We start from the raw sequence: 57,311 nt of genomic DNA on the forward strand, positions 1-57,311 counted from the left end.
CATCTAGGCAGATCCGGGCTTGCCCCCCGACACGGCCCGTGGTCGGCGGAGCCTGCCCCGCCGCGGAGGGAATCCCCCGACCGGCCCGTCGTGCGGCGTGCGGACGCCGGACGTGACCCCGAAAAAGGCCGTCTGATCTGCGCTTTCAACTTGACCTTGGGCCCAAAACTTGATTGAATTAGCAGTGTCGAAAGGGGGCGGGAATCCCCGGCCGACACCAGGGCCCCCGGGCCCACACCGAACAACCTCAACGAAAGGTGCCTCGCGATGACCCAACGCATGGACAGCCGTGAAGGGTTCACCAAGGGCGACCAGGTGAAGCGGGCCGGAGACGGCCCCTGGGAGCTTCCGCCGGACGGCGTGGTCCAGGGCTGGCTCACCTACGAGCACGCGCCGAAGAACTGGTACTGCTGCGTCACTTGGGGCGGCCGGTACATCGGCCGCTACCAGGCGCACGAGATCGAGCACGCCGCCCAGCCGGAGTGACGACGACCGGCGGGGGAGCGGGGCGGGAATCCCGCTCCCCCGCCGGAGCCCACCACCGAAGAACCTCAACGACCGGAAGACGTTCATGACCATCAACAGCCAGGCCCCCGCCGCCTCCCGCGTGCAGCTCGACAAGAGCCCCGCCGAGTACCTCGTCATCGCCGACGACGGCCCCGCCGTCGACGACGTCCGCGCGGGCCAGAGCCCCGAGCGGCGGGTGCTCTACGTCGAGCGCCGGGCCGTCCACCCGGTCGAGCGGCAGCTCCAGTGGGACGAGCTGGAGGGCGCCTGCCTGGACGCGGAGGGCGCGGTGCGACTGCTGGCCTTCACCGCCGTCAGCCACGGCCACGCCGCCCACGTCGCCCGTCGCGAGTTCGCCGCGTTCAACGCCGCCGTCCGCATGGGCGACGAGATCGACCGGCACCTGGAGCGCGGCGAGCGCGGGTGGCTCGCGATCCGGATCGCCGACGGCGGCAGCGACGGGGTGCTGTACGACAGCTCGGACGCCGCCGAGGCCGCCCAGGAGCACCCCGAGGCGTGCACCTACTTCCCGATCTCCCCGCTGTGCCCGTGGACGCCCCGCATGTGCGCGGAGCACCTGGAGTTCATGACCCACCTGCGGCACGGGTGCATGGTCTACGGCCGCCCCACCTGCCACTGACCCGCGGCCGCCGGTGACGCGGGCGGGGGCGGGAATCCCCGCCCGCGCCACCGGCCCGGCCGCTCGACACCGATCAACCTCAACGAAGGGCACGACATGACCACCACCACCCTGGCCTACCGGCTCGGCGAACCCGACTGGGAGCAGCGCTACCCCGTCCTGATCGGCACGGACACCGTGATCGGTGCCGTCTTCCGCTGGCACCGTGACTGGCTCACCCTCACCAGCGAGGGCGAGCACAACCTCGGTCGTCCCGAGAAGGGCCGCCGCGGCGTGCCGAAGGCGGCCGCCCTGGCGGCGGCCGGGCAGGTGGCCGCCGAGTACGCGGCCGGTCGCATCACGACCATGACCCTGGCCGACGTCACGGCCGCCGTGCCGGTGCTGGACGGGCCGGTCCCGCTGCTGCACCCGCGGATGCCGCAGAGCCCCCGCAACACCGACACCGCGCGGGAGGTCATGGCCGCCGTGGCGCTGCACCGCTGGAAGCCGTACACCGGCTTCCCCGGCAGCGACAACCCGTGGTGGCAGGAGTGCGAACTGTGCGGCTGGCAGGGTCCGCGCTACTGGTCCCACCAGCGCGGCCGCAACGGCGAACTGCCCAGCACCCACCGGCACCCGGCGTCCGCGGAGTTCGGTGCGCCCGCCGGTTGCGTCGGTGACGCGAAGGTCCGCGAACTGATCACCGCCTACCAGCAGTAGCCCCCACCCGACAGGCAGCCGGGCCCGGACGAGCGCCGGGCCCGGCGCCCCCCCATCAGGAGGAATCCCGTGGCAGTCGACTTCAGCGTCAAGGGAACCGTCGAGCTGTGCCCGCCCGTCCCGCTCGCGCAGTTGTGGGAGCTGACCGAGGGCGGAGACTTCCACGTCGCCCCTCACGGCATCCCGGAGAGCGAGCTGACGGCGCTGGTCGAGCGCGAGGGATGGGTGCTCGTGCCCGACGCGGACAGCGGCACCGACGACCAGGGCCGCCCGAAGGCCATCAAGTACCTGCGGGTGGGCGACCCCGAGACCTACTCCTACTCGATCAACCGTCGCCTTGTGGCCCTGTCCGCATGGATGGGCGAGGCCCACGAGTTCGACGGAGAGCTGCACTACCAGGACGGCGACGTCGGCACGAAGGGCGTGATCGAACCGTTCGAGGACGGCGAGGAGCCCGAGTGGCACGAGACCGCCGGGCGGTTGTGGTGACGCCGCCAGCGCGGAGCGCCCGCGCTCCGTGCTGATCGGTACCAGCCCGCGGCCGGCGGGGGAGCGGGGCGCAGTCTCCGCTCCCCGTCGGCCGGGCGGTCCAGAACATGCAGGCGGCCGACGGGGCGCAAAAGCGTGGGAATCCCGTCGGCCGCAACGCCCGGCCACCGAAGGCCCTCAACAGGCCATCAACCGAGCACGCCAACATGGTAGACGCGTTCACACACACCGAGGAGCAGCACCCATGAAGACCATCGACGGACGGCAGTACGCCACCCGGGCCGAGCTGTCCGCCCGCGCCGGGTACAAGGGCGACGCCACCCTCCGCGCACTGTGGGCGGAGCGCGAGGACAACGGGCATCCGCCCGCCCGCCGGATCGACCGCGCCCTGTACTGGGACCTGGAGGTCTGGGAGCGGTGGCACACCGAGTACCGGCGCCAGGGCAACGGCGTCGACTACAGCGGCAGCCCCGACGAGGAACTGCCCCCGGCGGACCAGGCCAAGGTCCTCGGGATCAGCGTCAGCGCGATCAGCCACTACCGCGACAACCCGCCCCCCGGGTGGCCCGCACCCGTGCGCGAGGAGGAGCTGGAGAGCGGTCGCATGCGCGAGTACCGCACCCGGCGCCAGCTCTGGGCCTACGCCGACGCCGGGCCCCGGGCCGGAGCGGCCGGCCGGACGCCGGCGAAGGGCCCGGACCCCAAGGTCGCCCTGGCGGTCGAGGCCCTGGCCGCCGCGCCCGGCCGGAAGGCGGGGGAGACCGCGGCCGCCCTCGCCGAGCAGCACGGCGGAGGCCTGAGCACCTGGAAGCGCGCCGTCACCGAGGCCCGCAGGCAGGGCTGACCGGCGGCCGCGACGCGCACGGTCGGCATCGTCCCCGACCGGGCGGACGCGGGCCGCCGGAACGCTCGGGAAAAGGTCAGAAAAGCAGCCCTGAGCTGCTCTTTCGCCTTGACCCACAGCCCATAACTTGATTGAATTAGCAGTGTCGGAAAGGGGCGGGAATCCCGGACCGGCACCACCGAGAACCCCAACGACAGGACGGCCCATGACCGAGATCGAGGCGGGGGAGCCCACCCCCGAGACCTGCCTCCGGGTGGCCCGCGCGGCCGCCGCACTCGCCGCCGCCGCCGACGATGCGGCGCTGAACGCCGCGTGCCGCAGCAGCTCCCGCACCGAGGCCCACCGCGAGGAGGTCATGCACGCGGTGCACCGGGAGGCCGTCGAGGCCGAAGGGCACGCCGCCCGGGCGGAGCAGTGGGCGGCCGACCCGAGCATGCCGGACAGCGCGCTGCGCTACTGCGCCACCGGCGCCGTCGACCACGCCGTGCGTGCCCAGGAGGCGGCCGGGGTCGAGGCGACGGCCGCCGCGCTGCGCACCGAGCTGGAGCGCAAGCTCACGCCCCAGGAGCACGCCGAGCGGGAGAGCGAGCACCGCCGCGCCGAGGCCGAGCAGGAGGCCGAGGAGCGGGCCGAGACCGGCATGGACGCCGACAACCGCCACCTGGCCCGGATGAACGCCTACCTCGCCGAGAGCATCGTTCCCGCACTCGGCTGGACCGCTGGGCACGTGCGGGTGCTGGAGGCCGCGGAGACCGGCCGCCTGTACCAGCGCGACGGGCAGGTTCGACAGGCCGCCGTGCACGGCGTGTGGAGCGGCGGCCGCAAGGTCAGCCGGGAGCGGACGCAGGACCTGCGCGCCGCCGGGTACCTCACCGTCGTCGACGCGGCCGACGGCGTCAGCGTGCTCGTGCCCGCCCCGAGCGGCCAGGTCGCCCTGGAACTCGCGCGGCTGCACCCGGCGGGCCTGTACGAGAGCGACAAGGCGGCATACGAGGCCCGCTACGCCCGCGTTACGAAGCGGCACAAGCGCATGGACGACAAGAAGGCCGCCGCCCGCCGTCTCCCGGCCCTGGACGGCAGCACGGTGCGCCGGTACCAGCGGCCGGTGACACTCGTCGAGCAGGAGGCCCGCGCCGCGCGCGAGGCCACCGAGCAGTGGGAGGACGAGGGCGGCTACTGCCCCGGCGTCGAGACCCCCGCTCCCGCCGCGGAGAGCACCGCACGGTGCCCCTGCTGCGGACTGCGCAAGGCCACCGTGTCCGGCGTCCTCGCCCCCCACAAGCCCACCCGCGCCGCGGCCGATGACTGCCCCGGCAGCGGACTCCGCCCCGGCGTCGAACCCCGCGTCGAGGACGCGCCGGCGGCGGCCGCCGAGCCCGCCGCGACGCCGGTCACGGCCGGGCCGTCCCTGCCGCCGGGGATGTACTTCATGCCGCTGATGTCGACCCAGTACCGCGAGTGGTGGGCCATCCAGTGCGGCCGGTGCCAGGGCGGCGTCCGCACCGAGTTGCCCGGCGAGTGGGCCGACAAGTACGAGGCCGCGCAGGTGGCCCGCGAGCACTACGACGACCTCCACCGCCCGGCCAACGACTGGCTCACCACGGAGGAGATCGCCGAGGTGGAGCGCTGGCCGCTGTCGGCCGCGCAGCGCACCGTGCTGCACTGGGCCGAGCACGCCGAACTGGCGGAGTACGACGACGGGTTCTGGGCCCTGGACTGCGTCCCGGACCGCTGGGACGTCAACAAGAGGGTGGCCCGTGGTCGGGTGACCGGGATGTGGGCAGCCGGACTGCTGGACGTGCACCTGGACGGCAACGGCCGCCGCCGTCTCGTGAAGTCGCCGACCGGACGGCGGGTGGCCCGTCTGGTGTTGCGCGCGCACCGCCAGGGCATCGCGGACCCCGCGCCGAAGGACGCCCGGCTTGCCGCGCTCCCGAAGCGCAGCAACGGCTACCCGCTGATGTCCGAGGGGCGCTACTTCAAGGGCGAGGAGCGGCGCGCGGACGACCCGGCCCCGACGGAGACCGCACCCGTTCCCGCGGCCGCCGTTCCGGCAGCGGAGCCGGAGCCGGTGACGGCGCCGGTACGTGCCGACCAGCCCCTGTTGCGGCGCCTGTTCGCCCCGCGCGCCGCCCGCAAGCAGCGGCCCCCGCACGACGTCCGCACGGTCGTCCGGCGCCCTCAGCGCATCCTCACCCCGGAGGAGCGCGAGCGGGTGCAGGACATGCCGCTGCTCAACCTCCAGGGAGCCCTGATCATGGGCATCACCGACCCCGTCCCCAACGCGTCGCCGATGCCGGAGGACGCCGGTGCGTGGGTGCGCGAGCACGCGTGGCCCGCCCACTTCCAGCCGACGGAGGACAGGTATCCGTTCGGCTTCCACCGGTGGAGCATGTGCGAGCGAGGCACCTGCTGGAACTGCCTCTCCGGACGGCACGACATCTGCGTCCACCGGCAGAAGGGCGGCCCGGACGTCGACCGCAACCGGGACTGGGTGACCAACCACCAGGGGCGCACCGTCGCCGAGTTCATCCCCCGGCCGGACGGCGAGCCGTGCGTGTGGTGGTGCCGGTGCGAGTGCCCCAAGGACGGCCCCGCACCGGCCCGTCCGACGGCGAAGAAGAAGCCCGCTCCGGCCGGTTCGCCGACTGCGCCCGAGCCCGCTTCCGTACAGGCCGCGGCGCCCGCGCGGGCACCCGAGGCGGACGCGGTGCAGGCCGCCTTGTGGTGACGCGGGGGGCGCTGCCCCCCACACCCCCCGGCCCTCTCTCCAAGGGGGCGGGGGGACGGATGCCGACCTTGCGGTGAGTGGGTGGTGCGGGGGTGGGGGCGGCCGGGGGACTCCCTCGCCGGACGGGCACCCCGAGGGGGCCACAGCCCGCGCCGGGCCGCCAGGCCAAGCCGCCTGCGGCGGTCGCCTACGGCGAGCCCGGCACCCCGACACGGCCCGCGGCGGCTGACGCCTGCCCGACCGACGAGGGAGCCCCCCGACCGGGGCCGTCGTGCGGCGTTCCGACGCCGGAGCGAAAACGGCATGTGACCTGCGCGAACGCCTTGACGTGACCCCTAAAAGTTGATTGAATTAGCAGTGTCGGAACGGGGCGGGAATCCCGGACCGGCACCACCGAGAACCCTCAACGAACAAGGACAGAGCACATGAACGAGGTGCGCGACGCCGCGGCGACGGACGAGGACGGGCGCCCGTACGCGAACGGCTTCCAGCCGGCGGTGAGCGACTGGGACGGGTGGACGTGCGAGGACGACTGCGCCGTCTGCGAGACCGGCGCGGACTGCGCCGACTGCCAGGAGTGCACCGACTTCGCGTTCCCCTACCCGCCGCACTGGGCGCGCACCTGGCAGGAGGGCGAACCGGAGCGCGGCGTCGAGGCGTTCGGCGGACCGGGCGGCATGTCGGCCGGGCGCGCGCTGGTCGACGACGGCGGCGACTGGGTCCTCATCGAGCAGAACCGGGACGCCGCGGCGACGGCCCGGGCGGCCGGTCACTGGGTGGTGGAGGCGGACATCAGGACGCTGGACCCCCGCCACCCCGCCCTCCGCTGCACCCGCCGCTTCCACGGTTCGCCGCCCTGCCAGACCCTCTCCGACGGGGGCAAGCGCTCCGGCTGGAACCGGCAGGAGATCTCCGAACTCCAGAGCATCATGTGGCAGGCGTCCGAGGCGTTCGGCTTCCTGGAGGTCGACGACCTGTGCAGCCTCTACGGCGGCCCCCACCACTACTACGGCGACGTCATCGACGGCATGGAGGACCACCCCGACGCGCACGGCTGGGGCGACCAGTGCGGCGGCGGTCACCTGCCCCCCTGCATGACCCCCGCCGCGTTCCGCGAGTGGGCCGCCTCGTCGGTCTCCGACGAGCGCACCGCGCTCATGGCCGAGATGCTGATCTGGCCCATGTGCCTCGTGCAGATCGGCGCCCCGCTGGTCTCCATCACGATGGAGCAGTCGGCGAACCTGCTCCGGCAGACCCCCGCCCTGGCGGAGGCGATCCAGTCCGAGATCACCAGCGTGGAGGGCTTCGGCTGGGCATGGTGCTCGTGGCAGATCGCGGACGCCGCCGACTTCGGCGCGGCCACCCACCGCGAGCGGGCATGGATGGTCGCCACCCGCTACGAGCAGCCCCGCTACGCCGACCACGTCGACGGCCAGGCGGCGGCCCGCGAGATGTTCGCCCACGTGCTCAAGAAGACCGGCAAGCTGCCCGACTGGATGCCCGAGCTGGACCGCCGGATCGAGCCCTACCAGGGCCGCCCCGCCCTCCCGGTCGTGACCGTCGCGGACGCCCTGAACCTCCCGGCCACCTGGTGGGCCGACACCCGCGGCAAGCGCAAGGTCAACCCCAAGACCGGCAGGCCGAACGGCGGCGGCAGCTTCCCCCTCAACCGGGTCGGCATGTGCGTCACCGCCCCCTGGTACGGGATCAAGTTCCGCCCGGCCGACGTCCCCCAGGGCGAGGGAACCACCACGGTGTCCCTGCCGGATCTCGGAGTCCTGGTCGGCTTCCGCCAGGACTACCCGTGGACCTACATCCCCGCCCGGACGGGAGCGAAAGGGACCCGCAACATCGCCCAGATGATCGCCGACGCCGTCTCGCCGTTCATGGGCGCCGCCATCTCCGCCGCGGTCCAGGGCGAGGACTGGTACAAGCCGGTCTCCGGCTACCAGGCGACGTTGTACCGACTGCGCAAGCAGCCAGAGACGAACAAGCGGCCCGAGGTCGAGGAACAGCTCACGTTGTTCGGGAAGCAGACTCTCCTGCGCACCCTCTTCGCCCCGCGGCCGTCGGCCCCGGCCGCCGACTGGAAGCCCGCCGTCTGACCGACGGCCGCACGAAACACCAACGACGAAGGGCCCCGCGATGCGGGGCCCTTCGCATGTGTCCGGAGGAGCGGAACGGTCAGGCCGAGGCGGTGCTGCCCGCCGTCGTCGAGGCCGCGGCCGCCCCGTCCTGAGCCGGGATCGTCCCCGCCGGCGAGGAGCCCTCAGAGGCCGCCGTGGACGACTGGCCGTCGACCTTCTTCGCCGACGACCGCGACCGCTTCGGACGGGTCCGCGGTCGCTTCGCGGGCTCGTCCGCGCCGAGCTTCGTCAGTTCCTCCGTCGTCCAGCCCGCAGCTTCGGCGTCGACATACGCCTGGCCGTACGGCTCGTCGAGTTCGGCGAGCTGCTCCAGCAGGCTGCTCCGCTTGGCCAGGACCTCAACCAGGGGGCCCGCAGCGGCCATCCGGCGTTCCTGGACTTCCTTCATCTTCTGCAAGATCTCATCAGCGCTTGGCATGCGGTGATCGTAGCGTTCGTCATGCGGGAGGCCGCCCGATGTCCGGGTGGAATGCCGCAGGCTGTAGCGGTATTGACCGCGTGTCATGCATAGGCCGCGCCTTATGAGGAGCAGTAACCACAGGCAGCGAGTTGTGGCTTACTGATATCAGTAAGCCGGTTTGCTGGCCTTGATCCACTAGGGTGGGCGGCCAGCAAGAGGGGTCCGAGGACGGACCATTGGGGGAGGAACGGGAGGGCGTCGTGGCGAAGCCGCCGAGAGCGAAGAAGCCGCAGAAGGAGCGTCCCCGCCGGCGGGCTCGCGAAAGCGGCGGCCCCCGGTCCAACCGGTTCCTGGTCTCCTACAACGATGACGAGCTGGCGGTACTCGTCGAGGCCGCCGCTCGCGACAACACCGCCCTTGCTTCCTGGGTCGCGGACACTGCCCTAGCGGTGGCCACCGGAGTTCTGGTCCCCGTCTCCGCCGATGCCAAGGAGGTGCTGCGGGAGCAGGTGAACTCACGTGCGCAGGCGGCGAGGATCGGTAACAACCTCAACCAGATGCAACGCATTCTGAACTCCGTCGACGGAACGGCTGTAGCTCACTGGGACGCGTCCGATATCGACGTGACGGCCGCCCAGGTCCAAGGCGTTCTGGCGTTGGTCGAGAAGGCAGTGAAGCGCCTGGACGAAGCCACGTTGCAGGTGATGCGAGAGCGGCGGCCGCGCTCGTGATCCCGAAGGAGGCAGCGCCGGGCGACGACACCGCCGGACTGCTCTACTACCTGTACGGCCCGGGCAAGCGTGACGAGCACGTGGACCCGCACATGGTCGCCGCGTGGGACCCATTCGTACCTGATCCGGTGAAGTCGGATGAGTTCTCGATCTCTGATCTTGCGATGCTGCTGGACGCACCCGTGCGCGCCCTGACGGGCAAGAAGCCGCCGCTGCACGTCTTCCACGTGGCGGTGCGTAATCCCCCGGAGGACAGGACCCTCACCGACGAGGAGTGGGCCCGGGTGGCGCGCGAGATGATGCACGCCGCTGGCATCGCCCCGCACACCGACGACCAGGGTTGCCGATGGGTGGCCGTGCGCCACGCCGACGACCACATTCACATCGTGGCCACCCGTGCCCGCGAGGACGACCGTCAGCCGGACACGAGCTGGAGCAAGCTCCGGATGCAGGAAGCCGCGCGCGGGTTCGAGGTCGAGTTCGGCCTGCGCCGTCTGACCCACGCCGACGGCACCGCCCGCAGGTGGTCGAAGACCGGAGAGACCGACAAGGCAACGCGCCGGGGACTGTCCGAGCCTGTCCGCGAGACGCTCCAGCGCGCCGTACGCGAGGCGGCGGCCGCGTCCGTGAGCGACGCCGATTTCTTCGCCCGACTCGCCGCGGCCGGACTGCGCGTGAAGCAGCGGATCGCCCCGGACGGCAACGTGACCGGCTACTCCGTGGCCCTGCCCGGGGACCGCGACGGCGGACAGAAGCCGGTGTTCTTCCCGGGCACGAAGCTCGCCCCGGACCTGTCCCTGCCGCGCGTACGCGAACGCTGGAGCGGACCGCCGGTAAACCCCGCGGCCGCGCCGGCGGATGCCTGGCGTGCGGCGGCAGAGAAGGTCCGTGCCGCCGCCGACCAGCTCGGTGCCGGAGGCCTGCACGAGGGCGCCGGAGACGTGGCCGCGCTCGGGGACCTGATCGTGACGGCCGCCGTCGTCTCCCCATACCTGGTGCGCAGCCAGATGCGGAAGGCCGCGTACGAGTACGAGCGGGCATCCCGGGCTCCGGCCGCCCGTCAGATGGAGGGTCAGGCCCGGCAGCTGTACCGGGAGTCGAACCAGGTCCTGGCCCGCTCCGTGGCGTCGGTCGGCCGCAACGACACGGTCGCCGCCCTCGGTCTTCTGCTCGCTCTGGTGACCGCCGTGGAAGCCTCCCGGCGCTGGCACCAGGCGCAGGAGCACCGCGTCCAGGCGGAGGCCGCCGGACGGGCCGGACGACTGCTGCACGAGGCCGTCGAGGTGACCGTCGGCGTCAACGCGGCACGCGAGTACAAGCCCCGAGCCAAGCGCGCCGCGGCCCGGGCGGGGGCCGGGCGCCGCGCGGCCACGGCGCCGGGCACCCGGCCGATGGTGGGCACCGTTCAGGAAGCCGTTCCCGAGCACGCCCGGGAGATCCTGGCCGATCCGGCTTGGCCAGCGCTGAGAGCCCGGCTTGTCGAGGTCGAGAAGGCGGGCGACGATCCGGGCGACGTCCTGGCAACGGTCGCGGCCCGCAGGGAATTGAACTCAGCAGACTCGGTCGCCGAGGTGCTTGTATGGCGCCTGGACGGATGGCAGCGGCAGCGCAGTTCGGCGGCCGCCGCCTCCGGTAGCGGCACGACTGCCGCGCCCGCCGGCGGCCCCGGGCGAGGCACCCCGGCCCGCAAGCAGGGGGCGCCCTCGCCGACACGGCGGCCGCCCGGCGAGGAGCAGCAGCGCAAGGGCCCGAAGCGGGGCCGCTAACGAGGGGAGAGCGCGAGATGACAACACCAGCACCAGAGGAGCGCGCGGGGGAGGCGTTCGCGGAGTCCGCCGCCGAGGCGGTGCAGACCGCGGTCATGGCGGCACGTCTGGTCATGGCCATCGCGGACGCCGCGCGACGCCACCAGCAGCGCAAGCAGAAGGGGAAGGAGGACGACCTTCCGGCCGCCGAGGAGTCAGTGACCGAGGTCGGCAAGGACGTACAGCGGCTGCTTCCCACCGACGTCTCCACGGCGCTGATGGGGGAGGCGGACTGGCCGCAGCTCGCGCAGCAGCTGCTCGCCCTGCGCAAGGCGGGCGTCGACCTGGACCAGGTCCTGCCACGCGTCGGCGAGATCGCGGTGAACGTCCGCGACCAGGTCGCGGCCAAGGCCTCGGAGAACACCGACGAGTGGGTCCGGGCGGTGCGCGAGACGCTGCCGGCGGGGCCCGTGCGCGAGGCGATCCTGACCTCTCCGGCCTGGCCGGAGATGGCCGCGACGATGGCCCGGCTGGAGGAGAAGGGCGTCAACGTGCGCGAGGTCCTGGCGACCGCGCACAACGAGGTCCTGGCCGTCGACCAGGCGGTGGCGAAGGGACTCGGGGCGGCCGCCGAACCGGCGATGAGCCGGGACGCCCAGCTGTCGTACGGGCCGCTGACGACCGGGCTGGACCTCCCCCGGGATCTCGACCTGTCCGACCGCGAGCGGGCGTTCGCTCAGCTGGCCATCTCGTCGCAGGAGAACCAGCGGTACACCCGCTGGGTGCGCGAGGCGATGCCCGGGCACGAACGGGAGGCGGATCTTTTGGTGGCGTCCCGTCAGTGGCCCCTGGTGGCCCGCCGGATGGCGCAGATGGAGACCGAGGGCAAGCCGGTGCGCGAGCACCTGGCCCGTCTGGCCAAGGACACGTCCTGGCAGGAAGGGCCCGACGCCCAGCTCGGCACCCGGCTGGTGCAGGCCGCCAGCGACGCACTGCGCCGTCCGGCGGGCGACGCACCGGGTGAGTCACGGGTGAAGGTGAACACCGCGGCGGCGAAGGCGACATCACCGAGCGTGGGCCCTACTAAGGCGGCGAAGGCCGCAGCGCCCGCGGAGGCCGGGGTCGCGCCGCACCGTCAGCCCGCACCCGCTCCCACGCGGGGCAAGTCGAAGTAGCCGAGACCCGTACGCACGTGTGCCGCAGACCCCGACCGGGGTCTGCGGCACACGTGCGTGGAGGGGTCAGACCCGGGTGGCGCCGTAGTAGTCCCGCTCCGGCATCGCGGAGGTCAGGGGAGCCAGTTCGACGTCACGGCCGGTGCGCGGCGCCTGCACCACGTTGCCGTCGCCCGCGTAGATCGCGACGTGATAGATCGAGCCGCTGCCGCCGTGCGACCAGAACAGCAGATCGCCCGGCTTGAGGTCGGACCGGGAGACGGCCCGGTCGGACGTCGCGCCGTACTGCGCGGCCGCCGTACGCGGCAGATTCACCTTGGGCGCGAACGCGTACTGAACGAGGCCGGAGCAGTCGAAGCCGATGGTGCTGGAGGCCACGCAGTCACCGTTGAGGTAGCCGTTGGTGCCGTCACAGAAGCCCCGTGACGGGCCGTTGGGTCCGCCGCCGCCCCACGCGTACGGAGTGCCTATCCGGCCGACCGCCTTGCGCAGTGCGTCGGCCGCCGAGCCGGAGCCGGAGACCTGGATCAGGCTCGGGCCCTGGAAGCGCGGCAGGTAGCTCAGGATGAGCTGGACGTAGTTGAACGTCTCGCCGTTCGCGAACGACTTCGGCGGGACGCCCTTGAACTGCTCGACCCTGCCCCAGCCCGCGTTGTACCCGGCCAGCGCGAGGCCGCGGACGTCGCCCGGGAAGCCCGAGGACTTCGCCTGCTTCAGCAGGGAGCACATCATCCGGCCCTGCGCCATGACGGCGTCGCCTATGTCCCACAGCGAGGTCTCGCCGTTCCCGTCGTCGTCACGCCCCCAGGTCGCGAACGTCGAGGGCAGGAACTGCGCCGGACCCTGCGCGCCGGCGCCGCTGGTCGCCTCCTCCTTGGAGGTCTTGAACTTCGACTCCTGCCAGAGCTGAGCGGCCAGCAGAGCCGGGGTCATCTCCTGTTCCGCGCAGGCGTCGTCCGCCTTGAGAATCCACTTGCGGAACTCGGTGGGCACCCCGCGCAGCCCGCCGCCGCTGGTCGTCTCGGCGGCCGAGGCATCGTCATCGGACACCACCACCCCCACCACCACCAGGAGCGCCAGGACAACGAGTCCGGCGACCGCGGCGGCGGCCCCTATGAGCACCTTCACGTGCTATCCCCCCCGTGCTTGTTCTCGATTCGCTCGTGCCAGTTGTGCGACTTGCTGCGGTACTAGATCACGATGCGCCCGCCGTGCGCGCCTCCATTGAGGCGGGCCGGACCGTCGAACGGATCACGGCTCACGTAGGGTCAGAAGCAGTCTCGTGTGGGGCGAGTTCGCTCGGCGAAACCGCGTCCCCTCTTGCCCGCGTACAGCGCAGCGGAGGCGTCCACACGGAACGGTTGGCGACCCGGGGGTGTGGCTGATGAGTACGCGCGTTGACGCTGTGACTAGGGACGAGTCCACCAGTCGCGATCGAATCGCCGTCTCGAAACCGCCCCCGCCGTGCAGGTGCCTCTCCCCCCGCCGTGCGCTCCCGTAAAGCGCCACCCGTGACCTGACCTCTGGCTCCGGCAAATATGCCATCCAGGTTTGACAGGGGTTCACGCTAGCCTCAGTGATCTCAAGAGCCCAACATCGCGTCCTAAACGAAGCTATACGGGGGGAGTTGCGGCATGACCGCCCAATCAGTGACATCAACACCGGGCGCCGGTACGCCGGTTGCCCTCCGGTACGCGCTGATGCCCGTCGACAACGGGTTCGGCATTGCAGTGGTGACGGTCGCCAAGATGCTCGACAACGACGCCGGCGGCGCCCGCGCCCGAATCCTGGCGTACGGCGAGCAGATCCCGTACGGCGCCTCCCCGGTGCTCGTCGCCGACACGACGCTGTACAGCGCGCAGATGGTCGAGCAGACCCTCCAGCGCTGGGGCTCGCTGCCCCGGCCCTGGCTGGTGTGGGTGGCCGACAGCCCGGCCCGCCCGGTGCAGGACGCCCGGTTCCTGGTCCGCGCCCTGGAGGGGCGACTGGCTGGGGTGGCAAAGGTGCCGTACCTGCCCGTTCTACGGGCCGTTAAGGGTCCCGACGAGGCCCTGGAGTACAGAGACGTCCGGTCCGCAGCCGAGAAGCTGCGGCGCACGATCGAAGGGAAATGAGCATGGCCATGCAGCGGGCAGCCGCCGACGTGACTCTCGCCGGGCTGATCCCCGGAGCGAAACCGACGAAGATCCCGGGCATGGACGGCCCGGTCTCCGAGATCTTCGGATACGCCCTGTGGCTGCTGATCCTGGCCGGGGTCGGCGGCGTCATCTTCGGCGTCTACAAGCTCGCCGTCTCGGACAAGAGCCGCAACGGCGGCGGGTCCGAGCCGTTCAAGTGGATGGGCGGGGGACTGGTGGCCATCATCGTGTCCAGCTCCCTGATCGCGATCCTCAACGGCATCGCAGGCTGAGGCGGGGGACATGGGACGCACCAGGGGGACGTTCAACACGAAGGGCATGTGGTTGGCGGGCGGCGTGCTCGCGGCCGTGCTCGCCCTGACCGGCTACGCCGTGTTCAGCGGCGGCGACGACGGCGGGGACACCCCGGCGGGCAAGGGCGGGGCGAGCGCGTCCGCGTCCGCGTCACCGGGTCCGAGCGCGACGTACGCGCCGCCGGACGACTGGACCGAGCCGAACTCGTGGGCGGCGCTTCCGCGGGGGAAGCGCACCGACGACCACGGCAGCCAGGTCGGCTTTCCGAAGACCGCCGAAGGCGCCGTGGCGATGATGCTCGCGGCCAACACGACCGACATCGAGGGCGACAAGACCAACACGGACGAGCAACTGCGCATCTACCGCTCGTACATCGGCAAGGCCGACCAGTCCTCGGAGAACGCCGAGCAGATCGAGCTGAACGGCCAGCAGAGCGACAAGGCCCTGGCCAAGCAGATGGGCGTGGCGGCCGGGCAGCCCCTGCCGTCGGGCGCGTACGTCCGCAGCACCGTGGTGGGCTACAAGATCATCAAGAAGTCGGACACCGAGGTCAGCGCATGGCTGCTCTCGCGGGTGGTCCAGAAGAACGGTGAGACGGCGAAGGAGAGCGGCAGCTACACCCGCACTCTGGCCGGCGCCCAGTGGGAGGACGGCGACTGGAAGCTCACAGGTGACGCCACCGCTCGCGCGCAGTCGGACGTCCAGGGCCAGGCCCAGCCGCACATCGTGGCGCCGGGCGACGCGGACTTCAACAGCTCCGGCTGGACGGCCATAAGGCAGGCGTCGTGAACCGCCAGGGAGTCGTAGGGCGCCGGTTCGCCGCGATCCTGCTCGCCCTGGTCGCGGTTCTCGGCGTGTCCGTCGTCTCGGCGCCGCAGCCCGCGCGGGCCGACGGGATCATCGGCAACACGATAGAAGGGGCGTGCCGGATCGGCACCGGGCCGGTGCTCGGGACGATCCTGCACACCGGCGGCAAGCTGACCGGCATCGGTGGCCTGACCGGCTCGGACATGTGCGACGCGGTCGGCGACGCGGGCGAGAAGGCCATCAAGGAGGCCTGGAAGAACGTCTGGGACTCCGTGTTGGGCGACATGATCAGGTCGGCCCAGGACGTCACCAAGTGGGTCATCAAGAAGGTGCTGACGTTTGCCCTGCTCGGGCCGTCAGTGGACCTCAAGGGCACCGGGTTGTGGGACGGCAAGGCCACGCTCGCGGGCATGCTCGTTTGGCTCGGGTTGGTGATCGCCGCGGCCGGGGTGATCTGGCAGCTTGCCAAGATGGCCGTCACCGGCAAGGCGCAGCACGTCGGGGTGGCGATGCGGGGGTGGGTGGAGAACCTCTTCCTGTCCGCCCTCGGGGTGTCGCTGTTCGCGTTCCTGCTGACGCTCGGGGATGCGCTGAGCAGCGGGTTGGTCAACGCGACCTTCGCGGACGACGGGCAGGCCTACGAGCGGATCATCGCGGTCCTGCTGCCCACCGCGGTCTCGAACCCGATCACCCTGCTGTGCATCGTCGGCGTCCTGCTGCTGATCGGTTTCATCCTGATGGTGATGATCTTCCTTCGGCAGAGCGCCATCCCCATCATCTGCCTGCTGATCCCCGTGGCCGGCGGCGGCCGGACCGGCGGCGAAGCCACCCGGAAGTGGGCACCCAGCCTCATCACCTCCGGCATGGTCATCGTGGCGTACAAGCCGACGGTCGCCGTGATCATCTGCACGGGGTTCGCCGAGTTCGGCCACGCCAAGACCCTCCCGGAATGGCTGCGCGGCTGTGCCACGCTCGTTCTCGCGGTCATCGCCCCGGGTCCTTTGACGAAGATCTTCGCCCCGTTCGGGGCGGCGGTCGGCGCGGGCATGAGCGCGGGCGGCGCCGGGGGCGCCCTGACCGCGGCCGCGGGCTACTTCGCCGGGAAGGCCGGAGGCGACGGCGACGGCGGCGGTGGTGGTGACGGCGATAGCCCGTCGAGCGCGGTCGAGCACGCCCGGTACGTCGAGCAGAGCATGGGCAGCCAGAACGGCGGCAGTGGCGGCGGTTCGGGTGAGGACGGCGGCCAGGGCGGCGACGCCCAGGCGCAGGCCGCCCGGAACGAGGCCGGTACCCGCGTACCCGGCCAGGCCGGAGCCGAAGGCGCCGCCGGAGCGGACGCCGCAGTGGCCGGTGCAGGTGCAGGAGTTGGAGCGGGCACGGCGGGCACGGCGGGCGCAGCGGGTACGGCGGGCGCCACCGGCACCGCGGCCGCCGGCGCGCTCGGTCCGGTCGGTGTCGGCATTCAGGTCCTGGACGGCGTCAACGACGCGGTCCAGGGCGCGAGCGGAGCGATGGGCGGAGAGAACCAGTGACCACCCACGAAGTGCCCAAGACGCTGATGGTCCAGGGTTTCCGGGCCCGCCGTTCCTTCGGGTTCGGCGGGCTGTCGCGGAACGCGACGATCTTCGCAGCGTCCATCCTGACGGCGGACGGCCTGATCGCCACCCAGGTCCCGCTGTCCCTGTTGGTCACCCTGCCGGTGACCGGCGCGGTCTTCGGACTGGCCGCCGCCAAGCGGCACGGCATGTCCGCGCTGAACTACTACTGGGCCAAGGTCGCCTGGAAGAGGGCGGCGAAGTTCGACGCCACCTCCTACCGGCGTCTGCTGCTGCCGCACCCGTACGCCCTGGACCTGCCCGGCGTCGGCGCCAGCTCCACCCTGATCAAGGCCCACGACCCGACCAGCGGCCGCCCCGTCGGTGTGGTCCACGACCGGGCGACCGGCTACATGACCATCACCACCCTCCTCGCGCCGGGCGGCAGCCTCATGGCGCCCACCGGGGCCGTGCAGAGCAGCCTGCGCACCTGGTCGTCCGTGCTGGACGCGATGTCCACCGACGAGCAGGTCAAGGGCGCGTCCGTCACCATCCAGATCACCCCGGGGGCGGGGGAGGCGCTCGGTGACGACGTCGCGGTCCGCAAGGACCCCAACGCCCCGCAGCTCGCCAGGAAGATCATTGACGAACTGGTCCGCACGACGCCGCACGCCACCGCGAGCGTGGCGCCGTGGATGAGCGTCACCGTCGACCCGAACGCGACCGTCAACGCACCGGTGGACCTTGCGGAGCAGGTCGCCGAGGCGCTGCGGGTGGTCGACTCGCTCGACCTGTCGGGCACCGGTACGGACATCGAGCGTCGGGCGACGGACGTCGACCTGCGACGCATCGTCAGGTCCGCGTACGACCCGGACGTGTTCAACGCCCGCGACAAGGAGTTCGAGGAGCTGAGCTGGTCGGAGTGCGGGCCGCAGGCCGCCGACGACGGCTGGGAGGAGTACGCGCACGACGGCGGGGTGTCCATCAGTTGGGTGCTGCGCGAGATGCCGCGCCGTCCCCTGCCGTACTCCGTACTGCTGCCGCTGCTCGCCCCCGGTCGCTACCAGCGACGCCTGACGCTCAGCTACCGCGTCCTGGACCCGTACGAGGGCGAGGCGGTGCTGGAGCGGGAGATCAGCAACGCCGCGGACCGCGCGCGGGCGACCGCCGAGGTCAAGGGCCGGGCGAAGTACAGCCAGAAGGCCGACCTCCAGCGAGCGGAGCAGGCCGCCGCACAGGTGGCCGGCGGCTCCCAGGTGGTCGACTGGACCCTCATGGTCACCGCCACCGCCCGCCGCACCGCCGACCTGCCCGCCGCGCGCCAGGAGCTGGCCCGCGCGGTCAAGGCGACCCGAGGCATCCGGATGCGGAGCGCGTTCGGCGCCCAGGCCGCCGTGTTCGCGGCTGGACTGCCGATCGGCTACTCGCCGCTCGTGAAGTGAAGGGGGGCTGACGACGATGGCACGCAAGACCAAGCAGGTGCCGGTGACCACGCCCAAGCGGGTGGTCAGGGTGATTGAGCAGGCCCCGACCCGCGAGGAGCGGAGGGTCGAGAAGAAGCTGAAGGGCCGCTTCGCCCCGAGGTTGGGATGGGGCGGAAGGTTCGGCGGCCGCTCGCCGGTCGAGGACACCGGCACCGTCTACACCGGCCCGACCAGCCAGGCGGGCGGGATCTACCCGTTCCTTCTGGGGTCGGGCCTGCCGCCGCGCGGCGTGCCGGTCGGGCGGGACGTGCTCACCGGCGAGTTGGTGTGTGTGGACCCCAGCGGATGGACCGGCAAGCTCACCACCAACCCCGGCATGTGGGTGATGTCGCAGCCGGGCGCGGGCAAGTCCGCGCTGGTCAAGCGCGTGTGCCTGGTCTACTCGGCATACGGGCACATGGTCTGTGTCCCCGGCGACGTCAAGGGCGAGTACAGCGACCTGATCCGCGAACTGGGCGGCTCCGTCGTACGGATCGGCGACGGCATCGGGCGCCTGAACCCCTTGGACTCCGGCCCGTTGAAGGGGCGCGTGCACACACTGCCCGTCGACCGGCGCGAGTCCCTGCTGGACGTCCTCAACGGGAGGCGGCTGGAGACCCTGGTCGCCCTGCTGTCCACGAAGCACGGGTTGGGCCGGTCCCCGAACGAGATCGAACGCAGCGCGCTCGACACCGCGGTGCAGGTCGCTTCCGCCGCACAGGAGTCCGGCAGCGACCCCGTGGTCGCCGACGTCGTCCTGGCCCTGCGCGCGGCCCCCGAGGAGCTGCGCACCAAGTTGGCCGCCGAGGGGGAGCGGTACCGGGACCTGACGCGGTCGGTCATCGCCGGGCTGGACAACTTGATCGGCGGGCCCTTGAAGGGCTTGTTCGATGGCCCGACGACGACCCCCTTGGACATCTCGGCGCCCGCCGTGTCCGTGGACATCTCCGCCCTGCGGGCCCGCGGCAACGATGTCGTCTCCGCCGGGATGATCGCGACGTGGGCGTACACCTACTCCGCGATCGACTCCGCCCGCAGCATCGGCCTGATGGACCGCTCCCTCGTGCTGCCGATGGACGAGATGTGGCGCGCACTGCGGTCCGGCCCCGGCCTGGTGGACGCGATGGACGCCATCAGCCGCCTGAACCGGACCACGAACGACGTGACGATCTACGTCACGCACTCGTTGCTGGACGTCGAGGCCCTGCCGACCGAGCAAGACCGGGCCAAGGCCAGGGGCCTGATGGACCGGTGCGACACCTGGGTGATCGGCGCGTCCTCCGAGGAGGAGCTGACCCGGGTCACCGGCAAGCGGTCCCTCACCGAGCAGGAGCGCATGATGATCGGCTCGTGGTCGTCGGCGACGTCGACCGGGCTCGACATCGACCCGACCTTCGACGACGCCGACGGCAGCAACGTGGCCCTGGAGGACGAGGGCGCGCGGCACCCCGGCCGTGGCAAGTACCTGATCAAGATTGGCACCCGGCCCGGTATCGCGGCCTCGCTGGAGCTGACGCAGACCGAATTGCGGCTCTACCGCACGGACACCAACCGGCGCCGGATGACGACGAGCGTGGGGGGCGACAGCCGATGATGACGGAGAACGACCGGGCATGGGCGGGCGGAGGGATTCTGGCCGGCGGAGTGGTGACGCTGGCCGCCGCGACGTGGGCCGGTGCGGCCGCCGGTGCGCTGGTGACCGGCGAGGACGTGGCGCCCGCCTCCCCGCTCACCGTCTACCAGATGGCCACCGAGTGGTCGACGGTGTGGCCGCACGCGCAGACCGCCTCTGCCATCGGCGCCACCGTGGCGGACCTGGCCGTCGTCGTGTTCCTCGTGTGGGGTCTGCGCTGGGCCTTCCGCTGGTTCCGGAACCCAAACAGCCTCGCGACCCTGCACCAGGTGCGCGAGCTGACACCGAAGGCCGCGGCTCGTACTGCGCTCAGGCTCCGGTCCTCACTCAAGGGCACCAAGCCGGCGAAGGTCCCGCCGCGCGACCGGGGCGTACTGCTCGGGGACCACATGCCCTCCGGCGTCGAGCTGCGCGGCAGCGACGAGGACACCTACATCGCCATCATGGCGCCGAGAGCCGGTAAGTCCACGGCGCTGGCCATCCCCGTTGCGGAGGAGGCCCCCGGCGCCCTGCTGATGACGAGCAATAAGGCCGACGTATACGCCGCCACCGTCGGCAGCCGCTCGAAGGTCGGGCAGACGTGGGTGCTCGACACCCAGGGCGTCGCCCAGGTCGAACGGCAGATGTGGTGGGACATGATCGCTCAGGCGGAGACGCTGGAGGGCGCCGAGCGCCTGTCCTCGCACTTCGTCAACCAGATCACCAGTGAGCAGGCCGACCCGTTCTGGAGTCAGGCCGCCGGTGACCTGCTCGTGGGACTGTTCCGGGCCGCGTACCACGACGGCGGCACCGTCCGCGACGTCATGAAGTGGTTGAGCGACCCGAAGGAGAAGGCCCCGCTCAACATCCTCTACACGCACGAGCCGGTGCTCGCCGAACAGGTGGACTCCTCTATCTCCATCGCTGAGGAGACGCAGAGCGGCATCTTCCAAAACGCCCGGACGGCCGTCAGCGCGCTGCGTGACGAAAGAGTGCTCGCGTGGGTCACGCCCGACAAGCGTTACCCGCGTTTCGACCCCGAGGCCTTCGCGCTCAGCACGGACACCCTCTACCTGCTGTCCAAGAAGGGTGGCCCCTCCTCCGCGGTCATCGCCGCGCTCGCCGATGCGGTGTTCACTGCGGCCTCCGAGGCCGGGGAACGCTACGGGGGCCGTCTGCCGGAGCCGATGCGGGCCGTGTTGGACGAGGCGGCGAACATCTGCCGGATCAAGGATCTCCCTGACCTGTACTCCCACCTCGGGAGCCGGGGCATCACCCCGTTCGTGATCCTCCAGAGTTACCGCCAGGGCGTCGCCGCGTGGGGCGAGGTCGGCATGGATGCCATGTGGAGCGCGGGCACCAAGAAGATCATCGGTGTCGGTATCGACGACGCGAAGTTCGCCCAGGACATCAGCAACCTGATCGGGCCGCACTGGGTCGAGCGCGGCTCGTACTCCAAGAGCAAGGACGGCGGCAGCCGCAGCTGGTCCGAGCAGCGTGAAGAGGTGATGGACCCCTCCCGAATCCGGGCGATGTCCAAGGGGACCGCCCTGCTTCTGTCCACCGGCATGCCGGTCGCACAGATCAGCCTGCGCCCCTGGTACGCGGAGAAGGCGATGGCGCACATCGGCCCGCAGATGCGCGACGAGGAGGCTGCCATCACCAAGCGGGCCGTGGGTGCGTACGAGGCGCGGAAGGCGACCCGCAGTGGCCGATGAGCGCGGCGAGGACGACCCGTCGGCACAGCTGGACGTGCCGGTCACGATGTTCGAGGACGTCGAGGACCTGAAGGCCGCCGTCGCCCGGCTGACTGCCCAGCTCGAAGCCCTCACCGGGGGCGGGGGAGGGGAGCCGGGCGAGGCCTCTGCCGAGGACGAGGAGTCGGCCGGCGAGGAAGGTGCCGACGAGGACGAGGAAGACGAGGGCGAGCAGTACCCGCCGCTGATCCTGCTGCTGGACTCGCCCGCGTACGACGACGAGTTGCGCGCCCTCATCGAGTGGGTTGAGGGCGTCCTCGTGCCCGGCTACCTGGGGGAGGCCGCCTCCGAGGCGCGGTGGTGTCACCTCTGGTTCGAGCACACGCCCGCCGTCGCCCGGCTGCACGCGCTGTGGCTCGCGTGGCAGGAACTCACCGACCCCGCCAGCTGCGGCTACACCGGACCCAGCACGTGGCACCGGGACCATCTGGACCCGTGCATCCGGGAGTTGCGCGGCCCCAACGGTCCCTTCGCCGGGTGCACCAAGCGTGAACACGAGGTCATCCACCGGATGCCGGGGCTCGTGCCCAGCGCGTGGCGGATGGAGGAGGGCTGAGCGCCCTCGCGCCGAGCCGGGCCGCGGCCGCCATCTCGGTGGCCGCGGCCCGCTGTTCATCCGGCCAGCGGAATCCGTCCGCCGGACACCAACAGGCTGAAGCGGTCGGCGGCCGCCACCGTCCGCGCGGCCGCCCTCGGGTCGTCCGTCAGCAGCGAGGACGGCTTGAGCACGCTGATCGCGCCGTACACGGTGTTCCCCCACAGCACCGGCGCGGCGACCGCGCCCCACCCGGTGACCTCCTCACGCCCCAGCGCGTAGCCGTTCGCCCGGATCTCCTCCAGTGACGTCCGGAACTCCCTCTCACTCAGTGCCCCGGGCCCGGCGCCGGCGGGGACGGCCCCGGCCAGTACCGCGTCGACCATCGTCGCGGGCAGGTGCGCCGCGATCACCCGCCCGGACGGCCCGACGCGCAACGAGCTGCCCATGGCCGCCAGTTCGCTGGCGCTCAGCCCCAGTGACTCCAGGTCGTAGCGCCCAGGCGCGTGGTCGGCGAGCACCCGGCGGGGGTTGCCGAAGGGGGAGAACACCCACAGCAGAGCCATGGCGTCCAGGGCCTTGCTCAGGTGCTCCAGGATCGGGTGGGAGGCCTCGGTGCCCGGCGTGTGTGCCATCGCCTGCATGCCGATCGCGGCCGCGCCCGGGCCCAGCCGGTATTTCCCCCCGGGGCCTTGCACGAAGTACAGGCTCGGAATGCCGGACTGAAGGATGCGGTACACCACCGTGACATTGAGACCGGTGGCTTCGGCGATTTCGCTGGGCCCGTGCCATGGCCCGTCGAGGAGCGTGAATGCCCGCTCGACAATTTTCACTCGCCGGGCGTGAGCGGTACCGCTCGCTCGTCGTGAATCTGCGGGCTGTTCTCCTGTGGTTGCGCTGCTTGCTGCGGTGAACAAGGTGACATTCCTCGTTGTGCACGCCGCTTTCTCTGTGAGCGAGCTGAGCGGCTATCCCCAACAGACCGGGCGTCCCGTGGCGTCGCACCATCAAGTCCCGGCCCCCAACCCCCGGTTCCCCCTCACCCCTCCCTGGTTGCGGGATCAACCATCCTCTGCATCGTACATGCGTGGCGCGAAACAACCGGCGAAATTTACACCCCATCAAACCGGGCGTTTTGGGCGGTCATTGCGTCACGCGAAATGGCCTATTGCGCGACGCGTAAATACGGGCCGGGGACATGCCGCTATAGCTGCGGTTTTGCGCGACGCGAAAACACGCGAAGGCTCATTCTGTTGCGGCAGGCGTAAAAAGTTGACAGGCCCCCGGGGCGTTCCATTGACTTCAGTCACGTTCCTAAACGCAAAGCCATTCCGAGGAACGTCCGCAATATCGAACGGGGAAATACGTGCGCGCACGCAGAGCAATAGGTGCCCTGTCACTGACGATCGCCCTGGCAGGTTCGGGCCTCGCCCTCGCGGTCCCGGCCGAGGCGGCCGCGAAGGGCTGCTACGTCACGGCGAAGGCGGCCAACCTCCGCTCCAAGGCGTCGACCAGCTCGACCGCCGTGGGCGTCGCCTACAAGGGCAACAAGTGCTCGGAGAAGGACTACGCCTACAAGGGCGGCTACAGCTGGACCAAGGTCAAGATGACCACCGGCAACGCCAAGGGCAAGACCGGCTGGCTCAGGGACGACCTGGTCCACACCGCCGCCGAGGATGTCCACACCTGCATCCCGGAGGACGAGTCATGCCACTGACGATGAACCCGCGCGCCCGCGCCGGCGCAGTCATCGGGGCCCTGAGCGTCGCTCTCGTCACGGGGCTGGCGGCCACGCCCGCCTCCGCCAACAGCTCCGGCTGGTGGACGTCCCCGAACAAGCGCGCCGAGGGGTTCTACAACTCCCTGACCGGCCGCGTCTATGCGAACGACATCCGCAAGGACGGCTACAGCGCGATCACCCAGGTCCGCACCGCCAAGCACGGTTACTTCGTCGTCGACGTCAAGGACAAGGTCGCCAACAACGGCGGGTCCTGGAAGACCCCGACTCTCTACTCGGGGGTGCGCTTCAAGATGCGGGTCTGCGCGTACAAGACCAAGCCCACGCAGTGCGGGTCCTGGCACGAGTTCGACAAGTAGGACCCGAGTCCCGAAGCGGCATCCGCAGGGCAACAGCACGAGGACGAAACGATGAAGACACTCCTGGCCCGCACCACGGCCGCGACCGCGCTGGGTCTCGCCCTCACCGCAGGTGTGGGCGTTTCGACGGCCGCACCTGCCATGGCGGCCGACAGCTTCAACCAGCAGATCACGTGCAAGAAGGCCGACGTCCGCACCCAGCCGAACGGCAAGGGCAAGCACGTCATGTACGTGTACGAAAAGGGCAAGGACTACGGCCACATCACCAAGTCGTGGCTCGACAAGAACGACAACATCAGCTACTGGTACGGCACTTGGCACCACGGCAAGACCGCCAAGAAGGGCTGGGTCAAGCTGGCATGCGCCGACCCGCGCGCCACCTGACCAGCACGGAGCGCTGAGAGCAAGTCACCGCCGGGCGGGTCCGAACGAGGGCCCGCCCGGCGACCGTTTACGAGGGGGATCGAGCATGGCCGAAGTGTGGGTGGCGACGAACCTGACCGACGACGAGATGTACGGGCTGCTCCGCGCGGACGATCTGCGCCACCTTCGGCTCGTTGGGAAACCACGCCCGCGGCTGATCGCACACCTCCCCGGCTCGCCGGACCGTGACGGATGGGTCCCGCTCGTCGACAGCGGCCCCGAACCGTCGACGGCGCGCTTCTCCGGCGTGGTGAACGGGGCGACGCCGCGGCCGACCCTGCCCGCCCAGTTCCACCTGGAACTCATCTCGACACTGGAGGCGGCCCGCATCCGGGCCGCCGGCGAGGGGCAGCCTGTGGTGGTGCGCGCCACGTACGAGGGGACCACCTGGCGGTGGCAGACCGACACCTACGGCGTCGCCCTCGCGCAGATCGGCGCTCCCGCCGTGGCGACCACCAAAGAGACCGCCGCCGCATCCTGACCGCCCCCTCTCCCCTCGAAGGCCGCCGGGCTTCCCCCGGCGGCCTTCGTTGTGTCGGCGCAACGGGACGCCTCACCGGCAGGGTTGCCGTTGGGTCGACACAACGGCAGGGGGTGAGGGATTCCAATCCGACGGGGAGGCGGAAACGGTCGTTTTCGCCTCCCCTGGCCGATCCAATGCGGCAAGGCGCGCAAACGGGTGAAAACCGGGTCCCCGTCCAATGGATTCCATTCCGTAGTTGCGCCTCCCCTTTTAGCCTCCCTAGGGTGGCGCGTAGAGCAACCGGGGCCGTTCTGGCGCCGGTTCACGACCAACATGGAAGAGGCATCCGATGGCGCTGCTCAAGCAGGTCGACTGGCAGGACAACGAGATCCCCTACACCGACGCGGATCGGGTCCGGTACGACCAGCGAGTCACACGCGTACGGAAGGAGGTCGCCGAGATCCGGGCCGCCGTCGACGGCATCAGGGCGGCGGGCGGCGCCTTCCACGCCGAGGTCGCGGACTTCCTGACCTCAGAGGCCCGGATGCTGGAGGGTGCCAACGAGGTGGACGGCGGAGTCGAACTCCAGCCGCAGGACGACACCACCGAACGGCCGAACTGGGGGACCACCACTGCCCGGCGGGCCCTCCTGATCGCACGCGCGTGGCACCGCGACCACCAGGGCGAGGCTGACGACCGTGACTGACCGGCTGTACCTGCGCCACAGCACGGACAAGCAGACCAACGCCCGTCAGCGCCACGCGCTCGGCAAGCTCATCGACGGCGGCGCCCCCGTGTACGAGGACCCGGCGACGTCCACCCGGGTCCTGTCCCTGGAGCGGCCCGGCTTCAAGCAGCTGCTCGAAGAGGCCGCCGTGGGCGACACGATCCGGATCGCCGACGCCGCCCGCCTGTTCCGCTCCGTCGCCGACGTCCTCGCCCTGCGGCCCGTCCTCATCCGCCGAGGACTGCACCTGCGCGTGGAGTCGGGCCTGCTCTCCGGCATTGACCTCGCGGCCGACGACTCCGGCACCAAGATGATGATCCAGGTGCTCGCCGCGGTGCTGGAGTTCCAGCGGGACCTGATCTCGGAGAACACCAAGGAGGGCGTCGCAAGCGCCGAGGCCTCCGGCAAGGTGCTCGGTCGCCCGGCCGCGTTCGACGAGGGCACGGCGGCCGCCGTGGTGAAGGCCTACAAGAAGGAGGGGACGGCGGTGAAGGCGCTGGCCCGGCAGCACGGCGTCGACCCCAAGACGATCCGCCGTGCACTGGACTCGGTGGGAGCGCGCGAGGTGCCCGCCGACCTCGGGGAGCTGCTGGGGGAGCTGGACGGAGAGGAGAGCCCGGAGTCGGAGGCCCCCGCGGCCGCGGACCCGGTCGTGAGCATCGACGTGCCCGGCCTGCTCGTCGAGCACCTGCGGAACGCGGACGACGTCGCGCTCCGGGACGCGCTGAGCGGCGGCCGGACCATCCGCCGGGGTCAGGGCTACTCGCTGCGGGTGGCCGCACCGCTCGGTGTCCACCGGGCGGCCCTGGAGGCGTGCGCCGCACTCGCCGTCGACGGGGCTTCCCCGGCGGGGCGGAAGGCCTGCCGGGTGTACGCCGAACGCGTTGAAGCCGCCCCAGCAGCACGGGGGATGACCGCTGGGACGGCCCTGTCAGCGTAGGCGCTGACCGGCAGCATCAGGGCCCGGACCGCCGACTCGGCGGGCCGGGCCCTTGTCCGTGCCCTACCGCTGCGTCGGCTTGGGGTTCTGCTGCTGCGGATCGGCGGCCGCGCGGCGCAGGTGCCCCGCCTGCTCCGCGGCGCCGCCCGACTTCTTCTTCGTGGAGCCGCTCGGCTTCTTCGCTGCGCCCCGGGTGGTTGACTTGCCCCGCGCGGCCGCCGTGGAGACGCGTGTGCCCCGCCCGTCCTTGGCGCCGGGGAGAGGGCGGGCCAGCGCCTCCCCGATCTGGCGCATCGCCGGGATGTCCACCGTGGTGGACGCGGTGTCCCGCGACGCTGGCGGCGGCCCGCTGCGGCCCCCGCCGGGGGAGCTGTAGGCGGAGGCGGCATTGGCGACGTCCCGCAGCGCATCGGCGGCCGGAGCGTCTCCCCCCTTCCCCTCGCCGCGTCGCCGGAGCCGGTCGGCCCCCGCCTGCGCCCACCCGGCGACCTTCTCGCAGACGTTGATCGAGACCTTGCGGAAGAACTCGCCGACGCGGTTGTCCCCCATCAGGCGCTCGAAGTGCTCCCCGGCCCGCTCCCGCATGACGCGGACCAGGTGGCCGACCGCACCGCGCACCGTCTGGATCTGCTGCCACTCGGGGAAGTCCTGGAGCGCGGCGGCGTGCGTATCGGCCTGCTGGAGAGCGGAGTTGACGGCGTCGGCCTGCTGCGCGACGGGCGCGGCCGCCGTCCCCTCCGTGGTGGTGCCCGCCGGGGTCGTAGCGGTGGACGGTTCCGCCGGCGCGGCCGGGGTGACCGCCTCAGCGAACGCCCGCTGCAACGTGGCGAGGTCGGCGTCGAGTTCGGCGACCAGGTCCTGAGCCGTGCCGTTCGCCGACGGCACGTGTTCGTCCCAGGCGTCCAGTACCGCCTGGAACTCGGCACGGACGTCCATCGGTCCGGCCGGAGGCTCCGTCGCCGCGGTGTTGGCGGGCGAGGTCTCCAGACCGGTCCACAGCGGCAGGTCGCCGGGCTCCGGCGCGGCAGGCTCCGGCTGATCGGCCCGCAGGGCGTCTTCCAGCGCCTGACGGATGGCGTCGACGGCGACATCGGGAGCCGGACCGTCACCCTCGGAGGTTGCGGCACCTTCCGGGTTCTCCGGGGCCGGTGCGTCTGCCGTCGTCCCTGCTGGGGCCGCTGGTGCGTCCTCCCCGGTCGTGCCGGTGCTCTGTGAGTCCGGGACTTCGGGACTCCGGGACTCTGTGCCTTCCTGCTGTGGCACGGCGTCCGTCGTCGCCGCGGCGGCCGCCACGGCCCGGGCGCTCTCCTGTTCTGCCTGCACCGCGGCGAGCGTGGCCTGCACCTGGTCCTGCATGCGCCGGGAGTCGTACAGCAGATGGGCCAGCGGGAAGGCCAGCTGTCGGCGTGCGGGGTGGTCCAGGTCGGTCGGTAGCGCGCCACCCCAGGCGTTGACGGCCCCCTGGACGGCGTCGAGATGCTGTGTCATCTGCTGCGATCCGTAGCCATCCGAGACCGCGGCCGCCAAGCCGTCGAGGGCGCCCCGAAGACCGTCGAAGTGCTCGCTGTACTCGCTTCGTGCCCGGGCGGCCGCGCCAACGAGCACGTCGCGGTGCTGCACGGCGGTGTCGCGCAGGGTGGCCCGCAGGGCCTCTACCCGCTGCTGCGTCTCGTCGCCGTCGACCGCGCCGGGCGGCGAACCGTACGGGGCGCCGCTGAACGCGGAGTACATGACGGCCCCGGAGGCGGCCGCGTCCTGCGCCTCGCCCGCCACGTAGGTGACATCCGCAGGCAGGCCGTCAACGGCCAGCCGTGCGAACCAGCCCCCTTCGGCGCCCGGGTGGAGGGTGGCGACGACGAGGTCGCCCCGCAGTACCTCGCCGAAGTCGGCGGGCTGGCCGTCCAGTCCGGACAGGCGCATCCGGTAGCCGAGGCCGCCCGCGAGCGGGGCCGTCTCGACATAGCGCTGCGGTGCGGGCGGGTCCTCGGTGATCGGTTCGCCCGGGATGTCGGTGGTCTCCGGGATCGGCGGGGTGGTCATGGTCGGGTCCTCCGAAGCGTCTCGCGCCGTCTCGTCACCGGGGGCGTCCTCGCTCGCCGGGGTCGGGGCCGGGTCCGGCGGCGCGGCCGCCGTGCCGGGCTCCTGTGTCTGCTGACCGCCGTCCGCCGCTGCGGGGCGGTCCTGCTCGAGGAACGACGCTTCGCGCCGTGCCTCGTGCATCCCCTCATCCGAGACCGCGACTGCGGGTTCCTGCGTGTCCTGGGGTTCTGGTGCCGGATCGTCGTTCGTGGCAGCGGCCGCCGCGGTGTCCTCCGGGGCGTCGTCGACGGCGGTCGACGGCTCCGGTGCTTCCTCGGGATCGGGCTCCGGCGCCGGATCGCCGTCCGTCTCGGTGTCCGTCGTGACTGGTGCGTCCGCTGCGGACTCCACCGGGCCGGTGTCGGTGGCCGGTTCGCCGGGGTCCGGCTCGGTGCTGCTCTCGGGGGTCTCCGGCTCGCCGTCGACGTCCGCGGGCGCCTGTTCGGCGGGTCCCGTCTCGGCGGCCGCGCTCTCCAGGTCGACGGCGTCCTGTTCTGCGGAGTTCGCAGCGAGAGCGGCCAGCTCCGCCTCGAAGGCCTCCACCGTCGCTTGCGAGCGGGAGGCCAGGAGGGCGGCGGCCTCCCGTACTTCCCCCAGCGGACCGCGCAGGTCCTCGTCGACGACGGGCTCCAGGGCGCCGCTCCAGACCGCCACCGTGTGGACCTGGCGCACCATGTCTTCCGGTGTGCCTGCTGGGTCGTCACTCAGAAACTGCCCGGTGTCCCGGTATGCCGCCGCGAGTTGGGCCACGGGGTTGGTCGGCTCGCCGCTGCCGTCGGGCCGCTGCTGCCGGTCGGCGTCGTAGTAGCGCTGGACCGTGGGCAGCGCGTCCCACCGCGCGAACGCCTCGCCCAGCCGGTCGATGTCCGTCCGCGCTTCCTCGTCGGTGCTGTACGGCTCGGCGGGGTCGAGCGGCGGCACGTCCACGTCCAGGAGCACCACGTCCAGCTCCGGCAGTTCAGCGACGGCCGGTGCCTCAGCGGGTTCGGTCTGCACGGCGTCGTCCAGCGTCGGCGTCACCACGGCTGCGAGGGACTGCGGAGCCGCATCCGCTGTCGACGTCTCCGAGTGGGCCTGGCGGTGCGCCAGAGCCAGTGCCTCACCGGCGGGGGCGCGGTCGGCGTACTTGGCGACATCGGCGCGCTCGGTCCAGCTGCACACACACCACGCCTCGACCCACTCCTGGGTCGGTCCGCCGAGGGTGACGGTTGTCGCGTGCGGCACCCCGTCAGCAACCGCCGTGGCGTGGAGGCGGAGTCGATCGAGCATCGGCGCCCATGCGGACATGTAGCTGTCGACGGCGGTGCAGGATGCGACCAGGGTCCCCGCCTGATCCTCGATCAGGAGCGGCGCCAGGTCACCGGAGGCGGTGCGGCCTCGCCACTCCCGACGGACCGTGTACGGGACGCCGGTCTCAGCAGTGATCGTCCACGAGCCGTCAGGGCGGTACTGGATCGTCTCCGACTCCCCGACTTCCGGCAGCAGCCACAGCCCGGCGTCGTAGTGCATGCGGCGAGCGACGCTGAACCCGGCGGTGACGTCCCCGCCAGCCTTGGCCGCATGTTCGGCGACGGCCGCCAGGGCCGCGCTCTCGCCCTCGCCGGAACCGATGCTGATCACGTCCCACCGGCCCGACGGCTCTACGCCGTGCCACCAGGCTTGCCACATGATTCCCCGGGCGCCCTTCCCTTGGGCATCGTGGGAGATCTTGTACTCGCCGACGGCCAGCCCGGGGCCGGTGACGGTGAACTGGTACGAGGACGGTTCCCCATTGAGGACCTGCGGGCTGACGGTCAGCGCATTGACGTCGACGACCTGGGGCGCCGCCCCCTCAGCAGGCTCCGGCACCGCGTCACTACCCGCCGTCCCCCAGCCGGCGAGCCCGAGGATCGCGGCGGCCATACGGTCGGTCTCGTCCGCCGCCTCCATCGGGGTCGCGCCGCGCCGGGTGACCAGCGCGGCCCGGTCCTGGCGGCCGGCGAACGCCTCATCCGCCGCGCGCTTCTGTGCCGTCGCGTCCCCGCCCGCGGTCTTCACCGCCGCTCGCGCTTCACGCATGGCGCGGTCGTCACCGGCTTCGCACGCCTCGGTGAGGAGCTGGCTCGTCAGAGCCTGAGCGGGCCACGGGGCGGTCTCTCCGGCATCCAGTGCGGTCGACAGCATCTGTCCGGCAAGCTCCGCGGCCCGGTCGGGCCACTGCTTCCAGTGCAGGTCGACCACCTTCGGATCACCCTTGGCCAGGGCCCCCACCAGGCTCTCAACGTCGCGGTAGGCGAAGAGTCCGTCCTCGTCGTTCAGGAGCCGGTGAGACAGGCACCGCGCGCACACGGTGTAGCAGCCAAGCTCACTGCCCTGGTCATCGTCGACGGCGACCGTGTACCGGGCCCCCGACCTCTTGGCGCTGCACTTGCCGACGTACGGCGCCGACGCGTCGCAGTACGCGTCCGGCGTGTCGGCCATGTCGTCCGTGAGCTGGGCCACGACGCGTAGCCGCGCGGCCGGAATGGCCTCCTGGGCCGAGTGCCACACCTTCCACTCGGCGACGTACTGCCGATTGTCCGGGCCCCTCCGGGACCAGTCCTCACCGGTGTGGCCCTGCGCGCCGTCCGGGTCGGTCAGGTGCTCCCAACCCCACCGGCACGACGCGATAAGGCCGACGCGGCCGAACCGCCGGATCAGGAACACCCCCTCTTCAAGCTCAACGCGGTCCGTGGTCGTCTCGAACTGCGGGGGCTGCTCCGTCAGGTGCCCGTACCGGGCCCACAGGGACGCGAACCGGGTACGGGTCGCGGTGTCCTCACGGACCCGCGCAAGCACGGCCTCAAGGGGCCGATCCTCCAGGTTCGCGTTCCACCAGTAGGAGCCGTCAGCGTCGTGTCCGGCCTCCCACTGGTCCTCATCCGGACGGGAGTACGTCACAGGGCGGAGCCGGAACGCGTGCCCGCCCGCCGTTGTCAGGACCCAGCCCTCCGCCGGTTCGCGCCGGTCGACGAACGACACGGGGGCGATCGTCTCGCCCTCGATGAGCGCCGCCCGAAGCTGTGCCCCTCGCCCGCCCTCGGTCGTCACCGACTGGGCAGGCAGTTCACCAGCAGGAACGGCCCCGCTGCCCGTGCCCGTCTCCGGCTCCGCCGGGCCCTCTGCCGGGTCCTGCGCCGGATCGCCGAACAACCCAAGCTGTTCCGTCTGGCCCGTGCCCTGGGAGGCCACGTCTTCCCCTCTCCGGGTGCGTTCGGTCGGCTGGTCCTGTGCGCCCTGTTCCTCCGGGGCGGGCGGGGTGGGCTCGTCGGCGGTGCCCGGGTTCGCCGCTGGCGCGGCGGCCGCACGCTCGGTCAGGTGGGCGACGTCCGCGTGCAGCCGCTGGGCCTGGATGTCCAGGTGCTGACGCAGCTGGTGCAGCGGCAGGCCGACGTAGCCGTTGAGCATGTCGTCGTCGGTGGCCGCGAACAGCGCGGCCGCGGCAGCGTCAGCGGTCTCCATCGCCGCGGCGTTGGCCCGGTAGGCGTCCATGCCCTTCGGGGCCGCGTTGATCGCCCCGATCGCGCTGCTGAGCGCCTGGATCTCGGTCTGCGGGCCAGTGCCGTCCGGCCAGACGCGGTCGGTGACCTCCGTGACCGCAGCGTGCAGTTCGAAGGTCCGCTGAGTCTCCAGCGCGACCTGGTTGCGGCTGTTGTGGCGGCCGAAGACATCGGAGACGTCCTGCGGTGCCCGCCGCTCGCGGGGCACGACCAGGACCTCATCCGTGAAGTCCAGGGCGAAGCCGTTGGGGGTGCCCTTGGCCACGTCGCGGGTGGTGAACCCCATGACGCTGCCCCGGCGATTGCTGCCGAACCGCAGCTCCGTGACTGCCTCGCCCCGGGTGCCGCCCTCGGCGATAAGATCGCCCAGGCGGACCTGCGCCACGGTGCGGGTCTCCGGCCGCAGGTCGTCACGGTGGTCGGCCGGGATGAGCTGCACCTGCGCAGGCAGCCGCCGGAGGAAGACCGTGTCTGTGGCGGTCACCTCCCTCCCGGTCTGATCGACGATCACGGCATCGAGCAGCGTCGTGTTCTGGCGGTAGTCGCGATACCCGGGGTAGACGGTGCCGGTGACGGTGGCCGTCTCCGGCACGGGCAGCCCCCAGGCCTCCCCGTCCCACTCGATGCTTCCGCCGCTCACGACAACCGTGATCCGGTTGCCGCCCTGGAGTGCCTCGCGGGCGACCTCGTGCGGGTCCTGCGACGCAGCGGCGTCCGCCGTCTCCTGTGCGACGGCTTCTTCCGGCTGCTCGACATCGGCCGGCGGGGTCCCCGGGACGACGGCGGCCGCGGGTTCGGCGACTACGCGAGTCCCCCAGATCTGGTGGGCGCGGGCGAGTTTGCTGACCTCGGACATCTCCACGTCGAAGGTGGACACGATGTGGTCGATGCACAGAGGGTCGCTGTCGCCGACACGGTAGAGCGGCTGAGGCCCGGCATCATCCGCGTGCAGGTTGTACCGCGCGCACAGCCCGTCGGCCGCCGGGGCGAAGTCGTAGTCACGGCCGTGCGCGCGGAGAGGCCTGGCGGCGTCCTCGCGGGCTTCCCGGACCACACGCTCGCAGATCTCGACCGCCCCGCCCCGGCTTTCGGCGCTGCCGAAAGTCCGGACCGCTTCGCCGTCGATCTCGATACGAGGAGTGAAGATCTGGACGCCGCTGGAGGCGTGGCGGGTCACCCCGACCACGAACGGCACGCCGTCCGCGAGGACGTCGACAACCAGCTCCGGCCCGCGCGGCGTGATCTCGCCGACCGTCACCGGGATCGGCTCGCGCACCACGGCCAGGCTCTTGCCCGGCACATAGTCGGCGTACGACGTGAGGGGCTGGGCGGGGACGGAGTCCACAGGGGACAGATTCTCGAACGGCACCTGTTCCACGGGCCCGTCGGCGGGCCGCAGGTCCACAGCGGCGCCGTTGAGGGCGTAGGTGTAGCCGGTGGCCTTCTTCCCGCTCCGGCTGAGGACGTGGTACTCGCCGGTGACGCCGGTCCGGTCGGTGCTGACGTACCAGGTGTCCATGCCCGGGCCGGGCGACATCACCTGTCCGGTCACCTGCTGGCCGTTCGGCCCGTCCCGCCAGGTCACCCACGAGCCGATGCCGTACTCCGCAGGGAGCAGACCCGGTGCGTCCTCCTGCCGGGACAGGCGCAGGGAGGGCAGCGGCCGCCACGGCTCCAGGCCGTTGGCCGTCTTGTAGGTCTGGCGCCACCGGTCCAGATGGTCCGCCTGTTCCGCGGGCGTCTGGGCTGTCTGTTCGTTCTTGGTTTCGACGACGGCAGCGAACTCGCTGCGGCGCCGCTGGTAGCCGTCCACGGCCGCCTGGTGGAACCCGGCGTCGGCGGGGACCACGAGCAGGGTGAACGTCAGCCGCCCGTCGGTACTGGTCAGGCGCTCTCGCCCGTCGTCCCTCGCGGCCGCGCCTGTGCCGTCCGTGTCCTGCCCGCCCGCGACCGCTTCGGGCTGGACCTCTTCCACGGTCATCTGCCCGTCCGGCACGCCGGTTGACTCGTCCGTCTCTGCTTCGGGGTCGGGTTCGTCCTGTGGCTCCGGGGCCGGGGCGCGTTCGGGCTGCGTGAGGCCGAACGCCTCGTACAGGTCGGCCGTACCGTATCCGTCACCTTCCGCTGCGGGAGCCTGCTCCGATGCGTGCGCTGGAGACGTCGAGGTTGGGACGCGTTCGGACTGCGTGAGGTCGGACGACTGATCGACTGTCGGCGGATTCGCCTCGCGGACAGGCGGTTCGGTGTCCAGCTTGTGCAGTTCACGTCGGGCGTCATAGTGCCTGTTGCTGGTGCCGTGCTCCGGCTCGCGCACCCTGTAGTTGCCGTTCCGGGTGTAGCCGATCACGGTGCCGATGAACTCGGGCTGCGGGACGTAGGTCTTGCTCCACGTGTCGTAGCTCATGGGGGTTACGCGAACCTGCTCGCCGGGCGCGAACAGGGTGGTGATGTCTTCAGCGGTGAGCGCCTCCGCAGCGGGCGCGGAGGGGGCCTCGGTGCCACCGGCCGACTCGGCGGTCTCAGTCGCCGGTTCCTCGGAGCTGTCGCCGCCCGGCTCCGGGGCCTGGCCCGCGGTGTGTTCGCCGGCGGGCTCGTCGGCCGCGGCATCGTCAGCGCCGTCCTCGGGCGCGGGGGCGGGCTCGTCCGCAGGGATCGGGGCGCCCAGCCCGGCCTCCCGGTTCTGCTGGACGATGATCTGTTGCCGCTCCCGCCACTGCTCGAACGCTTCGTCGGTGTCGTTGTCCTCTGTCCAGGTGTTGACGAGCACCACGGGCTCGGGGGCGGTGTTCTCCGCGTCGAATGCGGCCAGCCTCGCGGCCGCCGCGTCCACGTTGGCCTGGTGGGGTGCCCGCTTCTCCGCGTTCTCCTGGAGGGCCTTCTTGCGGCTGTTCTCGGTGGGGTGCCTCTTCGGGTCGAGCATGGACTCGGTCAGCTCGGGGATCTTGTCCCGCTCGGTGATCGCGCCGACGATCCCGTCGAGCAGCTCGACCCGGCGCCGTGCGTGCTCGATGGCGGGCCCGTAGTTCACCGCTTCCTGCTGGGCCGTCAGTACCGCCACTTCCTTCTCCAGGCCGGGAAGGCGCTCACGGTCCATCAGCTGGTGGTCCTCCGCCTTTTCGAGGGCGGTGGCCAGGCGGCCCAGCATGGTGGCGCCGATGTTGCCCTTGACCAGGTCCTCCACGGAGCACCGCGATTCGCTGTGCCGCAGCTCGGGGAACCCGATGTACGCGTGGACCTCGCCGCTGCCGTAGGCGACCTCCGGCTGGACGGCGAAGTCGAGGCCGCCGAAGGTGCCCAGCTTCTTCCACGGGCCGCGGCCCTCGCGCTGGTGGGCGCGCACGGCCTCGGTGACGACCTGGCGCAGGACCGGGGCGGCCTCGCTGAACTTCTCGTACTCGCGGCCGCCGATACGGATGCGGAAGGCGTCGCCGCGGATCGTCTCGGTGATCTTCGGCAGGGCCTTCTCGCGGGCCGCGATGGCCAGCCGGGTACCGGCCAGTTCGCCTTCCTTGGTGCCCAGCAGCTCCATTTGCCGGACGCGGTCGGCGGCCGCGTTGCGGCGGTCGGCCTCCAGGCCCTGGAGATGGATCTTGGCTTCCATGAACTGCCGCATGTAGGGGTTGCCGCCGATCTCGGCGGCCATCGTGGCGTAGTCCCAGTCGCTCGCGCCGATCTCTTCGACGGTGTCACCGTCGTCGTCGCCGACGCCGGGCGGCCGCTGGATGTCGCGCAACCCTTCGGCCTTCGAGGTGAGCAGGCCGACCTGCCAGGCGTCCATGCTGCCCTTGGTGGCCAGGAAGTAGATGTCCACTTCCTCGTGCTGGTTGCCCGGCCGAAGGGCGCGGGCGTTGCGCTGCATCATCATGGCCGGGGTCCAGTCCTGATCCAGGTGCATCAGGGCGTAGGCCCGGTTCTGCCCGTTGAAGCCCGTTCCGAGGACTTCACTGGAGCCCATGAGGACCGCGATGCCGCCGTTGTTGGCGGCCCGGGTCATCTCCGCCTTCCGCTCCGGGGTCCGGTGTTCCTGCGCGAACTGGACCATGTCTGGGGGGACGCCGCGGGCGGCGAGCAGGTCACGCAGTTCGGCGTACGCGTCGAAGCCGCCCTTGTTGTTGCCGCCGGGGGTGCCGGAGTTGGCGAAGACGAAGAACAGGCCGCCGGGGACCGGGTGCGGTGTGTCGTCGCGGCTGGAGACGGCGTAGGTGTGGTCCTTGTGGGCGTGGTAGCCGGCGGCGATGATGTCGGCCGCCTCCACGAGCTTGTTGCCTGCGGGCGCGCCTGCGTCCACCAGCCGGGGGTCGAGGGCGACGGCGCGGCCCTCGCCGGAGACGGCCAGCATGTTGTCCTCGTCGCGGGTGACGTCCCCGGCGTGGATCGCCTGCCCCCGCACGACCAGGGACTGGAGCCGGGTCCGCTGGTCGGCGGTCGGCTCCACCAGCACCAGCTTGGGGGCGCCGCCGGCGACCCGGGGCCGCTCGATACCGACCTCGTCACCGGTCTTGGTGTCGGTGGCCAGCCCCCACATGGTCTTCATCGTGGACTTGGACACGAACCGGGAGAACCGCTCCACGATCGTCAGGCCGCTGCCGTCGGGCGCCTGCTCGATGCGCTGGACCTTCTGCCCGAAGGTCTCCGACCACAGGTCCGGGCCGTGGACCCCGAACTGGTCGAGCAGCCACGGCGTCGCCAGTTCGAGGCATGAATACTGCTCGAAGATGGAGTTCTCCATCGGCGTGCCGGTGCCGAGGGTCACGGTGGGGCGGCCGCCGTCGTACTCCGCCATCCGGTGGTGCCAGCTGAGCTTCTGGTGCAGGTCCACCGCGCGGACGCTCGCGGTCTCGCCCCCGGCTTCCTTCGAGCGGAAGCCCACGGCCGTGAACCGGTGCGCCTCGTCGATGCAGGCGTAGTCGAACCCCAGGTCGTCCCAGTACACCTCGCCCGGGGTGCGCATCGGGGCGTCGTTGCGGCGGATGCGGGACTCCACCGTGGCCAGGCGCTGTTCCAGCTTCATCAGCGCGAAGGCGTTGTGCGGGACGCCGCGCTCGCGCTCCAGCTGTTCCTTGAGCGACTCGATCTCGCGGAAGAGGTACAGCTCCTGCTGTTCGGGGCTCATCCGGATCGACTGGAACGCGCCCTCGGTGAAGATCACCAAATCCGGGGAGTTGGCGCGCAGCCACTCCAGGACCGGGCGCCGGTTGCCGTCGGCGAGGTCGTCGGAGGTGATCAGGTGGATGTCGGCGTTGGGGTAGAGCAGCTTGGCCTCATCGAGCCACTGCCTGCCCAGGCCCGGCTGGACGACCGCGAACGGCTTGCCGATCTGCCCGGAGGCCTTGAGGGCCTGCGAGCCCATGACCATCGTGGTGGTCTTCCCCAGGCCCATCTCGTGCGCCAGGATCACGCCCCGCTCGAACTGCATCCGCGCGGCGCCGGAGAGCTGCCACGGGTGCGGAGTCCGCTCGGTGGTGAAGCCCTCCAGGGTCGGGGCGAGGCTGTCGTAGCTGCGGACGACATGCCCGTTCATCTGCCGGTTGTAGGCGTCGGTCAGCAGGGTGACCCGCTGGGTGCTCGCGGTGCAGAACTCCTCGAACGCGGAGCGCATCGCGTCGGCCTTGTACCGCATGGCGCGGGTGGCGTCCTCGTCGACGCCGTCGCCGTCGAGCCGGTTGACGACCATCGACGCCCGGCCGAGGAGGGCCTTGGCGATGTGCACCGCCGAGCGCCGCTCGGTGCCCTTCAACGCGTTGATCGCGTCGGGCACCTTCCCCGCGGCCAGCGACCAGCCGTAGCGCTCGTTGTGGCTGACCTGGAGGGTCGGGTCGCCGAGGTACTCGCGCAGGAAGCCCTGCACCAGCGGCGCGGGAATCCAGTGGGCGCCGAGCTGGGCGGTGAACTGTCCCAGCCGCTTCGGCGGCGGCTGCACCACTTCCAGGGCGGCGACGTTCACCGCGTACTTCGGGTCGGTGGCGGCCGCTTCGCGGGCCCGCTCCAGCTTCTCCCGCACCGCCCCCGACAGGTACGCCCCGGCGTGCTCCAGCTTCCTGGAGACCGGGTTGTCGAAGACCTCGGTGCCCAGCCGTGCGCGGGCCTCGTCGGCGGTGGTGCCCAGCAGCGAGGCGATCAGCGGCAGGTCCACGCGGCCGGTGGCGCCCATCACGGCCGTCAGCGCCGTCTTGGGGTCGTCGGTGGGCTCCAGGTCGCCGCGCCGGGCGCCCGGGCGCCGGGTCAGGACCTCGGAGTTGACCGCCCGGTCGTTCGCCCGGTCCCAGTGCTCCAGGCCCAGGACGACGGCGGCGTGCGGGTCCTGGCGGAACCAGCCCCAGCCCGTGGGGAGCCGGTCCTCGCCGTCGAGTTCGACGCCGGCGTCACGGGCGGCGGCCGCTGCTTCCTCGCCCGGCAGCGTCAGCCGGGTCTGCCGGGGGCGCGACAGCGGTCCGTGCTTGGCGGTGTAGGAGGCGTGCAGCCGGGCAAGCTGGTCGCGGACCTCGCGCGCCCGGTCCGGGTCCTGGCCGGTGCGGTCCAGCTCTTGCAGTTCGCCGGCGACGTCGCGCAGCGCCAGCAGTGTCCGCAGCTGCTCGGTGCCCGAGACGCCGTCCGCCGTGATGACCCGGACCGGGTCCGCGCCGTTGACGTGCTGCCAGATCGCGCCGTGGTCGTCGGTGTAGAGGCGGCCGGTGAAGTCGGTGGCGTGCTTGAGGCGGGCGGTCTGGAGGAGGAGGGGCTCGCGGTGGGGCCAGTCCTCGTGATGGACGTAGCCCAGGCCGTCGGCGACCGCCGCGGCGGCGGTGGCCTCCATCCGCTCGCGCAGCAGCCGGGGCGCCTCGCCGGGGTCGCCCTGGACGGTCACCCGAGGCCCGTACGGCCCGGTCTCGGTCGTCAGGCGGCCCAGCACGTTCTCGGGGTGCTCGGTGAAGTACGCGTTCACGGTGACGGCGTTGCCGCCCAACTCCCGCTCCGGCGCCTCGATCCAGCCCTGATCGCGCGGTTCCTCGCCCTCCGCGCGGCGGCGGAACACGAGCACGTCGGCGACGACGTCGGTGTCGGCGGTCTCGCCGAAGGTGCCCTTGGGGAGCCGGTAGGCGGCCGCCAGGTCGCCCCAGCGGGACATGTCGCGGCGAGCGGCGGTGTCCTCGCCGTCCAGCGTCCACCGTGAGGTGATCACTGCCATGTAGGCGCCCGGCCGCAGCAGAGCGAGCTGCTTGATGATGAACCCGTTGTGCAGGGAGTGGCCGCCCGCCCGGTAGCGCCGCTCCCCGAACGGGGCCTGCGCGAAGGGCACGTTGCCGATCACCGCGTCGAACGTGCCGAGGGGGACGTCGGTGTCGGTGAACGACTCCGCGAGCACGTTGGCGTGCGGGTAGATCCGTCCGGCAATCGCTGCGGTGGTGGGGTCCAGCTCGACACCGGTCAGCCGCGCGGCCGGCGGGGCGACCCCGAAGAACGCGCCGGAGCCGCACCCGGCCTCCAGCACCTCCCCGCCGTCGAAGCCGTACGCGGCCAGGCCCTGCCACATCGACTCGGCGACCGCCTGCGGGGTGTAGTGGGCCGACAGTACGGCCCGGGACGCCGCCCGCCACTCGAAGGGGTCCAGCAGGTCCCGCAGTTCCCCGCGCACCCGGGAGTACGACTCCCAGGTGGCGTGGTCCGTCTCGAAGCCGCCTTCACGGTCCCCGCCGGGCCCGTAGATCGGCTCGTCGGGGTCCGGCTCGTCGAGGAAGACGGTCGGCACCGAGCCCCACCCCGACCAGCGGGCCAGGGTGCGCGCCTCGTCGACGGTGGTGCCGCGGTTCTCGCGCTCCAGCGTCCGCAGCACCTTGATGGCTGCGAGGTTCGCCTCAGCCCGGGCCAGCGGGCCGCGCGGCAGGTCCGCCGGATCAGGGCGGAACCGCCGGGTTGCTACAGGTTCTCCAGCTCCCTGCGGATCGACGCCAGCTCCGCCGCTTCCCAACTCGGCGGCGCCGCCTGGTCCTCCGCGTCCTCCGGCGGCGGCAGCATCTCGCGCAGGACCTGCTCCCGCGCGGTCGCCGAGATCTGCGCCATCTGCCCGACCCGGGCCTGGTACTCCGTCTCCGGCTCCAGCGTCTCCTCCAGGTCCTCCTCCGCTGCCGCGATTGCCTCGCTCATCTGCGTCCCCAGCGTCCGGAAGTACCGCTCCGGGTCCTCCATCGCCGCCAGCTCCCGGGGCCGGAACTCCTCCCAGTGCCGCCGCAGCAGCGTCGCGTACTGGCTGTTCGCCGCCATCGCTCTCGCCTCCCTCTCGCTCGTCGACGGTACCGGCCAGCGCTGCCATCTGCGCCGCCAGCCGTCCCTGATCCACGCCGCGCCGCTCCACGTCGCCGCCGGCGGCACGTACCTGCTCGATCACTGCGTTGATGCCGATGAGCGCGGCGCCCATCGCCGGGATGCGCCGCTTGGCCGCCTCCCGCTCCCGCTTGGGCAGCTGTTCGTTGAGGGACTGCTCGCGCAGGTCCTCCGTGGTCCGCTCCGCGATCCGCGCCAGCTCCCCGAGGAGGCCCTCCTCGAAGTAGAACGGGTAAGCCCTCATGATCTGGTTCGTGAGGGGGTTGACCACCTTCGTCTGCGTCGGCAGCTGGTAGGGGGTGAGCAGGTCGAGCACCCGGTCGTACTCGCGGGACAGTTCCGAGGGCCTGCGACGCAGCCACGACACCATCGGGTCGTAGGAACTGCTCGGCAGGTCCACCTCCCGCGTGTTGCCCCAGGTGCGCCGCGGCAGCGTCTCCGGGTCCTGGTCGTACCGGCGCACCAGCGCGGCCATCGCCGCGGGCCCGGAGTCGAAGTCCCCGAGGCTGCTGCGCTCGTCCCAGCCAGCCAGGGCCCGGAACTTCTTCCCGTGGCGCTCCACGTAGCCGTAGGCGCAGGAACGCTCCGAGCCGTCGATCAGTACCTGCCGCTTGCCGCCGATGCTCTGGCCCATGACCGCGCGGGCGGCGTCCGGGTTCTGCTCCAGGCCCCGCTGGTCCCACTCGTCGTCCACGGCCCGCAGCCGCTTCGCGCGGGCGTCCTTGACCGCCTCACTGTAGGAGTAGGCGGACTGCTCGTTGCGGGCCGCCAGGTGCGAGCCCAGGTCGGCGCTCTCGGCGATCAGTTCTTCCAGCGTCATCTCGCCGACCGGCGTCCGCTCGCCGTAGGACCGCGCCCGCCGGGCGACCCGTTCGTCCTGGAGGCTCTGGCGGTAGGCGGTGACCTGGTCGTTCAGCTCGGTGCCGCCGGGCAGGCGGGTCCACGAGGGGCCGATCCGCTCGTAGGCGTTCTCCAGCGCCTCATCGTCCAGGTCGGCGGCCGCCGGGCCCGTCATGAGGGCCCGGGCGGTGCGGCCGTTCTGCTCGGCGGTCACCGCGTCACGTCGCCGCTCCAGCGCCCGGTACTTCTCGTCGGAGGAGTGGAACGACGTCTTGTGGATCGTCTTCTTCCACCACTCGCTCTCGGTGGCCAGGTCCTCGTCGCTCAGCTCCGTGACCGGAGCCGCCGCCGCCTCCCGCTCCACCAGCCGCCTGCCGATCTCCTGGCCCAGGCGCTGGTACTCGGCGTCCGTCACGCGGGGTTCGGCGCTGCTGTAGCGGAACTGGCGACGGGCCGTCGCGGCCGCGTCCTCCGCCGCCAGCAGTTCCTCGTCCGAGAGAACGGTCAGGTCCTCCGGCTCGGGCTCCGGCTCGGGCTCGGGCTCCGGCTCGGGCTCCGGGACGGGCGGCGCGGCCGCCGGCGGGGCCTGCTGCGCCGGGACAGCGGCAGCGGCCGCCACCGCGGCCGGTGTCGGCGAGGTGGGCAGATCCTCCAGTGTCTGGCCGGGGCCCAGCACCACGATGTTGCGGTCCTGCCGGGCGAACGCCTTCAGCACCGCGGCGAGGTTGCGGTCACGCGTGCCCGGGTTCCACTTCCGGCCCGTCGCCCGCGCCTGCCGCTGCCCCGACCAGTACAGGTTCCCGGCCTTCACCGCCCGCACGTCGTCATCGTCGTACTTGTCGGTGCCGTACACCGCGGCGACGCCGTCTTCCTCCCACCGCACCCACACCCGGTCACGGGCGCCCGGGTCGGCCACCGCCCGGTGATGACGCGCGGCCAGCTCCGCGAACGACGTCAACCGCCCGTCCCCGATCCCGTCAGCGACCAGCCGCGTGTCGCCGACCCGGCCCGCGATGGCACTGCCGTACCCACTGGCGCGGCGTGCGGAGGCGATCTCGGCGCCGTCCGGGCCGAACACGGTGACCGCGCCGCCCTTGATGAGGGCGTGATAGCCCGTCACCGCCTCTACCGGCTCCGCCCCTTCGGGAAGCGGCAGCGGCCCAGGTGAGGCGGCCGGAGCTGTCTCGGGTGCGGTGCCCGCTGCCGTGTCCGCCGTCGCGACTTCATCCCCCATGCGCTTCTCCCCGTGCCGCGTACTCCCGTGGCACGTCAGCAAGCACACGCCACGTCATCCCCTCTGGACCCTACCGACCAAGGTCAAAAACCTCGATCCAGATACGCCGGGGCCAGTTCGGTGAATGCGGGCGTTTTTGAACACCGTCTTTGGCCGCGCCTTGGCCGAATTCACCGTTCTTTGTCAGTGGGGGTGGGTATCGTTTTTCGAGCAAGGCCACGCACAGGCCCAAGCCAGCCTCAGCCCATGACTGGGAGCGATCTGAGGCGAAGGTGCCAGGACCACACGGTCCCAGTGCATCAGTGCGAAGAGAGCAACACCGGTCCGTCCCGACGGATCTTCCGTATGCCCGCGCAGCTCACCACGTTCTTGCTCGCGTGCATCGGGTCATGGGTAACCGCTGCACGTCGACGAGGAGAACTCGTGGTCAAGAAGCACGGGAAGAAGCAGCGCGCCAAGAAGCGCCAGGACCGCACCGGGGCCGCGTACAGCTCCGCGGCCGCCGGCACCACCCACACGCACACTCCGCTCCCCGACCTGAGCGCCCTGCCGCTCGTGCCGCACGGTAGCTGGAGGGTCCTGGATCTCGACCTTGCCGCCCGGCTGGTCGCCGCCTGCCGGGCCGGGTGCCAGCCGTGCCAGCAGACGTTGATCCCGAAGGTCGTGAAGGAGGACCGGGCGACGCTCGCCGCGCTCGCCGGAGCCGTCTACGGCGCGGTCCCCACCGTGGGGTTCGCCGCCTCCGACCCGACCCGGCAGTGGGCGCCCCTGGCCCGTACGGCCATGCAGGCCGGGACCGGTGACGAGGCGTTCGCCGCCGTCGAGGCGATGGACGAGACGGCGGCGGCCGCGCTCCTGGACGACGCACTCGACCACTGGGCGATGGGTGACGGCCCCGTCCTGGCCGAAGCCGTCCGGAAGGTCGCCGAGAAGGTCACCGAGGCCCCGCCGCGGCGCAGGCCCGCCGACCCGATGGACGCCTTCCGAGCCGCCGGGATCGACGTCTTCACCCTGGACGACCTGGACTTGGGCGACGACGTCGACGCCTACCACCTCGCCGAGAACTACGGGGTGTTCGTCGGGCAGACGGCGACCCCCGACGGGCAGCCGCTGCCGATGCTCACGTTGTACCCGGAGAGCGAGGGCGCCGGGATCGAGGACCTGGAGGCTCGCACCGACTGGGAGCACTGGGGGCTGCACGGCATGCCGGACGTGGACCGGTCCTGGCGGCTGCGCGCCACCATCGCCGACCGCTCCCTGAGCGGACTGGTCCACGTCGACGACGACGGCCAGGACGACATCGAGCTGTGGCGGGCGGCGCAGACCGTGAGCCTGCCCGAGGACTGGTGGGCGCTGCTCGACCGTGCCCAGCACGTCCTGGTGGTCGGCCCCGTCAAGGAAGCCGACCACCATGCACTCCAGGCCGCCGGCGACGCGGGCGAACTGCTCGCCGTCATCGCACGAGTGAGCTTCCACTGATGGCCCGCCGTGAGCGCCGCCCCCGCCAGCACCTGCCCGGGATCGCCGACCTCCGCATCGCGGCCGACGAGGCCACCACTGCCCTGGTCGTCGAAGTCCTCCGCCGGGAGTTCAGCATCACCGACCCCGAGCCGTACGACAGCGGCTATGCCTACCTCCGGCTCGACACCGGCAACACCGCGGCGGACCCGGACGACGACTGACCGCGCCTCATTTCCGGTCGGAAAACAGGAACTTGCCCAGGCCAGGGACACACAGCCCCGGTGCCGTCCGGCGCGCACGCACCCGCACCACGGGAGCGCTGACCGCGCCGGGCGGTGCCGGGGGAGCGGGGGCCCGGGGGGCGGCGAAGCCCCCCGGCAGCCACCGGCCCCGGCCCCGGGCGCATCGAGGAGACCCGCAGATGCACCAGGAACTGAAACACCCCGAGTCCCCGCCCGAAGCCAGTGCCGACGGTGTGGTCTGGCTCCGGCCCGAGTACCAGGACCGCCACGGCGAGCTGGTCACCCTGGCCGACGGCGCCCGGCTCGTCGGCGTCAGCAAGTCCGCGATCTCGAACTGGCAGAAGCGTCACGCGAACTTCCCTCAGCTCGTGCTGCTCACCGGCTCGTTGCACAAGCGGACCAAGTGGGTCGTCGCTGCGGAGCTGATCGACTTCGCCCGCCTCCAGCTGTCGAGGAAGTCCGGCCCCCGGACCGGCCACAAGAGCCCGCAGCGCCCCGGCGCCCAGATCGCCGCCGAGAAGACGGCGCACTACGAGGAAGTGGTGCGGACCCTGACCGAGCGAGAGAAGCGCCAGGCCCAGGCCCTGGCCCGCACCCGGGCCGCCAAGCGCGCGGCCGGCGAGAAGCTCACCGAGGCCCGCGCCCGGCTCACCGCCGAGATCAACGCCGTCGCCCGGCTCGGCACCCAGAAAGACCGCTGCACGACAACCACCGAGAAGGAGACCCGACCGTGACGGACACCATGCAGGACACGGCGACCGAGACCGCCACGACCGGGACCACCCCGGTGGTCCCGCAGCAGGAACCGCCCCTGCCCGAGGCCTTGGGCGCCCGACGGATCGCGGGCCTGCTCGCCGACCACACCGGTGAGCCGGTCACCGCCGCCGACGTCGACGACCTGGTCGCCCAGGAGCACCTGGAGGTGGTCGACCACTACAAGGGCTGGCCGATGTACTCCACGGCGGCCGCGCTCGCCCTCGATGTCGACCTGGTGCGGTCGGTGGTCGCCGAACGGTTGGCGTGGGAGGCAGCGAGCCTGCCCCGGGACGCGGCGGCCGACCGGATCGGGTGGCACTGGAGCGACCTGGTGCGGATGGGGGAGGAGGGCCGCATCACCACCGGTCGCGGCGGGCGGTACCTGATCGCCGACCTGGACACGATGGCCACCGAGGCAGACGGCGAGCAGTACGTCACCGCGCAGGCCGCCGCCACGGACGTGCTGGAGATCCGGGCGAGCGACTGGAAGTACGTCGAGGCCGCCGGGTGGGTCCGCCCGGCGCACGTCTACGAGAAGGAGGTCGGCCGCTACCGCACGGTCACCGTCTCGCTCTACCGGCTCGGTGACGTCCGCGCGCTGCTGGAGCTGCCCGGTGTCGACTGGGAGGCGGTCCGCGGCCTGCCGAAGGGGAAGCCGTCCCCGCTGCGTGAGTACGCCAGGCTCGCCCCGACCCGGGCCGCCGCCGTCCGCGGCTTCGCGCAGGGCCTCGCCGACCGGCACGGCGTGACCGTCTGGGCCTGGCACTCGCCGTACTCCGACCGCTGGGAGCTGGACTGGGAGCGGATCGAGGACCTGCCCACCGAGGCCACGGTGTGGCGGGAGCTGGCCGACGATCCCGAGGCGGGCGCGTACGCGGGCGAGATCGAGCTGTGCCCGGCGTGGGGCGAGATCACCCGGGAAGCGCGGGACCTCCTGGAGCCGGGCCGTGCGGTCGTGCTCGACACCGAGACCACCGACCTGTCCGGCCACACCGTCGAGATCGCCGTGATCGACGCGGCCACCGGCAAGAAGCTGATGGACACCCTGGTGAACCCCGGGGACGCCGAGATCAGCGACGGAGCCCGCTGGGTGCACGGCATCACGGACGAGATGGTCGCCGACAAACGGCCGTTCGAGAAGGTGCTCCCCCGGCTCCGCAAGGTCACCAAGGGGCGCGTCGTTCTGGCGTACAACGCCGAGTTCGACAGGTCCGTCGTGCTCCGCGACATCGCGCGGGCCGGGAAGAAGCCGATGCACCTGGAGCCCTGGGACGGCTGGTACTGCCTGATGGAGGCGTACGCCCAGTGGCTCGGCTCCCGCCGGTGGCTCCGGCTCGGCGGCAGCCACCGCGCCGCCGGCGACTGCGAGTCCGCCCGTCAGGTCCTGATCGAGATCTCGAAGGGACGAGGCACCGCGTTCACGCCGACCCCGCCCGCGCCGGGGGACCCGGTCAGCGGCCCGCCCGCCGGTACGGTCCTCGCTGCCACCGCCGTGCCGCACACCTGACCCCCACGCGTCCGCCGGACCTGCGGACGCTTCACCCCGAATCACAGACTGCCGGAGTCACAGACTCCGGCAGTCTGCGTTTTTGGTGGCGGGTGCACCCGGGCGGGCGAACGTCCGGCCGGTCGGTGACGTCGGCGGTTCCGCTACGAGGAGATGCCGGGCGACTGCCAGACTGCCGAAGTCACAGACTCCGGGGATACCGGAGTCACAGAGTCACGGACCGAGAAAGGAGAGGCCCATGCCGCAGCGCAAGAACAAGCGTGTCGCCGCCGGCAGCAACAAAGGCGGCGTCGGCAAGACCGGCTGGGTGGAGATGGTCGCGGCCGCGCTCGCCGAGATGAACCGCAAGGTCCTGGTGGTCGACGTCGACCCGCAAGCGAACCTCTCGCGCAGGATGGGGCGCCCCTACCGCAAGGAACAGCCGATCGTCACGATCTCCGAGGTCGTGAAGTCCGGCGAGACCGGGTGCGCCGCCGACGCGATCGTCCCGTGCGGGTGGGGCGGCATCTACGCCGAGCAGATCGACATCATTCCCAGCCGGTTCGACCTGGAGAACCGCATCTCCGAGGCCGCCGTGATCGGCTCACGCGGGCGCCTGGCCCGCGCCCTTGAAGGAGTCGACGACGACTACGACTTCACGCTGTTCGACTGCCAGCCCTCCCTGGGGCACCTCACCCAGCTCGCCCTGGCGGCCGCCGACTACGGCGTCGGCCTGGTCGAGCCGGAGTACGACGGCGTCGAGGGCGCGACCCGCTTCCGGGACTTCATCCTTGACGAGATCAACCGGAAGGAGATGGGCAACCTGGACCTCCGGTTCGCGGCCGCCATCCCCTCGCTGGTCGACGGCCGTCTCGCCGGGCACGCCCACCACCTCGGGACACTCTCGGGCATCTTCGGCGAGGGGATGGTCTGGGAGCCGATCCCGCTGCGGTCCGTGGTGAAGGACGCCGCCGACGAGGCCCAGCCGCTTTCTGCCCAGGGCAGTCGTGGAACCGAGATGCGCGAGGTCTACAAGGCCTCCGCCGAACGCATGATCAAGGAGTTTGTGTGACACCGCCGAGGACCCGGTCCGTGGTCTCCCCCGATTCCGGCATAGGAGCAGGGCGCACGCCACTGACGCCTACTGTCGAGCCCATCCTCGGTGAGGGTGAGCAGGGCGCCGGGTCCGGGGCCGCCGGGTCGCCGGAGCCGCACCGCTCCGGCGACCCGAAGTGGGCGACGCTGGAGCGCAAGGAGGCCCGACTGCGGTCCGACCAGCTCACGGACCTTGCCGATCTCCGGCGGCATCTGGGTGCCCACCGCCGGGACCGCTCGGAGATCATCACCGACAACACCTTGATCCGCGTTGCCGTCGACCTGCTGTTGCAGGGACACGCCCACCGGCTCCACGGCGACACGGAGGAAGCCCTGTTGGCCTCCGTGCTGCCGCGGCGCCGGGCCGTCGCCGCGGCGGAGGAACCTGCCCCGGAGAAGGCCGAGGAGGCCAGCACGAGGAGGGGCCGCCGGTCCAGCGCGGGGAAGGTCGAGCGGGGTCAGACTCCGTAAGTCCGGCACTCCCAGAGTCTGTAATTCGGCCAACGGGCGCGGTTCTCGCCAACCGCGCCCGTTCCGTTGTCTCGACACAACGGAACCCCGCTAGGATGCCGCCGTTCGTTGTTCTGGCACAACGGAAGGAATCCGGGTGGACAACGTCGACATGATTGCCGAGCAGATCGCCGATCTGATCCGGCGGGCGAACGCCGAGGAGACGACTCCGACCGAGCGCGTGCAGCTGCTCGCGCAGGCGGTCGGCCTCACGGTCGACCCGCTGCACCAGCTCGAACTGATGATGCTCGTCGCCGACACGGCAGGCCGGGCCGCGCACGACGCCGCCGGCCGCGCCCTGCGCGGCGAGGGCCGCCCGGGGGGCAAGGCTGCGACCTGGACGGAGATCGGCGGTGCGGCCGACCTGTCGAAGGACACCGCCTTCCGGCAGTTCCACGGCGGCGACGCGCTCTCGTGGTCACCGGCGGCCCGCGGCGTCCGGCAGGCCGTACGACGGCCCGTTTCCGGGGAGGCCAGCTGATGACCGTCGACCTGAGCCTCACGGGGGCCGACCTGCTGCGCGCGGCCGCCGCCGAGGTCTGCTCGTGGGAGGAGGAGATCTCCGAGGCCCGCGGCCGCCAAGTGCGGTGGGTGGCGGGCGAGTACGGCCGGGCCCTCGCCCACGCCGACCACCCGCTCGACAGCGAAGCCGAAGCCCGCACCCTGTTCCGCCGGGCCGCCGTCGACGCCTACCTGGACCTCGCCGCCCGTGGCGAGCTGCGGGCCCGCGCGGTGGACAAGAAGAGGGCGAGCACCGACAACTCGCGGCAGACCCGGATCGAGGTCCTGGCGCTGCTCGCGAAGGCGGCCGGGGTGTACGCCGACCTGCCGCCGCAGCCCGATCCCGCCCGCAAGCAGCCCGTGCCCCCGCGGGCCCGCTCCCTGCTGCGGACCTCCCTGGAGGAGATCGCCGACCGGGGCGACGCCCTGCCCGGGCAGATCCGGATGCTCGCCCTCGGTGCGACGGCCGTCGACACCGGGGCCCGCTCCGGTGAACTGTGCGCGTGCCGGATCGAGGACCTCGCCCCCTCGCTCGACAAGGCCCGGATCGTGCGCAGGCCGCAGGGATGGAGCGAGGCGGAGGCCTACGTCGAACTGATCGACCTGTCCAGCCTCTCCCGGACCGCGCTGCGCCGGTGGCTCGTCGAACGGCACGCACTGCTGGAGCGGGTCCAGGGCACCACCACGGCCCTGTGGGTGGGACTGCGTGCCAACCACCGCGGCGACTACACGGTCCCGCCCGGCACGCCCCTGGAGCCGCGCGGGCTGTACCGGGCCTGGACCCGGGCCGTCGACCAGACCAACCAGCAGATGGCCGGCGAGCCCTCGTGGGTGCCGCTACCCACCCGCATGGAACAGCTGCGCCGCGGGGTCAGCCCGAAGGCCTCCCCGGCTCCCCGCCAGCCGGACGCCGAACAGGCCGTCGTCCTCCTGGACGACGTCACCGAGTGCGGACGCGCCCTTGCAGAGTCGCGCCGCTCCGGCGAACCGGACACCGACGCCGAACTCGAAGCACGCCTCGCCTGCCGCAAAGCCGTCCGGGCGGCGTGGGCCGAAGGGATCGAGCATGCGATGCAGCTCTCCGCGCTCACCGAGGCGGGCCTGACCGAGACCGCCGACCTGGCGGCCGCCGGATGGGAGCCCGCACTGCTCGCCGCGATCGAGCGTGCGATGGGGTGGGGGCGCCCCTCGAAGTCCAAGGCCGCCGTCTGACCTGCGCCCGCGTTGTCTGAGTCCCGGAGTCTGTGACTCCGGGACTCACGTATTTCGGCCCCACGACGCCGAGGCGGACGCGGACATGGAGAAGCCCCCGGCGGTGCTCGGTGCAGGAGCAGCCGCCGGGGGCTTCGTGCGTCGCCCGGGCCCACGGGGGGAGGCGCCGGGAGACGGCTCAGGGGGCCGCGGCCGCCGACTCGTCGACAGGCACGGCAGCTTCGAGCCGGTCCAGCCGCTCGTACAGCGCGCGGATCAGCCGGGCCCGGTTGTGCACCCGGTTCAGGCTCGTGCACGGCTGCGACAGGCGTCCGTCGGCCTCTTGCAGGATCAGCTCAGCGAACAGGCGGCGGCCGTCGTCCTCGGGCAGCCGGTCCGCGCGGATGCGCACCGTGTCGGCGACCACCCGCGCCGCCCCGGCGAGCAGGTGGCCGATCGCCACGACGTCGGCGGCCGGGACGTCCGACGGGGAGGACCACGCCAGCGCCGTGCGCACCACCTGCTCGTGCACCGTGCGGTCGGGCGGCAGTTCCGCCGTGAGGCGGCCCTCCGGGTCGAACAGGACGTGGTGGGTGCTGGTCATGAGGTGGCCGCCTCCTGCTGGTCGCGGGCCAGGGCTCGCAGATGGTGGGTGAGTCGGTCGGGGCGGATCAGCGGCGGGGCGCTCTCGTGCGGCGGGCTGACCCAGTGCGCCACCGGGCTGCCGTGCTGGCCGGCGGGCATCAAGAGCTGGAAGCCGTCACTGAGGACGCGCACGCCGGGCAGACCAGCGGCCGCCCCGCCGGTGCCCGGCGGCACCAGGACGTACAGCTGGTCGCGCAGGTGGTCGGCGAGCACCGGGTAGCCCCGGCGCGGGCCCACGCGCATGGCGACCAGCGCGTCCAGACCGTGTGATATCGGGGAGATGGCCACCGCGTCCCAGGTCCGGCCGCACGCCACCCATTGAGTGCGGTCGTCGCCGCGCACCCACTGCGCACGGAGCCGTTCGGAAGGCTGTGCGAGCCGGTGCCACGTTGGGCTGGAGGGCTTGGCGGACTTGGCCATATCTGGACCGTACGGGCGGTATACACGACGTAGCCCACACGAAGTGTGTGGGTCATCGACTCCGTCTCGGAGCGCCTTATGGACCGCATCCAGTTCGGTCGTCGCGTCGCCCACTGGCGAGGCCGCCGCCGCTTATCCCAGCAGGAGTTCGCCTCCCTGATGCAGCGCTCCCTGCGCTGGGTCGAGGAGCTGGAGGGCGGGCGCCGCCAGGCCGACCCGAACCTGTCGGTGGTCACCGAGATCGCCTCCCGGCTGAACGTCACGGTGGACCGGCTGTTGTACGACCCGGTCGTCCTGTGCCCCGCCGAGAGTGAGATCGACGCGGTGCGCGCCGTCTTGCAGCGCCACGACATCATCACCGGCCGTACTGACGACTCCGGCGCCGACCCGGTGCCCGTCGCCGACCTGCGCCGCGCCCTGGTCCACGCCCGTACCGGGTTCCAGGCCGGGCACTTCGCCCGGCTCGGTGTGCAGATCCCGGCACTCCTGGTGGACGCCACGCGCGCCGTCGAGCGTCACCAGGGCGAGGACCTCCAGGAGGCGTACCGGCTGCTGTCGCTGTCCCTGGAGCTGACCGAGGCGGCCGCCATCAAGTGGGGCGACACCGAACTCGCCGTCGTGGCCGGGCACCGCGCGGTCGCGGCCGCCGAACGGTCCGAGGACGCCGTGATCAAGGCCAGTGCCGCCCGGCACCTCACGGACGCGATGACCAGCCACGGCCAGGCGGCGGCCGCGGTCGCCTTCGCCACGGCGGCCGCCGAACGCCTGCGTCCTGAGCTGGTACAGCGCGGATCGCTGGGGCTGAGCGTGCTCGGCATGCTGTTCCTCAAGGCCGCGCTCGCCCAGGCCGCCGTCGCCGAGGCGGACGACCGCAGCCCCGACGCGGCCGCCCGGGCGGTCCCCCTCTACCTGGACCAGGCCGACGAGCACGCCGCCCGGATCGGCACAGACGGCAACGAGCTGTGGACGTCGTTCGGGACGACGAACTGCGCGCTGTACCGGGTCGCGGCCCACGTCCAGCTCTCCGCCGGCGTCGACGCCGTGGCGGTCGCTGCGGGCATCCCCGCCGAGGCCCTGGACGCCCTGCCCCGCGAGCGCCGCGCCCACCTGCTCACCGACCGGGCGTTGGGCGAGACCCAGGCCGGGATGCGCGAGAAGGCCGTCGACACGCTGCTGGAGGCCGAAGCCCTCGCCCCCGAGGAGGTGGTCTGCCGCCCCCGGACCAAGGAACTCGTCGAGAACCTGCGGCTGTTGGGCGCGGGGAGCGCCGAGGGGCGCTTGCACGGCCTCGCTGATCGCTGTGGACTCTCCCGGTGACCATGAACCGCACCCTGTACGTCATCGCCTGCGCCGCGCCTCCCGCCCGCCGCCTGTCCGTACCTATCAAGGCCGCCCAGCAGGCCGGATGGGACGTCTGCCTGATCCTCACCCCGTCCGCCCACCGGTGGCTCACCGAGGATGCCGAGGGCGAGATCGAGGCCCTGGAACGACTGACCGGCCATCCCGTCCGCCACCAGTACAAGCTCCCGTCGCAGCCCGACGTGCTGCCGCCGCCGGACGCGATGCTCGTCGCCCCGCTCACCAACAACACCCTGGCGAAGTGGGCGACGGCCGTCTCCGACACCCTCGCGCTCGGGCTGATCACCGAGGGCATCGCGCTCGTGCCGATCGTCGCCCTGCCGCACTTCAACGACGCCCAGGCCGCGCACCCGGCCGTCTCGAAGCACGTCGAGTTCCTGCGCGAGGCGGGTGTGACCGTGCTGCTCGGCGAGGGCGGGTTCACCCCGCACAAGCCCAAGCACGGTGACCTTGACGCCTATCCGTGGCAGGCCGCAATCGACGCTCTCCCGGCCTGACCGGCAAGAACCCGCCCGGAGTCCGCGAGTACCGGACTCCCGGAATGCCGGAGTGCGGCAGTCCCAGAGTCTGTGACTCCGGCACTGCCGCACTCCCGGCGCCGACCGCCGTCAGTCGAGGTCGTAGTCGTCCTCGGGCGGGTGCGGGCTGACGTGCCCGCAGTAGTGGCAGACCGCCCCGTCCGCAAGGTCGACGGTGGAACCGCAGCAGCGGGGGCACTCCCCCCGCTCCAGTACCGGCCCCGTACCGCGCACGCAGCCGGGGCACGCGTGGCCGGCGGCGTCGTCGAGGACCCAGCCCGCCGCCTCCAACGCGGTCTCGATCGGCCGTTCTTCGGGGAGGTCGTCGGGTTCGAGGTAGATGGCCAGGCAGCCGGAGGTGTCGCAGGTCGCGGCGTCACGGATCATCGGTCGTCGCCCTTCTGGCAGCCGAGGCCGCCGGTGGGGTCGTAGTTGGGGAACTCCTGACGGACCAGTGCGATCACCTCGTGCGGCGGGCGGGCCAGGAGCCCGGCCTCCTTCATGGCGGCGTTCGCCTCGTGCGCGGCGTTCGACAGCGTCTCCTGAGCCCCGGAGTGGAACGGGTCGGCGGCCGCGGCGGCCGTGGCCTGGTGGAGCCGGTAGAAGGCGCGGACCGCCTCACGGGTCGCGCCGTCCATGGCGGGGGCCTGGTCCTCCGTGCCGGTCTGCGCCACGGGCCGATCCTCCCGCGGGTCGAGGTGGTGGTGCTCCACTTCGGTCGGAATCCCGCGCCCGTTGAGGATCTCCGTCAGGGTGTCGCCCACCACCACGGCGCGGGGGCGGCCGCCGTCGTCGCCGATGAGAATCCGCAGCGTGAAGTTCGAGGCCGCGTTGAAGTCGAGCAGCGCCTTCGCCTGCCCCGCGGTCCGATGCAGCTTGGTGAACGCCATGCGGGAGGCCAGGACGTGCGTCACGACCTCCGGGTCCTTGCCGTCACGGCCCTTGAGGTGCTCCTGCTCGGTCGGGTCGTCGAAGTCCACGCCGCGTAAGTCGACCAGGAGCGCGCCGACCACGGTCTGGGGGACGCCGCGGTCGAAGTCGAACGTCTCGATGTGAATCCAGGGGAATTCGCTGGTGCTGTAGTCCTGCTCGCGCACGCTGTCTCCTTCTCGGGTTGGCCGCCGGTCTGCCCGACGGTCCTCCGCGCCGCTCCGCCCAAGGTGCGGGCGGAGCGGCACAGGGGGCCGTCAGACGGTCGCGATGAGGAGCGCGCCGATCAGGAGCCAGAAGTGGTGAAATGCCTGGTCAAGGGCGTAAGCGCCCGTGCCCAGATGCGCGGCGGGCTTGCCGCTGTGCGCCACCGGGGCGGCGGGGTGGTCACCGGTGCCGAGGGTGTAGAACTCGGTCTTGTTGCACTTGTGGGCCAAGCGACGGAGAGTCGTCCGGCGGTCCGCCCACCAGTGGGTTCCTGCGTCGATGCCGAGTCCCAGCACCAAGCCCAGCGCGGTGACGGGCAGCTGGAGGGCGACGACGACCAGGGCGAGGAGGATGCCCTTGGTCAGGGTCAAGCCCACGACGTGGCGGGTGCAGGCCAGGCGGCCCTTCCAGCCGGGCAGGCCCTTGTCGGCGGCCTGGCACGAGCTTTGGACCCAGTGGTCCCCGACGGAGTGCGCCACGTACAGCGCGGCGAAGACGGCGGCGAACACGGCGGCGGCAGTCTCGTTCATGATGGTGAGATCTCCTGTCCTGACTGGATGGGGGTTGAGCCCGGGGGGCGGACCGCTCTTGCTGGCCGGCGGACCGGCCCGCCCTCCCGGGTGTGGGGCTGCTACTGGCTGTCGCTGTCGTCCTGCGAGGCCTCGCCGCGGGGCGCGGGGGCGCCGAAGGCCCATTGCTCCCACTGCGCGGACTGAGCCCGGCGGGGGCCCGGGCTGCTGATCGCCTTGAGGCGGTCCTGCGCCGTACTGCGCGAGACGTCCATGGCACGGCCCAGCTGAGCAAGGCTGCCGCCGCTGCTGTTGTGGGCCTTGATCACCGCGTCCCTGACGCCCTGCAAGCGGGGCAGGAGGCACCGGTCGAGGTCGTTGACCGCGGTGTACCAGGTGTCCGGTCCGGCGACGTCGCGGTCGGCGGCCGGGTTGATGGTGCGCAGCAGGGCCATGGCCGACAGGGCGGTGTGCAGCCAGTCGACCAGGTCGCGGGCATCCACCCCGAGCGCCTTCTTCTGCTCGGGGGTCAGGCTGATGACGAAGTCACCGCCGCCGAGCCGGGACTCGGCGGCCGGGACGAAGCTGATCGGGTCCTTGTCGTTCATGCGGTGGGTTCTCCTCGGGTTGTCGTGCGGTTCGCGGCCACCTGCGGACGCCGTGGACTGGCTAGCGGTCGGCGACGACCCAGCCCTGGCCGGGCCGCTTGCGGATCATTCCGCCGGGGGTGTGCAGCTGGCCCATGCCCTCACCCAGTCCGAGAGCGTCGATCTCGGCGAGGAGTGCGGCGGCCTGTTCGGCGAGTTCGCGAGCCTGGGCCTCACGCTGGCGAAGTTCCTCGGGGGTTCCGGTGAACATCGGCTTCTCCTCTGTCGGCGGGGGCCTTGCGGCCTGTGTACGAACTTCCGTACACCCATGACTGTACGGAGTTCCGTACACCCCTGCAAGGGGTGCAGCGAAGTTTCTTCGCGGCCGCGCGTCGAAAGGGCGCTGACCAGCGGTGGAGCGTGTGAAATTACGGAGTCCCGGAGTCACGGAATGCCGGAGTGCCGGAGTCTGGTACTCCGGCACTCCGGCCGTGTGTGCCCCGCCGGCGGCGGCCCGGGCCGGGCGGCTGAGGGAGCGAACAGAGCGGGGTGCCCCACACCGAACGTCGGTGTGGGGCACCCCGCGCAGGCCCGTCAGGCAGGCGTGCGGTCGAGCCCGCTGTCCGGGCCCGGCTCGGCACCGTCCAGACCGAGGATCACGGCGACCAGGTCGACCGGCGGCTTGGCCACCAGGCCTTGGGCGCGGGCGTCCGCGTAGAGGCGCTGGAACATGCGGTACGCGAGGGCCGCGCGCATGGTCTCGCCGGTCTCGGTGTCGGCGGCGTCGCGGCGGATCTGGTCCACCTCGGCGCGGATCTCGGCGAGCTGCTGCTGTGCCTCCTGCCGGGCCGTCTCCAGGGCCTGGTCCCGCTCTTTGCGGGCGGCATCCCGGTCGCGTTCGGCCTGGAAGCGGTCGGCGTGCGCCTGAGCGAGCTGCCGTAACTGCTGCTCGGCGAGGGTCTCGGCGCGGGTGGCGGAGTCCGTCGCGGTGGCGGCCTCGGTCTGCGCCCGGGTGAGGTCCTCGCGGGTGGTCTCCAGGGCGGCGCTGTCGGCCCGGAGGGCGTTCAGCGTGGTCGTACGGACGATGGCGATCATCAGGCGGTTTCCCCTTCTCGGTACTGCGTGGTGGTGGCTACAGCCAGCGGAACGCGTCGCGGACCTGGCCGGCGGCGGCGCTGAGGTTGTCGGCGTGCAGGCGGCCGTCGAACTCGAACGGGTCCTCCAGCTCGCTGGTGGCGGTGTCGGAGGCGGCGTCGAGGACGTCGGCGAACGCGTCGTGCACCCCGGCCTCCTTCAGGGCCTGGACGACGTCGTCGTGGTCGGTGCCGCGCCGGATGGCGTCGGCGAGCAGCCGCAGCGCGGCGGCCGCGGCCGGGGCGAGAGCCGCCAGGGCGAGAGCCGCCAGGGCCTCGTCGGCGCCGACGCCGTGGCGTTCGGCGGCCGTCTCGACAGCGGTGACGCGGGCGATCTCCTTCGACGGCTGCTCCATGGCGGCTGTTCTCCTTCCTGTTCGGCAGTCGGTGTCGGGCGGGGTCAGAGGCCGCGGACGTACTCGGCGGCGGCGTCCACGAACTGGTCGTGAGCGGTGAGGGCCGCGACCCGGGCGTCGTTGAGGACCTCGGCGGAGGTGTCCTGGTGACGCATCCCGAACGTGGCGTCGACCATCCGGTCCGCCGCGGCGCGCACGGTGGCGTCGGTGACGAGAATCCGCAGGGCGACCAGGGGAGCGGTCACCGCGGCGCGGGTCTCGTGGCTGCGGGTGCGCAGCTCCGCGTAGCGCTCCAGGTCGCCCTTGAACTTCGCGTCGCCGCGGCGCCACATCATCGAGCGGTGGGCGGACACGGCGGCCGCGAGGTCCTTGACGGCGTCCAGGTGCTCCTTGCGCAGCTCCCGCCGACGGCTCTCGGCCTCGCTGCGGTCGGTGACGCGCTCCTGGAGGCGACCGGTCACGATCGAGCCGAGCAGGGTGCTGATCACGGCGATCACCGAGGTGGCGAGAGCGACGATCATCGGATTCTCCTTCGGT

48 protein-coding genes are annotated in these 57,311 nt (G+C 71.9%); 34 read left to right on the forward strand and 14 right to left on the reverse strand.

Features of this window, described 5'->3' with window-relative positions; genetic code table 11:
* The first annotated feature begins 267 nt into the window (after positions 1-267).
* From ACFWP5_RS13090 to ACFWP5_RS13120, 7 genes are all read left to right on the forward strand, one after another.
* A complete protein-coding gene (locus ACFWP5_RS13090) occupies positions 268-486 on the forward strand; it encodes a hypothetical protein (protein ID WP_384154477.1) in 219 nt (72 codons plus the stop codon).
* Positions 487-571: 85 nt separating this feature from the next.
* Positions 572-1,147 (forward strand): hypothetical protein, encoded by a 576-nt coding sequence (locus ACFWP5_RS13095; RefSeq protein ID WP_384154479.1) that lies wholly within the window; start codon positions 572-574, stop codon positions 1,145-1,147.
* A 96-nt stretch (positions 1,148-1,243) separates the two neighbouring features.
* Positions 1,244-1,846: a hypothetical protein gene (locus tag ACFWP5_RS13100; protein WP_384154481.1), complete on the forward strand. Its 603-nt coding sequence runs from the start codon at positions 1,244-1,246 to the stop codon at positions 1,844-1,846.
* 69 nt (positions 1,847-1,915) lie between these two features.
* Entirely contained in the window at positions 1,916-2,335 is a 420-nt protein-coding gene (locus tag ACFWP5_RS13105) for a hypothetical protein (protein ID WP_384154483.1), read from the forward strand.
* 244 nt (positions 2,336-2,579) lie between these two features.
* A complete protein-coding gene (locus ACFWP5_RS13110; RefSeq protein ID WP_384154485.1) occupies positions 2,580-3,179 on the forward strand; it encodes a hypothetical protein in 600 nt (199 codons plus the stop codon).
* A gap of 205 nt (positions 3,180-3,384) precedes the next feature.
* Positions 3,385-5,910, forward strand: coding sequence for a DUF6248 family natural product biosynthesis protein (locus tag ACFWP5_RS13115; protein WP_384154487.1), 2,526 nt, complete (start codon positions 3,385-3,387; stop codon positions 5,908-5,910).
* 425 nt (positions 5,911-6,335) lie between these two features.
* A complete protein-coding gene (locus tag ACFWP5_RS13120; RefSeq protein ID WP_384154489.1) occupies positions 6,336-8,015 on the forward strand; it encodes a hypothetical protein in 1,680 nt (559 codons plus the stop codon).
* A 79-nt stretch (positions 8,016-8,094) separates the two neighbouring features.
* On the opposite strand, the gene ACFWP5_RS13125 is transcribed toward ACFWP5_RS13120, so the two are convergent.
* The gene (locus ACFWP5_RS13125; protein ID WP_384154491.1) at positions 8,095-8,475 is read right to left on the reverse strand and encodes a hypothetical protein; all 381 of its coding nucleotides are present in this window, start codon (positions 8,473-8,475) and stop codon (positions 8,095-8,097) included.
* 242 nt (positions 8,476-8,717) lie between these two features.
* On the opposite strand from ACFWP5_RS13125, the gene ACFWP5_RS13130 reads away from it, so the two are divergent.
* The 3 genes from ACFWP5_RS13130 to ACFWP5_RS13140 are packed head-to-tail and all read left to right on the forward strand — an operon-like array spanning position 8,718 to position 12,108.
* Positions 8,718-9,188, forward strand: a complete 471-nt coding sequence (locus tag ACFWP5_RS13130; protein WP_384154493.1) for a hypothetical protein — start codon at positions 8,718-8,720, stop codon at positions 9,186-9,188.
* The gene (locus ACFWP5_RS13135; protein ID WP_384154495.1) at positions 9,185-10,954 is read left to right on the forward strand and encodes a relaxase/mobilization nuclease domain-containing protein; all 1,770 of its coding nucleotides are present in this window, start codon (positions 9,185-9,187) and stop codon (positions 10,952-10,954) included. The genes ACFWP5_RS13130 and ACFWP5_RS13135 overlap by 4 nt, the downstream gene beginning before the upstream one ends.
* A gap of 17 nt (positions 10,955-10,971) precedes the next feature.
* Positions 10,972-12,108 carry a hypothetical protein gene (locus ACFWP5_RS13140; RefSeq protein WP_384154497.1) on the forward strand — a complete coding sequence of 379 codons (1,137 nt, stop codon included), beginning with the start codon at positions 10,972-10,974 and terminating at the stop codon, positions 12,106-12,108.
* Positions 12,109-12,174: 66 nt separating this feature from the next.
* Here ACFWP5_RS13140 and ACFWP5_RS13145 read toward each other — a convergent pair whose 3' ends face one another.
* Positions 12,175-13,236 carry an NlpC/P60 family protein gene (locus tag ACFWP5_RS13145; RefSeq protein WP_384154500.1) on the reverse strand — a complete coding sequence of 354 codons (1,062 nt, stop codon included), beginning with the start codon at positions 13,234-13,236 and terminating at the stop codon, positions 12,175-12,177.
* 506 nt (positions 13,237-13,742) lie between these two features.
* Here ACFWP5_RS13145 and ACFWP5_RS13150 point away from each other — a divergent pair.
* The 8 genes from ACFWP5_RS13150 to ACFWP5_RS13185 are packed head-to-tail and all read left to right on the forward strand — an operon-like array spanning position 13,743 to position 22,270.
* On the forward strand, positions 13,743-14,222 hold the full coding sequence (locus ACFWP5_RS13150) for a hypothetical protein (protein ID WP_384154502.1): 480 nt from the start codon (positions 13,743-13,745) through the stop codon (positions 14,220-14,222).
* Between the two features lie 2 nt (positions 14,223-14,224).
* Complete coding sequence (locus ACFWP5_RS13155) at positions 14,225-14,518, forward strand: hypothetical protein (protein ID WP_384154504.1); 294 nt, start codon at positions 14,225-14,227, stop codon at positions 14,516-14,518.
* 10 nt (positions 14,519-14,528) lie between these two features.
* On the forward strand, positions 14,529-15,329 hold the full coding sequence (locus ACFWP5_RS13160) for a hypothetical protein (RefSeq protein WP_384154506.1): 801 nt from the start codon (positions 14,529-14,531) through the stop codon (positions 15,327-15,329).
* Positions 15,326-16,879, forward strand: a complete 1,554-nt coding sequence (locus ACFWP5_RS13165; protein ID WP_384154508.1) for a hypothetical protein — start codon at positions 15,326-15,328, stop codon at positions 16,877-16,879. Before ACFWP5_RS13160 ends, ACFWP5_RS13165 begins: the two co-directional genes overlap by 4 nt.
* The gene (locus ACFWP5_RS13170; protein ID WP_384154510.1) at positions 16,876-18,324 is read left to right on the forward strand and encodes an SCO6880 family protein; all 1,449 of its coding nucleotides are present in this window, start codon (positions 16,876-16,878) and stop codon (positions 18,322-18,324) included. Before ACFWP5_RS13165 ends, ACFWP5_RS13170 begins: the two co-directional genes overlap by 4 nt.
* A gap of 16 nt (positions 18,325-18,340) precedes the next feature.
* A complete protein-coding gene (locus ACFWP5_RS13175) occupies positions 18,341-19,939 on the forward strand; it encodes an ATP-binding protein (RefSeq protein ID WP_384154512.1) in 1,599 nt (532 codons plus the stop codon).
* On the forward strand, positions 19,936-21,675 hold the full coding sequence (locus ACFWP5_RS13180) for a type IV secretory system conjugative DNA transfer family protein (RefSeq protein WP_384154514.1): 1,740 nt from the start codon (positions 19,936-19,938) through the stop codon (positions 21,673-21,675). The genes ACFWP5_RS13175 and ACFWP5_RS13180 overlap by 4 nt, the downstream gene beginning before the upstream one ends.
* Complete coding sequence (locus ACFWP5_RS13185) at positions 21,665-22,270, forward strand: DUF4913 domain-containing protein (protein ID WP_384154516.1); 606 nt, start codon at positions 21,665-21,667, stop codon at positions 22,268-22,270. The genes ACFWP5_RS13180 and ACFWP5_RS13185 overlap by 11 nt, the downstream gene beginning before the upstream one ends.
* Before the next feature lie 56 nt (positions 22,271-22,326).
* Here the strand turns inward: ACFWP5_RS13185 and ACFWP5_RS13190 are convergent, their stop codons facing one another.
* Positions 22,327-23,082: an IclR family transcriptional regulator gene (locus tag ACFWP5_RS13190; protein WP_384154518.1), complete on the reverse strand. Its 756-nt coding sequence runs from the start codon at positions 23,080-23,082 to the stop codon at positions 22,327-22,329.
* 533 nt (positions 23,083-23,615) lie between these two features.
* On the opposite strand from ACFWP5_RS13190, the gene ACFWP5_RS13195 reads away from it, so the two are divergent.
* The 6 genes from ACFWP5_RS13195 to ACFWP5_RS13220 all read left to right on the forward strand — a co-directional run bounded on the left by ACFWP5_RS13195 (position 23,616) and on the right by ACFWP5_RS13220 (position 26,899).
* Positions 23,616-23,966 (forward strand): SH3 domain-containing protein, encoded by a 351-nt coding sequence (locus tag ACFWP5_RS13195; protein WP_384154520.1) that lies wholly within the window; start codon positions 23,616-23,618, stop codon positions 23,964-23,966.
* Positions 23,957-24,346: a hypothetical protein gene (locus ACFWP5_RS13200; protein WP_384154522.1), complete on the forward strand. Its 390-nt coding sequence runs from the start codon at positions 23,957-23,959 to the stop codon at positions 24,344-24,346. The genes ACFWP5_RS13195 and ACFWP5_RS13200 overlap by 10 nt, the downstream gene beginning before the upstream one ends.
* Positions 24,347-24,397: 51 nt before the next feature.
* Positions 24,398-24,730 (forward strand): hypothetical protein, encoded by a 333-nt coding sequence (locus ACFWP5_RS13205; protein ID WP_384154524.1) that lies wholly within the window; start codon positions 24,398-24,400, stop codon positions 24,728-24,730.
* An 85-nt stretch (positions 24,731-24,815) separates the two neighbouring features.
* Positions 24,816-25,250 (forward strand): hypothetical protein, encoded by a 435-nt coding sequence (locus ACFWP5_RS13210; protein WP_384154526.1) that lies wholly within the window; start codon positions 24,816-24,818, stop codon positions 25,248-25,250.
* A gap of 331 nt (positions 25,251-25,581) precedes the next feature.
* Positions 25,582-25,938, forward strand: a complete 357-nt coding sequence (locus ACFWP5_RS13215; protein WP_384154528.1) for a hypothetical protein — start codon at positions 25,582-25,584, stop codon at positions 25,936-25,938.
* Entirely contained in the window at positions 25,931-26,899 is a 969-nt protein-coding gene (locus ACFWP5_RS13220; protein ID WP_384154530.1) for a recombinase family protein, read from the forward strand. Before ACFWP5_RS13215 ends, ACFWP5_RS13220 begins: the two co-directional genes overlap by 8 nt.
* A 63-nt stretch (positions 26,900-26,962) precedes the next feature.
* Here ACFWP5_RS13220 and ACFWP5_RS13225 read toward each other — a convergent pair whose 3' ends face one another.
* Positions 26,963-42,868 carry a hypothetical protein gene (locus tag ACFWP5_RS13225; protein WP_384154532.1) on the reverse strand — a complete coding sequence of 5,302 codons (15,906 nt, stop codon included), beginning with the start codon at positions 42,866-42,868 and terminating at the stop codon, positions 26,963-26,965.
* Positions 42,869-43,291: 423 nt separating this feature from the next.
* On the opposite strand from ACFWP5_RS13225, the gene ACFWP5_RS13230 reads away from it, so the two are divergent.
* The 8 genes from ACFWP5_RS13230 (at position 43,292) to ACFWP5_RS13265 (ending at position 50,131) form a co-directional block, all read left to right on the forward strand.
* Positions 43,292-44,347 (forward strand): hypothetical protein, encoded by a 1,056-nt coding sequence (locus ACFWP5_RS13230; protein ID WP_384154534.1) that lies wholly within the window; start codon positions 43,292-43,294, stop codon positions 44,345-44,347.
* Positions 44,347-44,550, forward strand: a complete 204-nt coding sequence (locus ACFWP5_RS13235) for a hypothetical protein (RefSeq protein WP_384154536.1) — start codon at positions 44,347-44,349, stop codon at positions 44,548-44,550. The genes ACFWP5_RS13230 and ACFWP5_RS13235 overlap by 1 nt, the downstream gene beginning before the upstream one ends.
* Before the next feature lie 200 nt (positions 44,551-44,750).
* The gene (locus ACFWP5_RS13240; RefSeq protein WP_384154538.1) at positions 44,751-45,305 is read left to right on the forward strand and encodes a hypothetical protein; all 555 of its coding nucleotides are present in this window, start codon (positions 44,751-44,753) and stop codon (positions 45,303-45,305) included.
* Positions 45,302-46,834 (forward strand): 3'-5' exonuclease, encoded by a 1,533-nt coding sequence (locus ACFWP5_RS13245; protein ID WP_384154540.1) that lies wholly within the window; start codon positions 45,302-45,304, stop codon positions 46,832-46,834. Before ACFWP5_RS13240 ends, ACFWP5_RS13245 begins: the two co-directional genes overlap by 4 nt.
* A 238-nt stretch (positions 46,835-47,072) precedes the next feature.
* Positions 47,073-47,885 (forward strand): AAA family ATPase, encoded by an 813-nt coding sequence (locus ACFWP5_RS13250; RefSeq protein WP_319132750.1) that lies wholly within the window; start codon positions 47,073-47,075, stop codon positions 47,883-47,885.
* Positions 47,882-48,379 (forward strand): hypothetical protein, encoded by a 498-nt coding sequence (locus ACFWP5_RS13255; RefSeq protein WP_384154543.1) that lies wholly within the window; start codon positions 47,882-47,884, stop codon positions 48,377-48,379. The genes ACFWP5_RS13250 and ACFWP5_RS13255 overlap by 4 nt, the downstream gene beginning before the upstream one ends.
* Positions 48,380-48,515: 136 nt before the next feature.
* Positions 48,516-48,899, forward strand: coding sequence for a hypothetical protein (locus tag ACFWP5_RS13260; RefSeq protein ID WP_384154545.1), 384 nt, complete (start codon positions 48,516-48,518; stop codon positions 48,897-48,899).
* Positions 48,899-50,131 carry a hypothetical protein gene (locus ACFWP5_RS13265; protein WP_384154547.1) on the forward strand — a complete coding sequence of 411 codons (1,233 nt, stop codon included), beginning with the start codon at positions 48,899-48,901 and terminating at the stop codon, positions 50,129-50,131. Before ACFWP5_RS13260 ends, ACFWP5_RS13265 begins: the two co-directional genes overlap by 1 nt.
* A 178-nt stretch (positions 50,132-50,309) precedes the next feature.
* Here ACFWP5_RS13265 and ACFWP5_RS13270 read toward each other — a convergent pair whose 3' ends face one another.
* Together ACFWP5_RS13270 and ACFWP5_RS13275 are read right to left on the reverse strand one after the other, a co-directional pair.
* Positions 50,310-50,714, reverse strand: a complete 405-nt coding sequence (locus tag ACFWP5_RS13270; protein ID WP_384154549.1) for a restriction endonuclease — start codon at positions 50,712-50,714, stop codon at positions 50,310-50,312.
* Positions 50,711-51,175 (reverse strand): hypothetical protein, encoded by a 465-nt coding sequence (locus ACFWP5_RS13275; protein ID WP_384154551.1) that lies wholly within the window; start codon positions 51,173-51,175, stop codon positions 50,711-50,713. The genes ACFWP5_RS13270 and ACFWP5_RS13275 overlap by 4 nt, the downstream gene beginning before the upstream one ends.
* Positions 51,176-51,253: 78 nt before the next feature.
* Here ACFWP5_RS13275 and ACFWP5_RS13280 point away from each other — a divergent pair, with 78 nt between their 5' ends.
* Together ACFWP5_RS13280 and ACFWP5_RS13285 are read left to right on the forward strand one after the other, a co-directional pair.
* A complete protein-coding gene (locus ACFWP5_RS13280; protein ID WP_384154553.1) occupies positions 51,254-52,492 on the forward strand; it encodes a helix-turn-helix domain-containing protein in 1,239 nt (412 codons plus the stop codon).
* A gap of 2 nt (positions 52,493-52,494) precedes the next feature.
* Complete coding sequence (locus tag ACFWP5_RS13285) at positions 52,495-53,031, forward strand: flavoprotein (protein ID WP_384154555.1); 537 nt, start codon at positions 52,495-52,497, stop codon at positions 53,029-53,031.
* Positions 53,032-53,142: 111 nt separating this feature from the next.
* Here ACFWP5_RS13285 and ACFWP5_RS13290 read toward each other — a convergent pair whose 3' ends face one another.
* The 8 genes from ACFWP5_RS13290 to ACFWP5_RS13325 form a co-directional block, all read right to left on the reverse strand.
* Positions 53,143-53,439, reverse strand: coding sequence for a hypothetical protein (locus tag ACFWP5_RS13290; protein ID WP_384154557.1), 297 nt, complete (start codon positions 53,437-53,439; stop codon positions 53,143-53,145).
* The gene (locus ACFWP5_RS13295) at positions 53,436-54,149 is read right to left on the reverse strand and encodes a hypothetical protein (protein ID WP_384154559.1); all 714 of its coding nucleotides are present in this window, start codon (positions 54,147-54,149) and stop codon (positions 53,436-53,438) included. The genes ACFWP5_RS13290 and ACFWP5_RS13295 overlap by 4 nt, the downstream gene beginning before the upstream one ends.
* A gap of 90 nt (positions 54,150-54,239) precedes the next feature.
* Complete coding sequence (locus tag ACFWP5_RS13300) at positions 54,240-54,719, reverse strand: transcriptional regulator (protein WP_384154561.1); 480 nt, start codon at positions 54,717-54,719, stop codon at positions 54,240-54,242.
* A gap of 101 nt (positions 54,720-54,820) precedes the next feature.
* Positions 54,821-55,306 (reverse strand): hypothetical protein, encoded by a 486-nt coding sequence (locus ACFWP5_RS13305; RefSeq protein WP_366768233.1) that lies wholly within the window; start codon positions 55,304-55,306, stop codon positions 54,821-54,823.
* 61 nt (positions 55,307-55,367) lie between these two features.
* Complete coding sequence (locus tag ACFWP5_RS13310) at positions 55,368-55,556, reverse strand: hypothetical protein (RefSeq protein WP_384154564.1); 189 nt, start codon at positions 55,554-55,556, stop codon at positions 55,368-55,370.
* A gap of 323 nt (positions 55,557-55,879) precedes the next feature.
* Positions 55,880-56,380, reverse strand: coding sequence for a hypothetical protein (locus ACFWP5_RS13315; protein WP_384154566.1), 501 nt, complete (start codon positions 56,378-56,380; stop codon positions 55,880-55,882).
* Between the two features lie 37 nt (positions 56,381-56,417).
* On the reverse strand, positions 56,418-56,774 hold the full coding sequence (locus ACFWP5_RS13320; protein WP_384154568.1) for a hypothetical protein: 357 nt from the start codon (positions 56,772-56,774) through the stop codon (positions 56,418-56,420).
* 44 nt (positions 56,775-56,818) lie between these two features.
* Complete coding sequence (locus ACFWP5_RS13325) at positions 56,819-57,295, reverse strand: hypothetical protein (RefSeq protein ID WP_384154570.1); 477 nt, start codon at positions 57,293-57,295, stop codon at positions 56,819-56,821.
* Between the last annotated feature and the right edge of the window lie 16 nt (positions 57,296-57,311).

Origin of the sequence: Streptomyces sp. NPDC058469 (assembly GCF_042721125.1) — a bacterium.
In the GTDB taxonomy this organism is placed as follows: Bacteria; Actinomycetota; Actinomycetes; order Streptomycetales; family Streptomycetaceae; genus Streptomyces.

What these genes read in the sequence shown, in the direction of transcription:
- ACFWP5_RS13090 (WP_384154477.1), top strand. Translation starts at nt 268, where the DNA reads ATGACCCAACGCATGGACAGCCGTGAAGGGTTCACCAAGGGCGACCAG.
- ACFWP5_RS13095 (WP_384154479.1), top strand. Translation starts at nt 572, where the DNA reads ATGACCATCAACAGCCAGGCCCCCGCCGCCTCCCGCGTGCAGCTCGAC.
- ACFWP5_RS13100 (WP_384154481.1), top strand. Translation starts at nt 1,244, where the DNA reads ATGACCACCACCACCCTGGCCTACCGGCTCGGCGAACCCGACTGGGAG.
- ACFWP5_RS13110 (WP_384154485.1), top strand. Translation starts at nt 2,580, where the DNA reads ATGAAGACCATCGACGGACGGCAGTACGCCACCCGGGCCGAGCTGTCC.
- ACFWP5_RS13115 (WP_384154487.1), top strand. Translation starts at nt 3,385, where the DNA reads ATGACCGAGATCGAGGCGGGGGAGCCCACCCCCGAGACCTGCCTCCGG.
- ACFWP5_RS13120 (WP_384154489.1), top strand. Translation starts at nt 6,336, where the DNA reads ATGAACGAGGTGCGCGACGCCGCGGCGACGGACGAGGACGGGCGCCCG.
- ACFWP5_RS13125 (WP_384154491.1), bottom strand. Translation starts at nt 8,475, where the DNA reads ATGCCAAGCGCTGATGAGATCTTGCAGAAGATGAAGGAAGTCCAGGAA.
- ACFWP5_RS13140 (WP_384154497.1), top strand. Translation starts at nt 10,972, where the DNA reads ATGACAACACCAGCACCAGAGGAGCGCGCGGGGGAGGCGTTCGCGGAG.
- ACFWP5_RS13150 (WP_384154502.1), top strand. Translation starts at nt 13,743, where the DNA reads ATGACCGCCCAATCAGTGACATCAACACCGGGCGCCGGTACGCCGGTT.
- ACFWP5_RS13155 (WP_384154504.1), top strand. Translation starts at nt 14,225, where the DNA reads ATGGCCATGCAGCGGGCAGCCGCCGACGTGACTCTCGCCGGGCTGATC.
- ACFWP5_RS13160 (WP_384154506.1), top strand. Translation starts at nt 14,529, where the DNA reads ATGGGACGCACCAGGGGGACGTTCAACACGAAGGGCATGTGGTTGGCG.
- ACFWP5_RS13175 (WP_384154512.1), top strand. Translation starts at nt 18,341, where the DNA reads ATGGCACGCAAGACCAAGCAGGTGCCGGTGACCACGCCCAAGCGGGTG.
- ACFWP5_RS13180 (WP_384154514.1), top strand. Translation starts at nt 19,936, where the DNA reads ATGATGACGGAGAACGACCGGGCATGGGCGGGCGGAGGGATTCTGGCC.
- ACFWP5_RS13200 (WP_384154522.1), top strand. Translation starts at nt 23,957, where the DNA reads ATGCCACTGACGATGAACCCGCGCGCCCGCGCCGGCGCAGTCATCGGG.
- ACFWP5_RS13205 (WP_384154524.1), top strand. Translation starts at nt 24,398, where the DNA reads ATGAAGACACTCCTGGCCCGCACCACGGCCGCGACCGCGCTGGGTCTC.
- ACFWP5_RS13210 (WP_384154526.1), top strand. Translation starts at nt 24,816, where the DNA reads ATGGCCGAAGTGTGGGTGGCGACGAACCTGACCGACGACGAGATGTAC.
- ACFWP5_RS13215 (WP_384154528.1), top strand. Translation starts at nt 25,582, where the DNA reads ATGGCGCTGCTCAAGCAGGTCGACTGGCAGGACAACGAGATCCCCTAC.
- ACFWP5_RS13225 (WP_384154532.1), bottom strand. Translation starts at nt 42,868, where the DNA reads ATGGGGGATGAAGTCGCGACGGCGGACACGGCAGCGGGCACCGCACCC.
- ACFWP5_RS13235 (WP_384154536.1), top strand. Translation starts at nt 44,347, where the DNA reads ATGGCCCGCCGTGAGCGCCGCCCCCGCCAGCACCTGCCCGGGATCGCC.
- ACFWP5_RS13240 (WP_384154538.1), top strand. Translation starts at nt 44,751, where the DNA reads ATGCACCAGGAACTGAAACACCCCGAGTCCCCGCCCGAAGCCAGTGCC.
- ACFWP5_RS13250 (WP_319132750.1), top strand. Translation starts at nt 47,073, where the DNA reads ATGCCGCAGCGCAAGAACAAGCGTGTCGCCGCCGGCAGCAACAAAGGC.
- ACFWP5_RS13265 (WP_384154547.1), top strand. Translation starts at nt 48,899, where the DNA reads ATGACCGTCGACCTGAGCCTCACGGGGGCCGACCTGCTGCGCGCGGCC.
- ACFWP5_RS13270 (WP_384154549.1), bottom strand. Translation starts at nt 50,714, where the DNA reads ATGACCAGCACCCACCACGTCCTGTTCGACCCGGAGGGCCGCCTCACG.
- ACFWP5_RS13275 (WP_384154551.1), bottom strand. Translation starts at nt 51,175, where the DNA reads ATGGCCAAGTCCGCCAAGCCCTCCAGCCCAACGTGGCACCGGCTCGCA.
- ACFWP5_RS13280 (WP_384154553.1), top strand. Translation starts at nt 51,254, where the DNA reads ATGGACCGCATCCAGTTCGGTCGTCGCGTCGCCCACTGGCGAGGCCGC.
- ACFWP5_RS13285 (WP_384154555.1), top strand. Translation starts at nt 52,495, where the DNA reads ATGAACCGCACCCTGTACGTCATCGCCTGCGCCGCGCCTCCCGCCCGC.
- ACFWP5_RS13290 (WP_384154557.1), bottom strand. Translation starts at nt 53,439, where the DNA reads ATGATCCGTGACGCCGCGACCTGCGACACCTCCGGCTGCCTGGCCATC.
- ACFWP5_RS13300 (WP_384154561.1), bottom strand. Translation starts at nt 54,719, where the DNA reads ATGAACGAGACTGCCGCCGCCGTGTTCGCCGCCGTCTTCGCCGCGCTG.
- ACFWP5_RS13305 (WP_366768233.1), bottom strand. Translation starts at nt 55,306, where the DNA reads ATGAACGACAAGGACCCGATCAGCTTCGTCCCGGCCGCCGAGTCCCGG.
- ACFWP5_RS13310 (WP_384154564.1), bottom strand. Translation starts at nt 55,556, where the DNA reads ATGTTCACCGGAACCCCCGAGGAACTTCGCCAGCGTGAGGCCCAGGCT.
- ACFWP5_RS13315 (WP_384154566.1), bottom strand. Translation starts at nt 56,380, where the DNA reads ATGATCGCCATCGTCCGTACGACCACGCTGAACGCCCTCCGGGCCGAC.
- ACFWP5_RS13320 (WP_384154568.1), bottom strand. Translation starts at nt 56,774, where the DNA reads ATGGAGCAGCCGTCGAAGGAGATCGCCCGCGTCACCGCTGTCGAGACG.
- ACFWP5_RS13325 (WP_384154570.1), bottom strand. Translation starts at nt 57,295, where the DNA reads ATGATCGTCGCTCTCGCCACCTCGGTGATCGCCGTGATCAGCACCCTG.